The organism is Terribacillus sp. AE2B 122 (assembly GCF_902497585.1).
GTDB classification, from domain to species: domain Bacteria; phylum Bacillota; class Bacilli; order Bacillales; family Amphibacillaceae; genus Terribacillus; species Terribacillus saccharophilus_A.
This window is the reverse complement of sequence record NZ_LR700943.1, coordinates 379,276-436,946: the sequence shown is the minus strand read 5'-3', so window position 1 is coordinate 436,946 and position 57,671 is coordinate 379,276. Positions and strand designations below refer to the sequence as shown.

The following is a 57,671-nucleotide window of genomic DNA, read 5'->3' as shown; positions in this document are numbered from 1 at the left end:
CTTTCAAACCTATAGGCGGAAGTTGCTGCGTTAGCGCAGCATCCTCCGCTGGAAATCAGCGATTCGTTCATATTCTGTCTGGAAGCTTCTTGATAGCTGAATATAGATACTCATGAGTTCCTGATACACTTCAACACATTCCGGGTCTGGAGTATGATGATGTGTCCTGCCAATCATGTCATTCACGACATTAAAGGAATCGATATCTCCTAAGCTGTATAATCCGAGAACAGCTGCACCTAAGCAGGAGCTTTCATAACTTTCCGGAATATGAACTTCCTGGTCGAAAATATCCGCCATCATTTGTCTCCACAATTCAGACCGTGCAAATCCACCTGTTGCTTGGATCCTTTTCGGTTTACCGGTCAATTCTGTTAAAGCAAGCAGTACAGAGTACAGATTTAAAAGTACACCTTCCAGCACTGCCCGGATCATATGCTCCTTTTTATGATGCAGACCAAGTCCGAAGAATGAGCCGCGTGCATTGGCATCCCAAAGCGGTGCCCGCTCTCCAGCCAGATACGGATGGAACAGCAAGCCGTCTGATCCCGGTTTCACCGTAGAAGCGATTTTTGTCAGCACTTGGTATGGATCAATACCAAGTCTAGCCGCCGTTTCTGTCTCAGCAGCTCCGAGCTCATCCCGAACCCAGCGCAGCACGACGCCCCCGTTATTCACGGGACCGCCGATGACCCAATGATTCTCCGTCAAGGCATAACAGAAAATACGGCCCTTCGGATCAGTCGTTGGCTTGTCCGTTACAGCACGGATTGCACCGCTTGTTCCGATTGTGACAGCTACTACGCCTTCATCGACTGCGCCTACACCTAAATTCGATAGGACACCATCACTGGCACCGATGATAAACGGTGTTTGCCGCAGTACTCCAAGCAGTTCAGCCATTTGCTCTGTGAGACCAATGAATTGATACGTCGTCGAAACAGGCTCAGATAACTTATCTTCCGTAACCCCAGCTACCTGTAACGCTTCCTTATCCCAAGCAAGCTCTTCTAAATTGAACATCCCAGTTGCAGATGCGATAGAATAATCGACCTTATAACTGCCGAACAGCTTGAAAAAGACATACTCTTTAATCGAAATGAATTTAGCCGCTTGTTCAAATGTAGCTGGATGTTCTTCCTTAAGCCAGCGTAATTTTGACAGAGGAGCCATCGGATGGATCGGTGTGCCGGTGCGCAAGTAGATGCTATGGCTATCCGTCTCTTCTTTGATCTTTTCCGTCCATTTCGTCGCTCGGTTATCTGCCCATGTAATACATGCTGTCAACGGTTTATTGTCTGCATCCACTGCAATTACACTATGCATCGCCGAACTGAAGGAGATGCAGCGGATTGCTGCTTTGTCCACACCGCTAACTTGGATCGTATCCCGGATTGCTGTGACAACAGCTTGATAGATGACTTCCGGGTCTTGTTCTGCTGTTTCAGCTGTCGGCGAATGCAAAGGATATTCGATACCTTCCTTTGCAATTACCTCGCCTTTGGTCGTGAACAGGACTGCCTTCGTACTTGTGGTGCCCATGTCCACACCGATCATATAGGAAGCTGCCAACGTCTTCTCCTCCCTTTTCTTTAGCGTTTCACCACTGCATGTCCACCGAATTCATTTCGCAGTGCTGCGACTACTTTTCCAGAGAAAGTATCTTCGTCCAAAGAACGATAACGCATCATAAGTGACATTGCGATAACAGGTGTCGCTGCTTGTAACTCCAGTGCCGTCTCAACCGTCCATTTTCCTTCACCGGAAGAGTGCATCACACCGCGAATCGCATCAAGTTTCGGATCCTTGCTGAAAGCAGATTCTACTAGTTCCATCAACCAAGAACGGACAACAGAGCCGTTGTTCCACATTTTCGCAACTTGTTCATAGTCGAAGTCGTAATCACTTTTCTCCAATACTTCAAAGCCTTCAGCGATCGCCTGCATCATGCCATATTCGATTCCATTGTGGACCATTTTCAGGAAGTGGCCGCTGCCGCTTTTACCAGCATAGTGATAGCCATTTTCTACACTAATCGCTTGGAAGATCGGCTCAATTGTTTTAAATACTTCTGCATCGCCGCCGATCATTGTGCACACGCCGTTACGAGCACCGTCAGTTCCGCCGCTTGTGCCAACGTCGAAGAAATGAACACCTGTTTCAGCGAAGATTTTTGATCTTTCAACGGATTGCTTGTAGTTGGAGTTACCGCCATCCATCAAGATGTCTCCCTCAGAAAGGTATCCTTTCAATTCCTCCAGTACTTTATCGGTAATTTCACCAGCCGGTACCATTGACCAGACGATTTTAGGGCTTGGCAGTTGTTCTACCAATTCTTTTATAGAACTAGCAGCTGATCCTTTAGATTCAGCAAATTTAGTACGTGCTTCTTCACTTACATCAAAAGCTACAACATCGAAGTTGTTATCTAATAAGTTCAAACCAAGATTGAATCCCATTTTTCCAAGACCGATTAATCCAATATGCATGATAAGTTAGCTCCTTCAAAATAATTTTCTATTTATGATACCATAATACGAAAATAATTTTCATATAGCAACCGCTTTCAATGAATTTGTGCTATACTGCTTATACAATTAGGACGAAAGGCAGCTGATTTTCTTGGCACAACAAGGTTTAATGGGGATCCGCTCCCACTATCCACGGCTGAGTGAAAAAGAGAAAAAAATAGCAGATTTTATTTTGGAACACCCGGAAAAAATTGTTCACCAGACTATCAGCCAAGTAGCAGATCAGCTCGAAGTAGCGGATGCTACTGTATCTCGTTTTTGTAAACGAATCGGATATAAAGGCTTTCAAGCATTGAAAATTGCATTAGCACCAGAAATCATCGCTCCCAATAAGATGCTGCACGAAGACGTAAATGATACGGACGAAGCAAAAATGGTTGCAGAAAAGATTTTTCAATCCAATATTCGGACATTGGAAAATACATTGCAGGTTCTGGAAAAGACAGAGCTGGAGCAAGCTGTTACTTTGCTACTAGAGGCAAGAAGAGTGGAGTTTTATGGGTTTGGCGGATCAAATATGGTCGCAATGGATGCATACCATAAATTTGTTCGTTCTGGTGTGCCGGCTTTTGCGTTTCCTGATGCCCATTTACAGCTCATGTCTGCCTCCCAACTGACAGATCAAGACGTTGCTTTTATCTTTTCCCATTCAGGTGCCAGCAAGGATGCGTATCACCTGCTTCAAACCGTCAAGAAAACAGGAGCCAAGACGATCGCCATCACCGGTTTTCCAAAATCCCCTATCGGCCAGCAGGTGGACGTTGCCTTGCATACTAGCTCGGAGGAAACCGATTATCGTTCCGAAGCGCTTGCGTCGCGGATTGCACAGCTGAGTATTATTGATGCCCTTTATGTGACAGTCATTATGCGGCAGAAAGAAAAAGCCCAAACTTCCGTTGAAAAGGTACGGAATGCTATCGCTACAACAAAAATGTGACCCGCCAGAAGCTGACGGGTCACTTAGCATTTATATTTACTGTTGTAATTTCGAACTTATCAAAACGATGTCTTGCAAAGGAATATTCGAAGGCAATGCCGGTATTGAGATAAGCAACCTGCTCAATCACAAGTACAGGCTCATTTTCGGATAGTCCCAGTTCCTCCATGTCTTGCGCTGTTGCTTGCTCCGCTCTGATTCGTCGGCGCGATCCCGCTATTTTCAAGCCAAGTTCTTTTTCCATGTATGCATAAACCGAGTTATGCAAGATGGTCGGAGTAATACCTGGAATGAGCGGAGTCGGCATATACGTTTCCTCGATTACATGGGGATTATCATCGACACAGCGTACACGGATGTGATGATAGACCGGCGTATCTTCCGAAATGGCTAAATACGATGCCACTTCAGCTGTTGGGGCAATCATGTCAAACAATAGAAGTTTTGAGGTGACTTGCTTTTCCTTCATTAAGCTAGTGAAGCCGAGCGTTTCATTCGTTCCCACGTGAATATAGTCCGATTGAAAGGAAGACTGTACAATGAATGTTCCATGTCCGCGTTTTCTGAAAACGATTCCTTCCGATGCGAGTACATCAAGCGCACGCTTAATTGTCATCCTGCTGCAGGAAAATTCTTCAACAAGGCTATGCTCATCTGGTAACGGCTGATCCAGAGGGTAGAATCCTGATTCGATACGATGTCTGATTTCTTCTGATATCACTTGATACTTCATAGTGTTCCTCCTCTGCTGCCGATCTGTTTGTTGTTAGCTTATCAAAATACTGGAATTGCAGCAATCTGCCAATGAAAAGGACGGCCATATTGGCCGCCACTATTAAAAACCGTTTCGCTGTACGACTTGTTTCATCCATTCGCCGCTTTTCTTAATAGTACGTTCCCCGTCCTTTTCCAGGTTAACCGACACGAAACCGTAGCGGTTTTTATACGCATTCGTCCACGACCAATTATCCATGAATGTCCACAAATGATAACCCTTTACATTCGCTCCTTCATTTAAGGCCTTGTGCACCCAGCGTAAATGATCCTTAATGAAATCGATTCGATAATCATCCTGAATGATTCCTTCAGCATCGCGAAACTTCTCTTCCCCTTCGACACCCATACCATTTTCAGATATGAAACAAGGGATGTTTCCATAGTTATCACGCAAGTTGACAAGTATATCGTATATTCCTTTTTCGTAGATTTCCCAGCCTCGATGCACATTCATCTTCCGGCCAGGCATCTCATAGGAATCAAAGAATCTATCAGGCATGAACGGTGCATCTGGGTGGACAGTATGTTCCTTTGCCTTCACACGCCGCGGCTGATAGTAGTTCACTCCGAGCAAATCGACAGTATTCTCACGAATGACCTTCAAATCGTCTTCCGTATAAACTGGCATATAGCCCTCATTTCGAAGTATGTCTACCAGTTTATGCGGAAATTCACCTTTCACAGATGGATCTAGGAAGGAACGATTGAAGAAAGCATCTGCAATCCGGGAAGCTTCCACATCAGCTGGATTACTACTTCGTGGATACGATGGTGTCAGGTTTAAAATGATACCAATCTCACCATCTTGTCCTTGTTCCCGATATGCCTGAATCGCAAGGGAACTTGAGAGCTGCGTATGATATCCAACTTGTACAGCACGTCTGAAATCTACGACATTTGGATAATGAAAGTCATACAAATAACCGCCTTCTACTGGCACGATCGGCTCGTTATGTGTGAACCACTTTTTCACTTTATCGCCGAACAGACGGAAGCATGCTGCCGCATAATCTCGATAGGCATCGACGACCTCCCTGCTTTCCCAGCCGCCTTTTTCCTGCATCACCATCGGCATATCAAAATGGAATAGATTTACGAATGGCTCGATATCGTTATCAAGTAATTCATCAATTACGTCCTGATAAAATGCTGCCGCTTTTTCATTGATTGCTCCTGTTCCTTCTGGAATCAGTCTTGACCAGGAAATCGAGAATCGAAAGGAGTTGTGGCCGACTTGCTTCATTAGAGCAATGTCTTCTTTGTAACGATAGTAGAATCCAGATGTATCGGCAGGACCGATACCGTTATGAAAACGGTTCGGTTCCTGCTCATACCAATAATCCCATATGTTCTGCGTCTTACCGTCTACATCCGCAGCACCTTCCATCTGAGGCGCCGATGAGGAAGAACCCCACCAGAAATTATCAGGAAATTGATAGTTACCTTGCTGTTGTTTTAGTTCTGTTACTTCCATATCAAATCTTCTCCTTTGGTACTTTTATGTCAGCTGCTGCATTTTTCTGCTCCGCTTCACGCTCCTGTTTGATATTCATTCTGTCGATGAATTTAAGGAATGGGAACCAAATGACGAATACGATCAAGACGTTAACGAGCTGCAGCAGTGAACCGGCAATCGAGTTGGTTGCCAGGAATCCGCTTATGAAAATTGGAACGGTCCATGGAATTGTTACCCCAGTCGGCGGCGGCACAAGACCAATAGCCATTGCTACATAGCTGACGACTGTTACGACCATTGGCGCGATGATCCACGGCAGCAGAATCAGCGGGTTCATTACGATCGGCAGTCCGAAAATAACCGGCTCGTTAACGTTGAAGATACCTGGTCCGATCCCTAGCTTACCGACCTGTTTCATCTGCTTGCTCCGCATGAACAGAAGGATTGCCACCAGCACAGCCAGCGTCATACCCGTACCTCCAGCTCCAACAAGATAGACCTCGATAAACTGTTTATTGATGATATGCGGTAATTCTCCTGTAGTTGTATAAGCTTGCAGGTTTTCCAAAGACAATGTATTCCAGATTGGATCCATCACCGAGTTGATAATGATTTGTCCGTGAAGACCGAAGAACCAAAGGATTTGGATGAAGAATACGGCAATCAATGTAGCCGTAAGCCCTCCGCCAAGTCCGACAAGCGGTGCCTGCACTGTATTGAAGATGACATCATGTAAATTTGTGTTGAAGCCCTGTGTCACAATGATATTAAGTATTAAGAATACGGTTAGCGTAACAACCGCCGGGATGAGGGCAGCGAATGATTTCGATACAGCTGGCGGTACACCTGCCGGCATCTTGATGACAATTTTCTTCTGTGTAATAAAACGATAAATCTCACCCGAAAGGAATGCGACAATCATACCGAGGAACATACCCTTTGCTCCAAGACGATCGACAGCAAGCACATTACTTACTACTTCACCGCTTTCCGTCGAAACGACATATGGTGTCAGCAGTAGAAATGCGGTCAATGCTACAGCTCCGCCGAAAATAGCTTCCACACCATAGCTTTTCGCCAAGTAGTACCCTATACCAAACACAACAAAGACAGACGCGATATTCATTGTGGCATTCGGCGCTGGTCCAAGCGATTCCTGGATTCCAGCTACCAGTGATTCACTCATCACATTGTCCAGGAAGGGCAAGTTGGCCAATACGACCATGATCGAACCGAAAATCGTCAATGGGAACGCCAGCATAAAGGCGTCCCGCAGAACACCGAGATAGCGATTGTTATTCAGCTTACCAGCAATCGGAATCAAAAACTTACTAAACTTATCGAACATTGCCTGCTTCCTCCTTTAGCTCTTCAGCTCTTGGAAAATTGGTATCATTTCTTTGACCATTTCCTTCATCGTCAATGTAGACATAAAATGGTCCTCTGCATGAAGGAACAAAAGAGAAAGTTCCTGCCGCTGCTGACCTGCTGCTTCCTGCTGTACCAGCTGGAAATGGACCTTGTGCACAAGTGACAGATCATCCTCAGCGTCTGTCAGCATTTCATTGACTTTCTCTATGTCACCCTCCCGATAAAGCCGAAGCGCTTGCAGAACTTTACTTCTGGCATTACCGCTATGCAGGATCATCTGAAAACAAACCTGCTCCTCAGTCAGCTCTTCCAATTTCAGATCGCTCATGATGTAGCTCCAATCAGTCCAAGCGCCTGTTTATACGCTTTCTCTCCGTCAGCCATCCCATATGCCATCATGTCGATTACTTCGACCTGGATACCATATTTCTCCGCTTCAGCCGCAAGTTCTCCTTTCAGAAAGCTCATTTGCGGCCCGATTAATACAACATCAGCATCAGCCATTTCTTTCTTCGCTTGATCCTGTCCAACCGCCCAAATCTTTGCTTCTTCCCCAATAGAATCTGCAAACGCTTGCATTTTTGTGACTAAAAGACTCGTACTCATACCGGAACTGCATGCTAAAAGGATTCTGTTCATTGGATAACACTCCTTGGTTTTATTAAAAGCGCTTTCATTTGTATTATATAACTTATTTTTCATTTGTCTAGACATTTAATTATAAATGTTTATACTTTTAACGAATCATCTATTTGTTTGGCAATAGGAATAGGCTTCCAATGTCTAAATATGTTAAACTAGCTTTATCTTTTTAGGGACGGTATAGCTGCTTTTGAATCAGATGAAAGTAGTTTTCTTATAATCGCAGTCTATTAACACCACCCCCTTAACCGTCCAGCATATTATGACTAATAGGAGTATTGGTATATGGCTGTTATTGAAAGTGCGGAACAATTTGTTACACATTTACACACATGGCATAAAACAATAAAAACACGCGACCGAGCTCAATCAGCTAAGCTGCGCGAGGAAGCATATGCCGCTTTACATGCAAGTGAATTTACGGACGAGCTATGGGATCGTTTTTTGCTGCTTGATGCGCGGTTTGATTTTCTAAAGGGAGATATTGATCTTTGCGAGGAAAAGCTGCAAAGATTGAATCCGGATGAGCTGAATGATTACCAGTCTTTTTTCTATTACAGTTTTCTGGCAATCGTGAAGTACAGCAGAAAAGAGTACTTTACGGCTATCAATCTATTGGAAAAAGCAGAATTACATATGCATGCAATTGAGGATGAAGAAGAGCATGCCGGCTTGCATTATAATAAAGCGATGCAATTCTATTATTTGGACATCAATGCCTTGTCCAGTTTTCATTTGGAACAGGCTATATCCATTTACGCGAAAAATCCACAATACGAATTAAAGGTAGCCAATTGCAAATCCCTCCAAGGATTAAACCAAATCGATCTGCGGGAATTCGATAAGGCAGAGAACAATCTCCTCGAAGCCCTCTCCATTGCTGAAAAACTCGGACAGGAAGATATGGTTGTTGCTTGCGGATTCAATATCGGTCTCATGTACCACAAACAGCAGGCCGATGAGAAAGGTATCCCATACCTGATGCAGACCGTTACCTATTCGGAACATCCCTTGTATGTACAAGCACTGTTCACGCTGACTCGTTCCCTCTATATCCTTGGAAAATCTGAACAAGCGCAAGCCTATTACAAAACTGGCATGCGTGTATGTGAAGAAAAGGGCAATCTGGAGTATCGCTGGCAGTTCGCCATTCTTTGGGCGAAATATGTCGATCGTGACACAATGGATTATGTATACGATTCAGCTATCACTTATTTCAAAGAGAACGGACTGTTCTACCTGATGCGCCGCTATGCGCGCGATTATTCTCAATTATTGTGGGAAGCCCAGCAAATCGAACAATTCCATTATTATCATAAACTAGCATTGTCGAATGACTTCCAATGAAAAACGGCTCATCAGTAGATGAGCCGTTTTAAATGGACTAGAATAATAGCTTTAATAGATATCTAATGTAGATCACACTTCAGTATTGATTTTTTATCGTGTTAAAACCATGATCAATATATAAGCAAGGAATAAAATCTCCTAATTGGTTAAAAGTGATTGATCCAAATGAGCGCTTGTTCATAGTCATCAAAAAATTTCACGGAGTCTCTAGTATTAGATTGTTGTAAATAATCCATGATTTCACCTTCTTCAAGGAGAAATGCAATTGCCTTACTGTGATTCAGAATACTTTCATCAAAAAATTTATCTTTCCATGCTTTTTGAACAGAAAAATGATCTGGTGTGTAACCTTTTCTATCCACCAACAATTTGTATTTACGACCCTCAGAAATGAATTGCTGACAAGCTTGCTCAAAACCGTTGAACCATTCATTAACATCTTCAATTTTAATCTTACCAATTAGATGGGTAGTAATTAACTCTCCTGAAGTTGTTGTGCTGATATTTTGTTCAATCAACTTGTATCATCTCCTGGTTAACATTAGGTCTTGAAGTAAGTCTAATGATGCTTTCTTTAAAGCTGGTTTCATTATTGCTTCATCTTCATCACTACATACTCCTCTGCTTAAGATGCCCAATGGGATGGCTGTACCAGGTAGGAAGGCAACTGTGTTTGTTTATTTCCTTTTGCCGAATTAATTTGCATCTGCGTCAAGAACATACTAGTAGACAGATTGGCTCCTTCCAGATTCGCATCACGCAAATCTGCGCCGATAAAGTCGACAGCCCGTAAATCGGTATCTTTTAGGTCAGCTGCAATCAGATAGGCTCCTCTAAAATCTGCTGCCCTGAGGTCTTTCCCTTTTGCATTTTTTCCTATCCAATCTGCACCTCTATAGTCCAATACTCGGTTGCCAGGTATGGAGTTTGTTATAGAACTTCGGATGTGACTGCTCGTCTTGGAGAGCAGCTCATTCACAGGCATTCGGAGCTCCATTATATCCAAATCTAACAAGCTGCCAGCATCGAGATTTGTTAAACTTTCCAATTCCTTTAGCTGAAGTGTGAGTTCTTTATGCAGATCCTGCGGCACTTGGTAAGACAACGCCTCTGTAACATAGGCTAGCATCTCAAACAGCTGGACCATCACTGGGAAGACAGAGAACATTTTTTCGGCGACTTGCTTGCTTTCTCTCCAATCCTGTCCTTTGAATGTGGTTTGAGAGACTTGTTGACCGGCACCAAAGCAATCAAAAACAGTACATCCCTTATAGCCCTTCCCTCTCAGATCACTATGGATCTGACAACGAAAATCAGACTCCAGGTTAGGACATGGAACACCTGCTGGTTTGTCTATAGCAAAGTCGCTGGATGCCACAATATGAAGTGCTGTACAGCATAAGCCAAAGCAGTTTGCACAATCTGCTTGCAAACTCACTCTATACTCACCGGCAGTAAGGTTATCGATTTGAAAAGACATTAGCACTCTTCCTTTTCGTAAATTACTTTTCTTCTCTTCCCCTCGTCATCAAATCCAGTAGCAGCTGAAATCTCTGCAGCATATCCGTCAAATCAAGCTGCAATGCCTCATTGATCTGATTAATCCGATAATTTACCGTATTCGGATGAACAAAGAGTGCTGCTGCAGTAGGTTTGATCTTACAGTTATGAAGCAGATATATTTCAAGGGTTTTCAAGAGTTCCTTCTTATCGTTCGGATCAAGCTTTCGAATCTTTTTCAAATGTTCACTTTCATAGCCTAGCTCGTCATTTTTGTCAGCTATGGCCTGCAGATACCGGTATACATGCAAATCTTTGTAATAAAGAGAGACTGGACGATGGGTCAGCCTGCTGGCATGAATCACCTCTTTTGCTTGATTAGCGCTTTTCAGCAAGTCGAGAGGATTTTGATAGATACCGCCGACGCCGCACAGGACAGTTGTATCTTTATCCTTCACATAATCACGGATCCGCTGGATGACTTCTCTAGCTAATGCTTCGATTGGTGCATCAGCTCGCTTTCCGCCGAGTACAATGAGCAGTATGTCGTCTTGTGTGAGCACATGGTGCAGTTTATCCTCAAGCTGTAAGGATGTCTGGGCAACCTGCTGGAGATCGTAAAGGAGCTTATCGTCCTTAGTTATCAGTTCAACAGCCGCAACAGCAAAATGTTCGGGTAGCTTCACGCCGAATTCCTTTGCTCCCCACTCCAAATCAGTAGCGGATTTATATAACTTATTAAAAATATTCTGATAAAGTTGATCCTCTTTTTCCTCTTGCTTCAGCTTCGACTTCTGAATGTCATAAATAAGTCTGCCAATGTGAAAGGAAATATCATATAGAAAACTAAATCCTTCAACAGGCAAAGGTTCCTCCATCTGCTGAATCCAAATGTAGCCCATGATGCGGCCTTCATGCTTTGCACTTACTACAATCCTAGTATTCAAGCCTATATCCGGCATTGCTTCTACTACAAAAGGACGCTCATATGTTTTCAGCTTGTTAACGACGCCTGCATCTATGAAAGTTTCATAAATCGGCAGTGTCCACTTCTTCGTGAAAATCGTCTGCTGGTTCGCTTCATCAAAATGTTGGATATAATGCGAATTATACGCAAGCAACGTATAGTCGGCACTCTCAACAATCACTGGCCGCTCCAGCTCGAAGCTAAGCAAATCGATAACAGCATCCAAGTCATTTATGGATAATACCCGATCGAATAACTCCATAGCTCATACCCCTAAGCATTTTCTTTTATCATACTCCAGCAGAAGAGCTTTGCCTAGATACTTCCTTTTTTTCTATAAAAACCAATAATATTGATAAACTTTAACTAAGAAATAGTTCTCTTTAATTATTTATATTAAAAAAGCTACATAATTCTATTTACCTACCGATAAATACATGTAGCCGTAATTCAGCAAAGAGAGGGACTATATAAATAATGAAAGAAAACAAAAAAAGTGGTAATTTCTTTAGCAGAAAGATATTACGTAAGATCATCTATCCTATTATTGTAATGTTTATCATAATGGGTTTGGTTACTGCCTTTTTCAGTTACCAGTTCAGCAAGAATACAATGCTTGAGAGCCAGACAGAGCAGATGAATGATCAGACTGTTGTTCAGCTAGACAGCATCTATAATCTGTTTTTGGATAATATCGAAACTACGATAGCAAGCATCAGTAAATCCGATTCGCTGCAGAATAACGATACGGAACAGCTTGTTCGGACAATGGAGCATAATACAAAAGATAATCCCAATGTAGAGACTATTTTCTATCAACCAATTGATGGCGATATGATTGTATATCCTCAATCTGACTTACCTGACGACTTTGATCCAACTACTCGTCCTTGGTATCAGCTTGGGTTGGAATTAGAAGAAAACGTGGGATTTACAGACCCGTATGAATCTAAAATTTCTGGCGAACTCGTAGTAGACGCGGTTAAGCCTATCTTTGACAACAATAATCAGTTAAAAGGATTAGTTGTTGTTGAATTTAAACTCACACGTTTAGTAGAACTTACAAAACAAGTCAAAGTAGGAAACACTGGCTTTGCAGCTGTATTTGATTCTGCTGGTCGCTTCGTATCCCACCCTGATCCAGAAAATCTGGGAACAGACGCTACGAAAGAAGACTTCTGGAAAAAGATCATGTCTTCTGGTCGATCAGGTATCGTAAATTATAATTTCGAGGGAGAAGATCGAGTACTAGCTTTCACCACGAACGATCGTACAGGCTGGACAATTGTCGCCATCGTTCCCACACACGAATTCAGCGATATAGCAAAAGGCATTATTCTGCCTCTGGCGATTACTGTATTGATTGTGTTAGCTATTGCACTGCTTGTGACCTTCTTCGTCGTAAACTCAGTTATCAAACCGATTAGAACGCTTCGGAACAAAATGAAGCAGGTAGAAGATGGTGACTTGACTGTGAGGATGAACAATAAATCTGTCGATGAAATCGGTGATCTATCTGGCAGCTTTGATAATATGATCGGTAACATTCATGGCATGATGCAGAACAACACTGCAATTTCTGCTAATGTTCAGTCCGCATCGCAGGCACTGGCGGCGAATGCAGAAGAAAATGCAGCCACTTCCGCAGAAGTAGCGGCGACTATGGAAGAAATTTCTGCTGGTACAACGAGTCTGGCTGAAATCATGGAACGCAATACTGTTGCGACAGAAGCGTTATCTGAGAATATCAAACTGGTGAATGCGCACAACCAGCAAGTATATGAAGAAGCGCTGGAAATGACGGAATCGGCTAAAGTCGGTGGTTCACAGATGCAGCAATTGATTGAGCAATCAAAAGATGCTATCGAAGCAACGAGCAAGATAGAACAAGCTGTACAGAACCTGCAGCAAAAATCCGCTAATATCAGCGGTATCGTTAATACGATTACAGATATTGCCGGACAAACGAACCTGCTGGCTCTGAATGCTGCAATTGAAGCAGCACGTGCTGGGGAGAGCGGCAAAGGTTTTGCTGTTGTGGCAGATGAAGTTCGTAAGTTAGCAGAACAGACAGAACATGCACTTCGCGATATCGGTTCTATCGTACAGGAAATTCAATCTGAAACGGCTGAAACAGCGGCCTTCGCTACAAAGACTGGCGACGTTGTCCGCGGACAAGAAACAGCCGTAAATAACACAAAAGAAATCTTTATCCAAATCCAGCAGGCAATTGCACATAACATGGAATTGACTGCAAGGACGAAGGAAGAAATGAAACTCATGATGGAAAGAGAAGCTACTCTAGCGACCAATACGGGCGAAATTGCCGCAATAAGTCAGCAGACAGCAGCAGGTACAGAAGAAATTACGGCGTCTGTAGCCGACCAAACCCATAGCATGGATCAATTGAAAGAGTTAGCTGAAAAGCTTGAGCAGGATGCCAATACATTACAAGAGCAACTGCAGCAATTTAAATTAGATTAACAAAAACCCGCTTTCCAAATGGAAAGCGGGTTTTCACTATACAAAGGCTGGTAGCGGATCAGAAAATATGGCACTATTCTGCTTCATTTCCACATCTGTCAGTAAGCACGCATCCAAACTCCTTGTTATTTCTTCTTTATCTAAACCAATACCAATAAAAACCAGCTCCGTCATTCTATCTCCATACTCTGGGTGCCATCTAGCGGCTAGTTCCTCGTCCTCGGCTCGTATAGCTTCCTGTTCTTCCGGCGAATACGTGCTGATCCACGGTCCCGCAGCCTCGATTGCCAGCGATTGGCCAGCCTGCGATAATAAGCCGCTTGTATCCGGGCGAGATGCGAGCCAGAAAAAGCCTTTAGCCCGCACTACTTCACTTGGCCATTTCTCCAGCCACTTCATCCAACGCTCTGGATGTAACGGCCGTTGCCTTCGATAGACAAAAGAAGAGATTCCATACTCCTCAGTTTCCGGTATATGCTCACTGTTCAGCTCTTTGATCCAGCCGGCAGATTGGCTGGCTTTTTCAAAGGAGAATTTCTTCGTATCCAAGATACACCCTGGATCTGCTGTCCCATACTCCGTTTGATGGATGTCCGCTTCTGGGTTCAGTGTATGCATCAAGCTGTACAACCGCTGCAGTTCTTCCTGATCCAGCTGATCTGCTTTATTAAGCAAAATTACATCTGCAAATTCGATTTGGTCGAGCAGTAGATCAGAAATTTCCCGTTCGTCTTCTTCAACGGCCTGCTGCTGTCGATCCAATAATGACTCTCCTGATTGATAATCATGCCAAAAGCTCCCCGCATCTACAACCGTAACCATCGTATCCAGCCGGCATTTGGCAGACAAGTCAATTCCGAGTACATCTTCTTGATACGTAAAGCTCTGTGCTACTGGAATGGGCTCAGATATACCTGTGGATTCAACAATAATATAGTCGATATCCAAATCTGCCAGCTTGTCGATTTCGATGATTAAATCTTCTCGAAGCGTACAGCAGATACACCCATTTTCTAGCTGGATTAGCTTCTCATCGGTGCGCTTCAATCCGCCCTGCTCGACCAAATGAGCATCTATATTAATTTCACTCATATCATTCACGAGTACGCCTATTTTCAGGTGCCGCGTATTAGCAAGCAAATGATTGAGAAGAGTAGTCTTGCCTGCTCCAAGGTAACCGCTCAAGACGGTTACCGGTATTCTTTGATCCACCGCTTACCAGCTCGCTTTCCGCACACCAGGCACTTGCCCTTTATGAGCATACTCACGGAATATAATCCGGCTCATTCCGAATTGCCGCATATAGCCGCGCGGACGTCCGGTAATTTCACAGCGGTTTTTCAATCGTGTCGGAGAAGAATCACGAGGTAATTTCTGTAGTGCTTCGTAATCTCCTTTTTCTTTCAATTCCCTGCGCAGTTCTGCGTATTTCATCACCATTTCCTGTCTTTTCTTTTCTTTAGCGATTTTCGATTTCTTTGCCATTATTTTTCCCTCCTATTTATTGTGCTGTTTGGATATTCCAGCGAAAAGGATCTGCCAGCTGTGACCAATCTCCTGCCATCTCTGATTCCGTCAGCAGGCAGCTGTCCAGTTCCTCTGTTATTGCTTTCTGATCTAATTCTGTTCCGATGAACACAAGCTGCGTTTTTCTGTCTCCATATTCGGGATGCCACTCTTGATTGATGGTTGGATTTTCCCTTCGGATGAACTCCTGCCGTTCTTCTTCCAAGGAAGCAACCCAATAAGATACTGGTTCGATATTCGCTGCTGGTCCAGCTTGTGAAAGGAGTAGAGCGAATTGATTACGCGTCGCACACCAAGTGATCCCTTTGGATCGAATGATGTTTTCTGGCATCGTTTCTACGAATTGCATGAAGCGTTCTGAATGAAAAGGATGCTGCCGGACATATGTGAATGATCCGATGCCATATTCTTCGGTTTCAGGCGTGTGCTGTTCAGGCCCATTCTCCAGTTCTTTCAGCCAGCCCGCAGACGAGCTCACTTTCTCAAAGTCAAACAACTGGGTAGACAATATTTCCTTAGGATTCACTTTTCCATGTGTTGCTTCAATGATTTTTGCCTCCGGCTGCAACAAACGCAGCACATGCTTCAATTCACGCAAGGCCTTTTCTTCCACAAGATCACATTTATTCAGGATCAGCACATTACAAAATTCAATCTGATCAAGCAATAGGTCGGCAATTTCTCGTTCATCATTCTCAGCAACCTCCTGCTGTCTATCCAACAAACTCTCCCCGGAGCCGAAATCATGCCAGAACCGGTTTGCATCCACTACTGTCACCATCGTGTCCAAAGTAGTAAAGTCTGACAGATTAATATTCAACTGCTCATCGATATACGTAAATGTCTGCGCGACAGGTACGGGTTCGCTAATGCCGCTTGATTCAATGAGAATATAGTCAAAGCTTCCGTTCTTCGCCAGCTTCTCTACTTCGACCAGTAAATCATCCCGCAGTGTGCAGCAAATACAGCCATTGGACATTTCAACCAACTGTTCATCTACTCGTGATAAAGTACCTTCGTTTTCTACCAATCCTGCATCAATATTGATTTCGCTCATGTCATTGACAATGACCGCGACCTTCAAGCCTTCACGATTGTGCAGAATATGATTGAGCAGCGTTGTTTTCCCGGCTCCCAGGTACCCACTTAAAACTGTTACAGGTATTTTCTTGTTCATTTCATTCCTCCTAATTGTAATTGTTACGATTTAAAAATCACGAAATTTTTTTCGGACTTTACGCGCCCTTTGTAAGAAAATCGTCTATATCACCAAGACAATAAGCAAAACCAGTCCGCAGTTCTTCTTCATCCAGCTCTCTGCCTATAAAAACCAGTTCATTCTGCTTTTCTTCTCCTTGCTTCCACTCTCTGTCAGCAGTACTTGCAAACAGCATATGCACGCCTTGGAACAGCACTCGCCTGCTCTGCCCTTTCACATGGAGAATACCTTTATAGCGGAATAAGCTTTCTCCTTTTACTTGAACCAAATAAGAGAACCAAACATCTAAACGCTTCGGGTCGATCTGCCGCTCATCCTTCAGCACGATTGCTTGAATGTCATCATGATGGTGGTGATGGTGATGGTGATCCAGCATGTCAGGACGAACACTCATTTTCTGATCAAGCGAAAAACTGAATACATCAAGCAATTTAAATAATGGAACAGAACTGTTTTGTGTGAAGAAAACTTCCGCTTCTGGATTCATTCCCTGCATGCGTGTTGATAGTAGTTTCAACTCTTCTTCTGAAACAAGATCTTGTTTATTTATGATAATTTTATCTGCAAAAGCAATCTGCTCCCGAGCAACTGCATGAGCATTCAATTGTCTGTCGGTATGTAAAGCGTCCACGACTGTACACACACTATCCAGTTCAAACCAGTACCGCATAACATCGTCCATCAAGAAAGTCTGAATGACAGGCGCAGGATTTGCCAAGCCTGTCGTCTCAATGATCACGCGCTGAAGCTCGGTTCCATCTTTATGCGCACGAACGAGCATGTCTTTGAGTATTCTAATCAAATCACCGCGTACATTGCAGCAAATGCAGCCATTATTTATTTCAACTATTTCTTCCTTCGTTTCCTCGACAAACTTTCCATCGATTCCTGTTTCACCAAATTCATTGATGATAACGGCCGTGTTACTACTTCGTACGTCACGAAGAATGCGGTTCAATAACGTCGTCTTCCCCGCTCCTAAAAACCCCGTCAAAATAGTGACTGGAATCTTATTTGTTCTATTAGACATGATTCACCTCTCAAACCTAATTCGTAATTGTTACGATTTAAATAATACATGATGAGGCACAGCTTGTAAAGTCTGTATCCTAAAAATTGTCTGGGAGATAACTTTACAAAGTGTTTGTTAGATTGATGAAGAGTCTGTAAAATTGGTTTCAATATATCCTGCATGGGGTATAATCTGTGTGAAACACCGAAAAGGAGAGATGTAACATGCGTAACAAACTAGAAGAGACACCAAAGGTAATTCATTGCAAAGACGACGCTGAGTTCAGAGACTGGCTGACAAGATTAAGTGACCCAGAGAACGAAGAAGAGTTAGACGGCTAACCCCTTCTCCTCTATCTTCCTTCTTTTTTATTTCCTCATATATAAAAAGCGTGCCTATGATGGCACGCTTTTCTTCGTTTTTGGACGAGTTTTGCTTGGTGGAGCTGTCTAGCTGCGAAAGCCAGGAACTGCGGCTTTAGCGATGAATCCCTAAGTGGGGAAGACACCCACTCCGGGCTTTTTCCGCTTTTCGAGCTGTCTAGCTACAAAGACCAGAAACGGAGATGTAAGCAATGAATCCCTGCGTGAGGAGTTCACCCACTCCGGGCTCCCTTACTTACATCTCCGTTTCTAACCGGTCTTTTACGCTTTTCTTAGCTGTCTAGCTACGGAAATCAGAAACTGCGGCCTAAGCAATGAATCCCTGCGTGGGGAATACACCCACTCCGGGCTCCCTTACTTATTCCTACGTTTCTAAACGATTTCCTTCGCTTTTCTTGTTTTAATACATCTCACTTACAGTCTTCGCCAGCATATGAAGCTGCAAATAATCCGGGCCGCCGGCTTTGGAGTCGGTTCCTGACATTTTGAAGCCGCCGAATGGGTGGTAGCCTACGATGGCGCCGGTGCAGTTGCGGTTGAAGTACAGGTTGCCGACGTGGAATCGTGCTTTAGCATATTCGATGTGGGCTCTGTTTTTCGTAATGACTGCGCCAGTCAGGCCGTACTCGGTGTTATTGGCAACGTCGACTGCTTCCTCGAAGCTGGATACTTTAGAGAAGCCAAGGACTGGTCCGAAGATTTCTTCCTGCATGATGCGGGATGTCGGTGACAACTCAGAGAAGATGGTCGGCTGGATGAAGAAGCCTTTACTGTCATCACTGGAACCGCCGCTTACGAGCTTACCTTCCTGTTTGCCGACTTCGATATATTCGGTAATCTTATCAAACGAATCTTGATCAATGACTGGTCCCATGTACACATCTGCACTTTCTGGTGCTGCAGTAATACGGGATTCTGTAATTTCAATAACGCGCTGAAGCACAGCGTCGTATACCTTTTCATGAACAACAGCACGAGAGCCAGCCGAGCATTTTTGTCCGGCAAAGCCGAATGCGGAAACTGCGATTGCATCTGCTGCAAGTTCGATATCAGCATCTTCATCAACAACGATTGTATCCTTCCCGCCCATTTCTGCAATAACGCGTTTCAGATGCTGCTGTCCTGGCTGGACCTTGGCTGCTTTTTCGAAAATACGTGTGCCGACATCACGTGAGCCAGTGAACGTAATGATGCTTGTTTTCGGATGCTCAACTAGATAATCGCCTACTTCGGCGCCGCTTCCTGGTACGAAGTTAATAACGCCTTTTGGAACACCAGCTTCCTCTAGCACTTCAACGAACTGAGCAGCGATGACAGGTGTTGCACTTGCCGGCTTGAGAACAACCGTGTTACCTGTCACTAGCGGCGCAACAGTTGTACCAGCCATGATAGCAAACAAGAAGTTCCATGGTGAAATAACGACAGTTACGCCCGTTGCTGTGTAGATGTAGCGGTTTGCTTCACCTTCACGTGACATGACAGCTTTACCAGGGGCAAGCTCTATCATCTGACGTGCATAATATTCCATGAAATCAATTGCTTCTGCTGTATCCGCGTCTGCTTCCTTCCATGGCTTACCTGCTTCCTTAACGAGAAGCGCTGAGAAATAATGCTTTTTGCGACGAACTATCGCTGCTGCACGCATCAATATATGTGCACGTTCCTCAGGCTTCGTATAACGCCATGTTTCAAAAGCTGTTGCCGCTGCCTCGATGGCACGTTCCGCATGCTCCTGAGAAGCTTTGGAAACCTCGCCGACTACTTCTTCTTTGTTCGCTGGATTGATAGAGACGATTTTCTCATCGGTCGTCACTTTTTCACCGTCAATCACAAGCGGGTATGATTCTCCCATCACCTTCTGTACCTGCTCCAGCGCTTTATGAAAAGCCTGCTGTTCTTTTTCCTCTGTAAAATCGGTGAACGGTTCATGTTTATAAGGTGTCGTCATGATCAATCGCTCCTTTTCCTTTATTTTTGGGTCATACCTTTGAATGCGAATGCAATATTCGCCGGTCGCTCTGCCAGCCTGCGCATGAAATAGCCATACCAATCATCGCCATAAGGTAAGTAGATCCTAACCTTATAACCTTGCTTGACCAGCTCCTGCTGCAGCTGCTGCCGCATGCCGTATAGCATTTGAAACTCAAATTTGTCTTTCCCTATCCCTTTTTCTAGAGCATAATGTTTAACAAAGGACACCATCCGATCATCATGTGTCGCAATCGCTGAATAGCTGCCGCTGTCCAGCTGCTTTGCAATCAGCTTACGATAATTCGCATCTACATCCCGTTTTTCTGGGAAAGCGACAGATTTCGGTTCTTTGTATGCCCCTTTGACTAAACGAATGAACGGCTGCAAATGTTGCAGTCTGTCAAGATCATCACTACTGCGGTAAAGATACGCCTGTATGACGGTACTAACATTCTGATAGTCTGCTTTCAGCTCTTGGAACAAATCCAGTGTCTTTTGACAGCGTTCTGAATCCTCCATATCGATTGTCACCATCACATCCAGACGATCAGCAGCTGTCAGGATGCGTCGAAGATTCAAACGGACAAGTTCTTCACTGATATCAAGTCCCAATGACGTCAATTTTAAGGATACTTGTGCATCCAGATTTGCAGACTTAATCAGCTCAAGAGCTTCAACTGCTTCACCAGCTCGTGTTACAGCTGTTTGCGGATCAGCAACGTATTCACCAAGATGATCGACCGTCACACTCATCCCTGTTTGATTCAATTGCTGGATAAACGGAACTGCTTGATCGAAGGACACACCTCCGACGATTTTTCCTTTGACCATTCGAATGCCATATAAATTAGCCAGTTTATTCAACGGCTGATTTTTTGATAAATACAAGAAAAAATTGCGAGATAAAGCTTCCAACTGTGACACCTCCCAATCCACTTGCACATGTGCTATACCTTTATTGTAGAAATTCATTGAAGGGCTTTCAATATGCAGAAAAGACAAACAATTTTAGAGTTTTTGTGTAAAATACACAAAAATAGTCATGTGAGGAAAGTTACATTTTAGGATGGGCTGGTTTACTATAGGGTACTTTTGGAAAAAGGTACTTAATTGCCGATCCCATCCGATAACTACTATATAATTACTGGAGGGCTTCTTGTGAAAAAGCGTAAATGGATTTGGATCGGAGGAGCAATCCTCATTATCGGAATTGCCATAGGAGGATATCTAATGGAAAAACAGACGCTTCGCAGACTTGCCGAAAACGATGATTTGCTGATTGGCTCCTCCATTCGCTATGATGCCTTGCTGGAGGATGATACATATCAAAGACTTGCCACCACCGAATTCTCCAGCTGGACTATCGAGAACGAGATGAAGATGGATGCAATGCAGCCAGAGCAAGGAGCCTTCAATTTTGTAAAAGTAGATGAGATGGTGCAAATGGCAGAGGAGCATGACATCAAGCTCCGGGGACATGTGCTTGTTTGGGGAGAAGCACTCCCAGAATGGGTATCCCAACAGGTTGTAGATCGCGCTTCAGCAGAGCAAGTACTCAAAACCCATATTCAGGAGCTTGTTACGCACTACAAGGGCAGCATGGACACATTTGATGTTGTCAACGAAGCGTGGAATGATGATGGCACTTTACGGGATACGATTTGGCTCCGCACGATTGGACCTGATTATATCCCCCTCGCCTTCCAGTGGGCACGCGAGGCCAATCCAGATGCCAAGCTCTATTACAATGACTATGGTAATGAAATGTCCAACGCCAAGTCAGAAGCAATGCTGGAAGCCTTGACCTCTTGGAAAAAAGGTGGCATTCCAATTGATGGTATTGGCATGCAAACGCATGTAGATGCAGCTGATCCTCGCTTTTCGAAGGAACGCATACAGGAATGGTTTACCCGCATAGAAGATGCAGGCTTCGATATCGCTGTCACAGAAATGGATGTGAAGCTGCAGAATCTGAATAATGGGGATGCAAAAAATGTCCAAGCTGAACGATTCGGTGACGTGATGGAGGTTTGTCTGGATACTCCTGCCTGTGGAGAGTTCACCGTATGGGGCATATCCGATAATCACAGCTGGGTTACCGAGCAGGAATCCCCTAATGGCAAACCGTTACTTTTCGATGAAAACGGACAGCCGAAGAAGGCCTATAACACACTGAAACGAAAACTATTATTCTAAGCAAGGAAGTGATACATCTTGCAAACTTCAGAAATCATTTGGCTAATCGCTTCCACAGTCGTTTTGCTCGTTCTTTATGCTTTAGCACGAAAGCATTTAGCTGCTAAATATTTGCTGCTGGCAGCCTTTCTAGCTATTAACCTCGTTTACTTGATTTGGCGGACAGCATTCACCCTGCCGACGATAGGCATACTCAGTCTGATACTCGGTATTCTTCTGCTCGTGACCGAATGGGCTGGTTATTTACAATCCGTTGTCTTTACCATTCTCTCCTGGAAACCGTTCCAACGGAAAACAATTCCGCTTTCGGAATTCCAAGAGCTGCCGACTGTAGATGTGTATATTGCCACCTACAATGAACCTGCTGACCTCTTAAAGCGAACAATCGCTGCGAGTCAGATGATGACTTATCCTAAGGAAAAGCTCAAAATTTACGTCTGTGATGACGGCAGACGAGCAGAAATCCGCCAGCTGGCGGAATCAATGGACGCGTATTATATTGATCGTCCCGATAACAAACATCAGAAAGCCGGAAACTTGAACCACGCTATGACAAAAACAGACGGCGAAATCATCGTCACGATGGATGCAGACATGGTGCCGCGCGCCAATTTCCTTGAGCGAACGCTTGGCTACTTTACCGACGAAAAAGTATCATTCATCCAGGCACCTCAAGTGTTTTACAATGCAGATGCGTTTCAGTACAATCTTTTCTTCGAGGATAATATTACGAATGAACAAGACTTCTTCATGCGCCGCTTGGAAGAAGGTAAGGATCGCTTCAATGCAACGATGTATGTCGGAAGTAATGCCTTGTTCCGCCGCAGTGCATTAGAGGAAATCGGCGGATTCGCAACAGGCGTCATTACCGAAGATATGGCAACAGGTATGCTTCTCCAGACAAATGGGCAAAAAACGGTCTTTGTTAATGAAACTTTAGCTGTTGGCTTGTCCCCAGAGACGTATGCCGATCTCTTGAAACAGCGTGACCGCTGGTGTCGCGGAAATATCCAAGTTATCCGGAAATGGAATCCGCTCACAATCAAAGGTCTTAGCTTCATGCAGCGTTTATTGTACATGGACGGTATTCATTACTGGTTCTTCGGTATCTATAAGATGGTGTATTTGCTGGCACCTTTGTTGTTCCTGCTATTCTCCATTTATAGTCTGCAAACTGATTTCTCGACTCTATTATTGTTCTGGCTGCCGGCGTTCCTATCATCACAGCTTGCGTTTCGCCGAATGGCAGATAATAAACGTACGACGATCTGGAGTCACATTTATGAAGTGGCACTTGCCCCATACATGGCTGTATCGGTACTTACGGAACTATTCTTCCGAAAATCGATTAAATTCAATGTCACCCGCAAAGGTATATTGAATAATCGCCGTCATTTCCTCTGGCGGACAAGCACACCATATGTCATTCTGCTCGCAATGAGCATCATCAGCATGATCATGATCGGAATCGACCTTTATACACCAATACAGCTTTACGATAGTGTCGATATGCTTTATATCAATATTTTCTGGGTGCTGTATAATGCTGTTGCACTCGTCATGGCTTTGATCATTTCGGTGGAACGACCACGATTTCGTGAAGCGGAACGCTTTGACGTGACACTTGACGCAGAACTACAAGACAGCGTGACTGACAGGACACACCCAGTGCGAATCATCGACTTAAGCGAATACGGCGCTCGTTTGGAACTGCTTGATACGAAAGCTGCTGACCTGCTGTCTGTTGGAAGTACACTGATACTATCGGCAGGTTCACTCCAAGGCTTGAAGCTCCACAAGCACTGGGTGTCCCAGCAAGGAAAGAGCTACTATGCCGGCGTATCCTTCGAGGATGTAACCAAAGAGCATTACCGTGCCCTTGTTAAAATTCTGTTCGTCGATGCACCTGACATCTATTCCAGCCGGGAGTATGTAAATTCAACATTATGGAATGCAACTTCCCGCTTCTTCCGCCAAACACGAGCTGAACCGAAACAATCCGAGCGGCAGAGCATCAGGGAAACTATCTCGGTACCAGGCACCCTTTATTTAGCGGATAAAGGTAAAGTGGAAACTACTCTGATCGATTACAGTCTGAGCGGCTGCCAAGTCGAATTGAGAAAACCAATTAAACCAGGTCAAGTTCTGCGTCTGCACGCTAATCATAACAGCTTCCGTGAAAGTGATGTCCGTGTCCAATGGGTGCAAAAGCGCGGACGCAAATATTTGGCAGGGTTGAGGTTCCTGACAGAGACAGCTGATTCAGATACTGCATGATATTTTTAAAAGATAGTTTTACTTGAATACAATAAGCGGATTAAAATACCCCCTCCAATAAGGAGGGGGTATTAACATTGTTTAATTATATGGTTGAGTTAGCGGGCTTTAATATAGAAATCCTTCATTTCGTGTTGCTCTTGTCGATAACTTCTTATGTAGCCACATTTACAAGAACCAGTAATTGTGTCAATCTTATGCCGCCCCCGCATTTTACATACGAGTTTGTAGAAAAACTTGATACTTACACCCGCTTTCTAGTATATGGTAATATTATACGCTTTTTGTCCTGCTTTTCAAGTAAAATACCCCAACTTTAGTAATAGATTCTTCTGAAAGCCCTTTATTTAAGTGAATACGCGCTATATTACGTGTCTTGCCGACTATAAAATATATTCGAAAAGAACATAACTTTTATGTATCTATTTCAATAATTATTTTTGTGTTCAACGCTTACATTTAGTAATAACGTCATGTTTTCCCTTTCATTTACCTTAAAGAAAAAAGCAGAAGGATATACATATCCCTCTGCTTCTCTTATCATCCCTTTATATACGCATACAACTCCTGCGTTTCCGTCTCTGCTCCAAACGCACGTGTTGCATCCCATACCTTATCCACTTCTGCTCCATTGATCTCTGCATCCATGTCATGGAAAATCCGATGCACATAACGGAGGCTGTTCAGATCTGCACTGTCTGTTGCAATTCGCATGAATGCTTCTGCGTTCCACATGTCGTTCACCGCTTCCGATGGAGCGAAGCCTTCTGTTCGAAGCCTTTCGACATCCTCCTGCAGCTGCTGCCATTCCTCTGATTGAGCCAGGTAACCGATATCTACATTATCGATATGCCCCCAGCCGGTCAGATCATTCAAATACGCATGCTGGTCACTAATAATTTGTTTGACTAGTTCTTCGTTCTGATAAGCTATTTGTTCATCATAGGTCTCGTATGTGAACGTAGAAAGGAAGTCCTTCGTATCCCCAGATAGTTCTTCCAGCTGAGAAGCTCCTTCTCCTTTTTCTACTGGTTTCAGTTCTTTGTCTTTCGCTTCAGTTGGCATTTGTGATTGAACCGGCGGTACTCTTTCTTCGCTGTTTGCTGTATCGTTTTCTTCCTGAGATAGGAAGAAGTAGATGCCAGTACCGACTATCGCAAGTACACAAATACATATTAAAGTAATGAAAAATGCCTTCACTGCCTTCCACTCCTCTGCTAGAATGAATTTCCAGTTTAAGATTGCTAGAATCCATTATAGCAATAATTCCCAGCGAATTCTGTCGAAAGACAAAAAAATAGGACGCTACTGCGTCCTATTCTCATTCTTCGTCATCCATCACTTGATAGGCTTCATTAAATAGAATCAGCTGACTATCCACCAGCTCTTCCTGATCGCCACGCGTCACATAATGATAGACGCCGTTTTCATCCTGTTCTCTTGCTTTGCTATTATCTCGCAGCATGACATCGAGTATTCCGCGGATTCGTCGCTTGATAGGTCCGTCAAATATCGGGAAAAGGATTTCTACCCGTTTCTCCATATTCCTCGTCATCATGTCCGCTGAAGAAAGCTGTATCTTTTCCTCGCCGTTATGATGGAAATAATAGATTCGTGTATGCTCCAAGTATCTGCCGACAATACTCCGTACACGTATATTTTCACTGACGCCCTTTATACCAGGACGTAGGCAGCAGATACCACGGATAATTAAGTCTATCTGAACCCCGGCGATTGATGCTTCATATAGTTTCTGAATAATAGGCTTATCAGTAATGGAGTTCATTTTCATAATAATCCGCCCGTTACCATGACGCTTATGTAAGCGAATCTCCTCATCAATCATTGAGATGATATCAGAACGGATATCAAATGGAGCTACCGACAGATGATGGAAAGTCGGCTTCTCCGTATAGCCGCTCAGATAATTAAAGAAGTTTGTCGCATCAATCCCGAACTTCCGCTTGGAGGTGAACAGCCCCATATCTGTATACAGCTTGGCCGTCTGATCATTATAGTTCCCTGTTCCAAGATGAACAAAGCGCTCGATCCGGGTATGCTTCTTTCGCACGACAAGCGTGATTTTACTATGTGTCTTCAAATGGGTCATGCCATAAATAACATGACAGCCGGACTTTTCTAGTTCCTTTGCCCACTGCACATTATTCTCTTCGTCAAAGCGCGCTTTTAGCTCGAACAGAACGGTAACTTGCTTTCCTTTTTCCGCTGCCCGCTTTAATGCATCGATGATAGGGGAATCGCCGCTCACCCGGTAGAGCGTCTGCTTGATCGCCAGCACATCGGGATCATCTGCTGCTTTCGAAACGAAATCAACAATAGGCTCGAATGATTCATATGGATGGTGCAGGAAGATATCTCGATCATTGATGGCATCGAATAAATTCTCATCTGTGCCGATTTCTGCAGGCGGCTGCGGGATAAGTGTCTCATATACAAGGTGCTCCCGTTTTGCTGCAATCAGCTTGTAGAACTGCATCATTCTCGTCATGTCGATCGGACCATCGATTTCATAGACATCCTTCCGATGAATATCCAATGTCTCTGTCAGGAAGGTGATCATTTTGTAGTCATACTCTTGTTTAGGGATTTCCAGACGAATAGCTGCTCCCCACTTACGTTTCTTAAGTTCTTTCTCAATTTCCTTCAATAAATCACGTGCACCTTCTTCATGGATGGTCATGTCAGCATTACGTGTGATCCGGAAGACAGTGACAGACTTGATCTGATAGCCACGGAATAGTTTATAACTATAGTGACTGATGATATCTTCCAGCAAAACGAAATGGAGTTCATCTTCCTTTGTGTCCTCTAGCTGGATAAAACGGTCCAGGACAGCCGGCACTTGTACGATCGCTGTCTTTTGCTGAGCGGATTCATCTAATTCATGCTCGTCCAACAAGGATACAGCCAGATTAAGACTTTTGTTCAAAAGCATCGGAAACGGACGATAAGCATCGACTGCCATCGGCGTAAGCACCGGGAATATCTCTTCTTCAAAATAAGTTTCCAACCGAAGCAGCTGGGCACTGGAAAGCTGCTCCATATTCAATAGTTCTACTTTCTCTTCCTTCAATTCCGGAATGATGACATCCTGGAACAAACTGTTCTGCATTTCTACTAGACGGTGTGCTTTTGCTCCGATTTTCTGGAGCTGCTGTTTCGGTGTCATACCAGCCTTGTTCTCCGGACGGTTAAAACCGGCTTTCACCTGATCCTTTAAACCAGCCACTCGCACCATGAAAAACTCATCCAGATTGGAACTGAAAATCGACAGGAACTTTAGCCTTTCCAACAAAGGGTTGCGATCATCAAGCGCTTCCTCTAGCACTCGTTCATTAAAAGCAAGCCAGCTCAACTCTCGGTTATTGTAATTTTTCGGGTTGCTCAATTCCACCCGCAGCTGTTCCTCTGTTCTCAATTTCCATGCACCACTTTTCGACAGTATTCTTCACTTCTAGTATATCAGTCAGCAAAAAGAGAGATTATGAAGTTATTGTAAATTTTAACTGATATGGGAATGGGTATCTTCCCGGAAAAGGAGCTCTACATTCCTTCGCAGCTGCTTTTCCAAATGTTTTTTCTGTTTTTCTACTTGATACCATTCTGCACGCCAATCTTTATTGCATATTACGGTGAGCAGCAGATCGTCTCCGTCCTCCTGTAATTCAATGTCAGCTACAATATTCCGCTTTGTCGCATGTAAACTGTTTGCCAGTTTGATAATCGCCCCAAGCAACCGATAATGCGCCAGCTCCTCTTCCTTGAACCAGGATTGGAATACTTCTGCGTTGCGATTATAAAATGATTTATTCTTGAAGGATGCAAGCAGCGCCAGGATAATACGATCTTTATGCAGCAAACCATCAATCGTCCGGTTTGCCAACAGGTAGAATGTGTGCTGATTTCCAGATTCGGTATCGATATAAGCTCCAACATTATAAACATATGCTGCGTATTTCAATAGGAACGTATCATGGTCATTCAATTCCACTAGACCTTTTTTCTCCACTAGCTTTGCTAGCAATACAGCTGTGTTCTGGCGCTGCAGTGCATGCGTTCGATCAATCTCGAAATCCTTTGCTAGCTCCTCGAAGCTGCGTTCCTGTACTTCGGTGAATAATGTCATCTCATTACGGCGATGCAGCACTTCATACAACAATCCGTCCCGCAATCCTTTCCGGCTGAGGACAAAATCTGTTGTTCCTACAATATCAAGCAAACAGCGGAATACTTGTATCGCCGGCAGGATGATGTCTGCTCTATCCTTCGAAAGACCGTCTACCTTCTGCAGCTCGGAAAAGCTAAGTGGAGCAAGCTCTGATTCCAGGTCTTCAATATCTTGCTTCTTCATCTTATATTGATGCAGTCCAGCTAATGGATAGCCGACTTTTTCTTGATGTATCTGGACGACATTCCGTGCGCTGCCGCCAATAGCGATGATCGGCAGCTGTTTGTCCGGCAGCCAATCCAATGTCTTTAGCTGTTCACATACAAACGTATGGATATGCTCCAGTTCTTCCTCAGTCGGCTTCTCTCCTGCAACAAATTGCCGCTTCAGCGATAGAGCTCCAAATGGGAAACTGTGATAGAATCGCAGCTTACGATTCTCAAAATACGTCACCTCGGTGCTGCCGCCTCCGATATCAACAGTGATTCCATCCTGAAACGGCGTGCTGTTGGCCACTGCTAAATAACCAAGATAGGCTTCTTCATAGTCTGATAGAACCCTGATAGTGAAGTCAGTTTCTTCGTCTACCAGCTCTAGTATTTCCTGCTGGTTCTTCGCATGACGGATGGTTGCCGTTGCCACACATGTCGTTGATTCCAGCTCATAAAAACGCGTTACTTCTTGGAAACTGTGAAGTGTTTTAACCAATGTCTGGATTCCCTTTTCATCCAGGACACCTTCTGCAGTCAAATAATTGCGCAGACGCGCGACGACCTTCACATTCTCTTTTTCTTTAATTCTGCCGCTCTTGTCACGTAAATACACGACAAGGCGCATCGTATTTGACCCTATATCAATAATGGCATAATATTTTGTCTTCATAACAAATCCCCCCATGTCGAAAGCCTTTCTCTCCATATTACCCAAACTGAAGCTCTCGTAACATTGTCCCTAAAAGAAAAGCCGCACATTTGTGCGACTGTCCTACATTATTATGCTTCTTCGTTATTTCCGTCTTGCTCTTCACCATCAACAGGGTCATTGGATGGATCCGGCTGCTCTTCTGGTGGAGAATCTGACTCCTGTTTGTCTCCTGGTTCTTCTATTACAGGCGGCTTAGATTCTTCAACTGGTTTATCCGCTGGTTGTTCTTTTGAAGGAACAGATTCCTCAGCTGTTGGCTCCTCCGTTTTCTCTCCAGAAGAACCTTTGCCGCTCGAACTGCTTCCGCTGGATGAACTTCCACTGGATGAGCCCCTGTTAGAAGATCCTCCGCTATAACTGCTGGAGCTGCTGTTTCCACTGTAACTAGGTGAACTGCTTGCTGGTGCTGTATAGCTAGAGCTTGGTGCTTGATAAGTAGAATCAGAGCTAAAACCCGCCTCTGTGTCATCTTCTGCAACAACAGGTTCTTCAGTTGTCAGCACTTCTTCCTCCGTTTCAGGCTCTAATTCAACTTCTTCTTCATCCTCCACTGTGATCATTTCCTTTTGGAGGGCAAACTCACCATCTATATGCTCGATCTTCACTTCTTTTGGTTCTTCCGTTAGTTTCGCTTTAGCAGCATAAGACTGCTCTTTCTGTTCATTCGCTTTAAGAGAACTGCTCGTCACTGATTTGTTCTGCACATAGAAGAATGCTGAGACGGCAATGCCAAGGAAAAGGATGAATGTCCCGATCAGCAGCGTTTCCTTTTTCACTTCTTGGCGGCCTCCTCTTCATACAGTTCAATTGGTAATCCATCAGGATCCTGGAAGAAAGTAAATGCTTTTTCTGTGAAAGGATCAATCCGAACAGGTTCCGTCTTCACACCCATTGCTAGAAGTCGAGCTACTTCCTTTTCAACATCATCTACTGTAAAAGCAAGATGCCGAAGTCCAGATGCTTCCGGGTAACTAGGACGTGCCGGCGGATTTGGGAAGGAAAACAATTCAATTACATATGTATCCCCAAGGGCGAGATCCAACTTATAGGAATCCCGCTCCTCTCGGTATACTTCTCGTATAATTTGTAAACCTAATATCTCTGTATAAAATCGCTTGGATTCTGTATAATCCGAACAAATAATTGCAATATGATGCACAGCCTGCAGCACTATGCCGCCTCCTTCCCACATTTCCATTTCTTCCATTCTACTACAAATACTTCCTGTATTCAGCACCATTCTGCAAAATCGATTGCTTCTTTACAATATGTCGGAAAAATCGAGACCAGCCGCCAATTCCTTCGCCTGCTTGCGGTTTTTCACACCAAGCTTTTCATAGATTCTGTGGAAATATACTTTTACCGTACCTAGAGATAGTTCCAGATCATCCGCGATCTCATTATTCCGTTTGCCAAGCTGAAGATGATAGACAAGCTGCAGCTCTCGGGTTGTCAGCTTGTTCTGCAGTTTCTGCTCTGTTGTTCCCTCTGACCAGTACGCTAGGATCTGTTCAACGTACTTCTGATGTTTCTTCGGTACTTCTGATGTTTCCATCAGTTCATTCAAGATATCGCGTACTGCCTCACCGTTCTTCCAAAAGGTGCGCAAATATTTATGATCAGCGCTGAGGCGCAACGCATCTTTCATAGAGAGCAATGCTTGATCACGATCATTTGGATACAGAAGCACCGCTTGGATAACGTACAATTCGATTTCAGCACTTATACGATGGCCGAATTTCACAAGCGGCAGCAGCTTCTTAATATAATTCTGCGCCATTTCTACTTCACCCAGTGCAGCATAAGCCCAAACGAGGGTTATATATTCGAATAAACTTTTCTGCTGCATTGGCGGCTCCTGAAGAACGAACAAAGAAAGCCAATTTTGAATTCTCTTTGTATCTCCTTGATGAATCGCAATACGAGTTCTTGCTGCTTCGGCTTTCTTGAACCAATCTGCTGAAGTATTGCTCCTTGTCAACATATCCTTCAGCGCATGAAGTGTCGCTTTGGCTGTTTGAGCATCGCCCTGCTGCTCCATTTCATGCCGTGCCTTTAGAATGTATGCCGGTACAAGCAGACCAGGCAGACCAAACAAATCAGCAATAGTTAATGCTTGTTCCAGATGGTTTTTCACTTTGCTGGCCATGCCCCATTCATAGGCAAGCTCTGCCATGGTCAAATGATAATAACCGCTGAACATAGATTCACTTGTAACAGTATGAGCCAGAGCATCGTATACACGCTGAACCGCACGTAAATCACCGCCTCCGCCCATAGGAGATTGAAGGATAGTGGCATCATGACGGTTATAGTCAACTGAATGAGAAAAGTATCTGCTGGAATTTTCACTGTATATTAATGCCTTGCTTGCATGATCCAGCGTACTCTTAGCATCATCTTCTAACAGGGAAATAAAACTTTTCAATGTATACAAATCGGCAAAATGCCTTTTTTCTTCTTCTTCAGAAAACTTCAGCTCCCGGCGCAGCAGCTGCTCTTCCATCATATAGGCATGGCGCTGAGCAAGCTCCGGCTGAAAGCGAAGGCATTGCACCCAGCCATAAATGATACCTAGTTCCAACTGGTAAATAAACTTCCGCGGCAGTTTATCGATCCATTCCTGCAGCTGGTCAACACGTCCTTCATGCAGAAGTCGAGGAGCTTCCTTAACTAGAAGCTGTTTCACTCTACCTAAATCTCCGGCCTTCCAAGCATATTGGATAGCCATCAGCAGCATCTGCTCGTTTTCGTACCAAATGCTTGCACGGATATATAAGTCGTTGATATCTGTGCTATGCATATCGAGCATTTCTTTCAAGTATGTACGGAAGTGCTTATTATAAGTGAACCAGCCGGGCTCCTCTTGGTTCTCGATGAGCAATCCTTGGGTTTTTAGCCGTCTCATGATTACTCGGCCCCGTCTTGTGCCTACGATATAGTCACATAAGCGGACATGCATCGTATTCAATATAGAAGTGCTAAGCAAATAGTTCCGCTCATTCTCAGGAAGGCTTTGGACAATCTCCTGAATCAGCTGCTTTGCAACTACAATATTTGAAAATTGAAGTTCGGAATAGTCCTCCTGGAATTGCTCATACATGTGGATAAGCTGAAGACCAGCAGCCCACCCTTGCGTCTGCTGTACAATATTTTGAACAACAGTCTCCGTCGGTTCCTTATGCAGATGTTTTCGGATGTACGACTCCATCTCTTCTTCTGTGAAGATAAGATCCCGCTTTGTGATTTGTAATACTTGGCGCTGTCGCAGCAGTCGTTTCATTGAAAGACCTGGAAATACTTGTCCCGATACAATAATGTGGAAAGTGTTTGGCATCTCTTCCAATAATGATGTCAATTCATGGAGTTCATTGGAATTCGTCATCAAATGAAAATCATCGATAATCAATGCACCAGCCACAGAATGCTTACGCAAATAAGCACACCATGTCGCAATAAAATGGGTCGGCGAATAGGAGGCAGACTGGATAATATCCAATAGATTTTTCCGTTCCCCCTCTGGCAGACCCGGCATATGTAAAATCGCCTTCTTCCAGAAAGCGACACGCTGGATGTCCTCTTCTTCGAGGCTCATCCACCCTACTTCCAAATCAGTCTGCGCTGCCCATTCCTGGAGCATTGTCGTTTTGCCATAGCCAGATGGAGCTGTCAATGTCGTCAGCTTACACGTTTCGATCTTTGTCCAGACACTGTCCGGCTTGATCCGTTCTATTCTCATTTGACCGACCTTCAAAGTAGACCCAGCCATTTCATTCCGACTAGCTTCGTGTTCCCGCATCGCAATCAACCTTTTTCATCTTAGTTGTTTTTAGTATAGCAAAATTTGTAGGATTTTGGTGGTACAATCTAGCACTATTGTATCTATAATGACAAATCATAGTAGTTCAATGGATACACACCCACAATAAACCAAAAAGACACCCGCTGACGTGCAGCAAGGTGTCTTTCCATCATAGTTCCTGTCCGTTTGTCTCAATTACACGCTGATACCAACCAAAACTCTTCTTCTTCGTTCTTTCCAATGTGCCATTGCCTTCGTTATCACGGTCTACATACACAAAGCCATAGCGCTTCTTCAATTCCGCTGTAGAGGCGCTGACTAGGTCAATCGGTCCCCATGTTGTATAGCCGATCAAATCAACACCGTCAGCTACCGCTTCTCTCATTTGTTCAATATGAGCACGCAAGTAGTCGATACGATAATCATCCTGAATACTGCCGTCTTCTTCTACTTTATCTACAGCACCCAAACCGTTTTCAACGATGAACAAAGGCTTCTGGTAGCGATCATAAAGAATATTCAGCGTTGTACGCAATCCCTTCGGATCAATCTGCCAGCCCCATTCAGAAGACTCGAGATAAGGGTTTCTCACTCCCGTCATCAAGTTTCCTGCTGCTGCTTCTTTCAGCTTCTCTTCATCTGTTGTCGCAATGAAGCTCATATAATAGCTGAAGCCAATATAGTCAACAGTATGCTCACGCATGACTTCCTCATCGCCAGCAGCAATCTCAAACTCTATGTCATTTTCTTTGAAATAGCGTTTCATATAAGTAGGATAGTAGCCGCGTACTTGCACATCAGAGAATTGCAATGTTTTGCGATCCTGTTCCAAAGCTGCAAACACGTCATCCGGATTCGGAGTGAGCGGATACGTCGTCATAGACGCGATCATGCAGCCGATTTGTGCTTCCGGATTGATTTCATGAGATGCTTTTACTGCCAATGCGCTAGCAACGAATTGATGGTGAGCAGCCTGATACATAATGTTCAATTTGTTCTCGCCCTCTTCAAACACCAGACCGCCGCCAGTAAATGGTGCATGCAATACAACATTGATTTCGTTGAACGTCATCCAGTATTTCACTTTGCCGTTATAGCGCTCAAGCACAGTTCTGGCGAATTTCTCATAGAAGCCAATCACTTCACGATTACGCCAGCCACCGTATTTTTTCACTAGATTCAAAGGCATCTCATAGTGAGAAATAGTAACGACAGGCTCCATGCCTTGCTTTCGCATTTCCTCGAACAAATCGTCATAGAATTTCAAGCCTGCTTCATTCGGCTCTGCATCATCACCATTCGGGAAAATTCGTGTCCACGCGATGCTCGTACGGAAGCATTTAAAGCCAAGCTCATTGAACAATGCCAAATCTTCCTTGTAGCGATGATAGAAATCAATTCCATCATGATACAGATTCAATTTAGCCGGATCCTCAGATGTTGGATACATGATGCCGTCTGGCGAAACATCTGCCGTCGACAAGCCTTTGCCATCTTCTTGATACGCCCCTTCGAGCTGGTTAGCTGCAACAGCGCCGCCCCATAGGAATCCTTGTGGAAATTCTTTTTTCACTTCTGCCATGATTTAGTTCCTCCCTGTCTTTTCATGTTCCGTTAAATAATGATAAAGAGCTCCATATAAATTCGCATCACTTTGATAATGACAGCTAACGATTGTTGGGTCAGCTGCATGGAGTGGATTCGCTTGCTTTAACTCTTTTACAGTTTGCTGAATCCGTTCTGTCACGATTGGCTGCGCACTGATGCCGCCGCCAATAGCAAACACTTCTGGATCAAAGATATATTGGAGATTCAAAATTTGTATAGCAATGCTCAGGCAAAATTCATCAAAAAACTGATTCGCAGCAGCATCGCCAGCATTGATAAACTCGAATGCCTTCTTCCCATCTGTGACATCCGCAACTTCTTTTTCCTTGTTGATATGTTTTATCATGTTGACAGCGGAGCCCGTACCTCCGAAAAAGGTAGCTTTCTTTGTTTCTGCGTCAACTGCATCCATCACATAACTCAGTTCTCCGGCCAACAGATTTCGGCCATGGTGAACTTTCCCATCCATGAGGATACCGCCACCCACTCCGCTGCCAAGCACTAAGACGATAGCATCACGCTTGTCCTTAAGGCTGCCAAGCCAAAGCTCTGCGAGAGCTGCACAGCGGCCGTCGTTTTCAATCGCAACCGCCACCTCATAGCGCTCCTTGAGCTTTGCTTTCATATTCACACCATGCTGGAACGGGAAAGACCCGCCATTATAAATAACACCAGTGTCGGTGTCGACAGCTCCTGGCGTGCTGACTGCGATGCCACGTACATCCTCGCTGTACATGGCATCGATGCTAGCAAACAATACTTTATCGAAAGCTTCGATATTTACTCTGGAAGACGGTCGGCTGTCCTTCTTGATAATTTTGCCGCCTCTATCCATCAAAGCGGTCTTGACCAAGGTTCCGCCGATGTCGACTACAAGATACATGCTTGGCACCTCCTCCAGTTGTCCTATTACAAAACCCCTGCATGTTTATGATATAATGATAACGATTACATTTCTGGTATTAATTTCGTTTTTTTGGTAGTTACTTTCTATTTTCTGCAATGGAGGTTCTGTATGCCGAACGAATGGTCCACTGTCACACGATTGCTTCATCAGACTTTTTCTATACCTGTTACATATCAATCAGAAGCCGCACTCTCCCATGCTCCATATCTTATGGAGGAGGCTGCAGGGGTTTCTTTATACATACCATTTGAAGAGAATGGAGGTATGCTGCAGCTTGGTCCAGCTCCAGAAGCAAACCTATCAAAGGATAGATTAATCGATATCGGCTCACTCGCTTATTACATGCTGTACCAGCGGGAACTCGATGCGGCTGCACTGCAAAAAAACTCCTTTGCGCTGCCGATGATTCAGTCAGCTGAAAACAGACAGAATATCAGTTTCCACCATCACCCTTATTTGGAGGAAAAGCTTTTCGACTGTATTCGCGCAGGCAAGCCAGATCTCGTTAAAGAACAGCTGCAAAGTTTTCCGGACGAGCTAAGTGGGACATTGGCGAAACAGAATGCTTTGCGAAATCGGAAGAACCTGGCTATAACAGCAATCACATTAGCAACACGGGCCGCGATAGATGGAGGGCTGGCACCTGAGCTTGCCTTTACGATGAGCGATGTGTATATCCAGCAGATTGAAGAGAAGACAAATCTAGCTGCACTTATACGGCTTCAAACCGAAGCTTTATGCGCATTTGCTGAAAAAGTAAGCGAAATAAAAGCGGGAACTTATTCGCGTAAAATCGCCCATTGTGTCCATTATATTTACCAGCACCTTTACGAAGTTCTTACGCTGAAGCAGCTGGCCGATATGCTAAAAATGAATCCGACATACTTATCTGCTCGGTTCAAACAGGAAGTCGGCATGCCGATACGGGCCTATATCCAGCATTTGCGCATCGAGGAAGCTAAGCTCTTGCTGCGACTGACAGATCAATCACTGTTGCATATTTGTGCTTTGCTCCACTTCCACGACCAAAGCTATTTCACGAAAGTTTTCAAAAAACATACCGGACTCACACCCCGCCTATTCCGAGAGCAGGCATAGAAAAAGCCGACAGCAGAAGCTGTCGGCTTTAAATTAATTTGCTGGCTGATTCGATTTTTTCGCACGGATGACAGAAGGTCGTCCGATAGAATAATAATCGATATTCGCTGTTTCTACATAGCTGAGTGGGTAGCAGTTACGGCCATCGATAACGATTGGCTGTTTCATCTGCTGTTCAAAAACAGTTAGTGGAAGGTCCTTGAACTCATCCCACTCTGTCACGATGATCGCAACATCCGCATCCTGCAATGCTTCCTTTGTACTCGCTGCATAATGAACACTCTCTGGAAGCAAACGCTTCGCATTGTCCATGGCGATTGGATCAAATGCAGAGATATTCGCACCAAGATCAGTCAATTTCTGTGCAAGAACAATACTTGCTGATTCACGCATATCATCGGTATTCGGCTTGAACGCAAGACCAAGCATCGCAACTTTCTTGCCTTCCAATCCGCCGCGCAGAACCATTTGTGCGATATCAACAGGAATTTGCTGCTGCTTGTTGTTTACATTAATAACGGATTCCAACAAGTCAAATGTGTGATTCACGCCGCCAGCGATCTGTACAAGTGCTTTCGTATCTTTCGGGAAGCAAGAACCGCCATACCCGATACCGGCATTCAGGAATTTATCACCGATACGTTTGTCCATACCCATTCCTTTGGCTACATCCTCAATGTTGGCACCAAGCTTACCGCAAATCGTACCAATTTCATTGATGAAGCTGATTTTCGCTGCCAAGAAAGCGTTGGACGCATATTTAATCATTTCGGCACTCTCTATATCCGTGCGGAATACCGGTACGCCGAATGGCTTATTGATTTCTTCTATTAAAGTTGCTGCAGCTTCGGATTCTGATCCAATTACGATACGATCTCCATTATATGTATCGTATACAGCAGAACCTTCACGAAGGAATTCTGGATTGGATACAACCTCAATTTGCACGTCACGATCAAGCGCCTCTGTAATCCAATACTTCACGAGCTTGTTCGTACCAACAGGGACAGTACTCTTCGTTACGACAACCGCTCCATTATCAGATACATGAGCGGCAATATCTCTTGCCACCTGCTGAACAAAGTCAAGGTTAGCAGAACCATCTGCTCTCTCTGGAGTACCGACAGCAATATAGATCGCATCTGCATCCTGGAAGGCGATGCTGTGGTCAGTCGTGAAATGAAGATTGCCTCTTTCGATATTTTTGGTCATTAATTCTGCTAGACCTGGCTCATAAATTGGGGACAAACCCTGATTCATCTTGGCAACTTTCGTTTCATCGATATCCACGCATGTTACATCATGTCCGACGTCTGATAGTGCCACTCCTGTCACTAAGCCTACATATCCTGTTCCAACAATTGCAATTTTCTTCATTTTTACGATCCTTTCCTGTTTCAAGGTGTGACGATTACTTCTACTAAGCTATATCGACAGCCATTTTTTTCTAAAAGATAATGTTAATAGTTTACTATAAATTATCCAAATTGCGGTTAATATTTACGATATTTTTTCATGAATTTTACAATTTTCATCTAAATGTAAAGGGTGCATGAAGATGCACCCTCACTGGTTCTTACTTTTTTCTGCATTCCTGAATGAACGTACTATCCCGCAGCTTACGTTTCACTTCTTTTCCCCAATTCTTAACGGCATCCTCTGTGGTACTTTCAATTGCGGCTATTTCCTTCACTGCATAACCATGGATTATGTACCAGTACACCCATTTCCATTGCTTATCAGTCAGTGTATGTTTGACACGCTTCCAGAATTCTTGTTTTTCTATTAAGTCAATTTCTTGCTGGATTACTTCCTTTGTGTGGGCTTCATTGATGATGAGGTCTGTCTTTTCTTGTTCGCGGATGATTTTTCTGAGGTAGTCAATGAGTCGGTGACGGATCATGTGACTGGCGTAGGAATCGAAAGTGCCTTTTGATTCATCATATCCATTATAGGCAAAAAATAATGCCATCACGCCTTCTTGAAGAAACTCGTCATGGGTATCCCGGATACCTAATCGGTGGATATGGTAATGAATCATATTCTTGTACTGCTCGAGAATTGTATGAAAATCAATATTGCGGATGTCCGACATCGGTATCTTCTCCCTTAGATTTTTATGGGCAGAACAGCTTATCAACCTCTATCCTCCTTTACAAAAATTAGGACTTTTTGTTCACCCCTCGCTATTCTGTCTTATAATCGTATGTTTTGCAAGAAAAGGGTTAATTTACCAAATTCGACATCTTGAAGCAGAAAACGTCCATTTTAACAGATTTTACAGTTGCTTAACTGCAAGATCTGTCGTAATAGCTAGAATCAAAAAGAAAAACACGCATTTCCTATGAAGAAATGCGTGTTTCAGCTAGTGTATTAATAATTTGTAAAATAAAAAGATGGACTACCCTCCCATTGCTCTGAATAGGCTGTACAAGTCAGCTAAAAGGAGGCCAAGCATGGGTAATATACTCAATTATATATTATTAGGAGTAAGTCTCTCTGCACCAGTCGGTCCAGTCAACGCCGCTCAAATGGAAAAAGGAATCCGCGGCGGGTTCCTACAAAGTTTATCCGTCGGGGTCGGAGCCATGCTGGCGGATATCCTGTATATGCTGCTTGTGTATCTTGGATTTTATCATGTGATCATGATTCCGGTAGTTCAGTCTTTTCTTTACTTCTTCGGCAGCTTCGTTTTTCTTTATCTAGGCATAGAGAGTGTACTGAAGACACGAACATTGACTCGTGCCAGTATGACGACAGTTGCTCCGCTGCAGGGACTCCGTTACGGATTCTTCCTTGCACTCGTCAATCCGATCTCTATCATGTTCTGGGTAGGTGTTTACGGCTCCGTTCTCGCTAAAATCGTCGAGCAAGGCGAGGCAGACCATTTACTACTTTATACAATAAGCATCTTTGTTGGTGTGTTTCTTTGGGATAATGTGATTGCATTATTATCCAGCAGTCTGCGCCGATTCCTTAATGATCGACTGCTGCGGCTAATTACCCTTGTTTCTGGAATGTCACTGCTTGGCTTCGGTATCTATTTTGGATATTTAGGCATTTTGAGTGTGCTCTGATTTTTTGCGTTTGACCCAAATGCCGATAATCAGAATAAGTACAGCAAAGCCGGCACTTACATATAAGCCTGGACGTACTTCCGCCTCGGCTGCTGTTCCGCTGATACCTGCGAGCAGCAGGATACCACCAATGATTGTAACCAGCTTATTGCCCATTTTGAATTTCTCGTTTTTCCAAGCCGAAGCTAAAATGAACAGCCAATTGTACAGCAGCAGCAATCCTGCCGCCGTGGTGATGTACTCATAAATTTTCCCGGGCAATAATAAAGCTGTGATAATACTTGCAAGCAGACCTACTGCAGCCAGTAGCATACTAGCTAAAGGCAGGTCCTTGTACTTCAGCTTTTTAGCGAAAAGCTGCGGTGCATCTTTGTCTTTTGCTAGTGTGACGAGCAAGTTGGTTACCGCAAACAGTGCTGCACATAAAGTAGAGAAGCCTGCGATGATAACAGCTGCGTTGAACACATGCGGAAAGAAATCAAGCGGTGTTTTCGATAGTGCTGTAACAAATGGACTTTCATTCATTTTGAAATCGTGCGTTTTGACCATACTGATTGCTAACAGCAGTGAAACGACATAAAGTATCGCCAAACCAATCAGCATGACTGTCCCCGCCTTAGCAGCCTCTTCCTTCTTCTTCAACTGCATGGACATCAATCCGATAACTTCAATACCCCCAAAAGCGTAGAAAGCATAAATAAGTGAAGCCCATAATCCTTTGTATCCATCATGCAGGAAGGATTCCTCAAAAGGCTTATACGTCGATTCCGTAGAGATGACATTAAATAAGACAAGTGCTGCCAAAACAATAAACATTGTAATTGCAGCCGTCTTAACGACCGCAAATATATTCTCCATCTTATTGAACCCTTTTGCGCCTGCCAACACGACGATAATCGCCAATACTGCATAGATAGCAGAGAACACCCATAAAGGAACCTTCTCGAACCAGAACTGACTTAGGAGAGAAATTGCGGTCAGCTGACTGCCCATGATCAGGATATTCGAGCACCAATAGCTCCAACCGCAGCTGAAAGCAGCCCATCCACCGAATGCTTTGCCCGCATAATAACAAAACGACCCTTCCTGTGGATCATTTGCAGTCATCTTAGCCAGTGATAGAAATACAATCAGCGTACCAATCGCAGCCAAAACGAAAGAAATGACGATGGAAGATCCAGTCAAATGGATACCAATTACCGAACCAAGAAAATACCCCGTCCCAATCGTACAGCCGATCCCGACAAGCGACAGCTGCCACCACTTCATATTACCTGTATTCGATGTTTTGCCCTGCCCGTTATTACCTGGATGCTTTTTCAATGCCGTTCCCTCCTCGTCTCGTTAGTATGAGGAGTAACGATGGAATTATGTAAGACAAGCATGGTATGATGTTCTTATTGATTACGAAAAAGGAGCACTATAATGGATTCTAAACCATCTAAAGGTAAAAAGGCATTCTTCTACACTATGCTAATATTACTCGCTGTAATGATGATCTTAACGATTTATTTCGTGATTGACGGATATAGTCAATTGCTTTGATTTTAAAGAGCTTGTTCCCTTAAAGGAACAGCTTTTTTTATTTGCATTTCTTCCTTTAAATAACAATAATCACATGACTTCCTCAGACTTTTGTAAAGCTTTTGTAAATCCTTTCATAATTGCCTTTACATACCTTTAACAATTAGACATAATAGTCGTGTTTGTGACAGATTATTAACCTTAGGGGTGAAAAACTTGGATATAAATTTACAGGAAATAATCTTCTCTTTTATTGGAGGATTAGGTATCTTCCTTTTCGGTATCAAGTCGATGGGAGACGGACTCCAAAGATCGGCTGGAGATAAATTACGCGATATTCTGGATAAATTCACGACTAACCCGCTTATGGGGGTACTTGCCGGTATTCTCGTTACGGTCCTGATCCAAAGCAGTTCAGGTACAACCGTAATAACGGTCAGCTTGGTTAGTGCTGGTTTTATGACGCTGCGTCAGGCGATTGGCGTTATCATGGGTGCCAATATCGGTACAACTATTACTGCATTCATCATCGGTTTGGATGTTGGTGCGTATTCACTGCCAATCCTAGCCGCCGGAGCACTAATGCTATTCTTCTTTAAAAACAAAAAAATCAATAACATTGGTCAAATCTTCTTCGGTTTTGGTGCATTGTTCTATGGACTTGAACTGATGAGCGGAGCTATGAAGCCGCTTCGCAGCCTGGAATCTTTCCATGACCTAACTGTGCAGCTAAGCGACAACCCAATTTTGGCAGTCGTGGCTGGTACGCTATTCACGGTCGTTGTTCAAAGCTCTAGTGCAACAATCGGTATTCTGCAAGGTCTTTATACGGAAGGGCTTGTTGATTTGCAGGCAGCCTTGCCAATTTTGTTCGGAGATAATCTCGGAACGACGATTACGGCTGTGCTTGCTTCTATCGGTGCATCTATTGCAGCAAGAAGAGCAGCCGCAACACATGTATTATTTAACTTGATTGGTAGTGTGATCTTCTTGATCCTGCTTATCCCGTATACTGCACTTGTAAACTGGATGCAGTCAGCATGGGATCTGAACCCAAGTATGACCATTGCATTTGCACATGGAACGTTTAATATCACGAACACGTTGATTCAGATTCCATTTGTTGCTGTTCTCGCTTGGATTGTTACGAAATTGATTCCAGGTGACGATAAGGTGGTTGCTTACAATACAAAAGGACTGGACCCAGTCATGATCCAGCAATCACCTTCTGTGGCATTAGGCAATGCAAAGCAAGAAGTGGTACGTATGGGAGAAGTGGCTGTTCAAGGTTTGGAAGAAACAAATCAATTCTTGCAGACGAAACAAGTAAAGCACGCTAATAGTGCTTACCAAATAGAAGAAGCCATTAACAACTTCGATCGCAAAATCATGGACTATCTTGTCCAAATTTCTGCTGAGTCGCTTTCTGCTCAGGAATCAGAAGAGCACGGTGCATTGATCGATGCAGTAAGCGATATCGAACGAATTGGTGACCATTTCGAGAACATCATTGAGCTCGTTGAGTATCAGCAATCGAACAAAGTCAAAATCTCCAGCTCTGCAATGGAAGATCTGACTGAAATGTTCCTTCTCACTACCGACACAGTGAAGGATGCTATGCTTTCCTTGCAAAATAATGATAAAAATCAAGCTAAAATAGTTGTCGAACAAGAAAAGAAAATCGACATGCTCGAACGCAAGCTGCGTAAACAGCATATACAGCGTCTGACAGAAGGCTCCTGCAGCGGCCAATCTGGTATTGTCTTCATCGACATCATCAGCAACCTCGAACGTATCGGGGACCATGCAGTGAATATCGCAGAAGCTGTGCTTGGAGAATCGAAGCATATGCATACAGTGAACTAAAAAAAGAGCTCCTGTCCACATCGGACAGGAGCTCTTTTATTCTCTTCAAACTTCCAGAAGGGTTGCATCCTTTACAGAAAGATTTTCCCTTGGTGACTCACGAACCAACACTCTTTTAATATGTCCGTTCTCATCAAATATCGTTACTTTTCTTCTAGTGCCATCCTCAAAAAAGTCTACTTCCTGCTGTAACGAGGATCCGTCCGGATAATACACCAAGCGCTTTGCTTGTTTATTATTTTGAAATTGGACTGCTCGATGCGGTTTATCTTTTTTGTAAAATATCTTTCGGAAATAAGTTCCGTCTGGATTGTATTCTAGTTTGGTGTACAAACTGCCATCCAAATAAAAGTCTGTTTTATTTTCTAAATTACCATCTTCATCATACTTATAGGAAGACGCCATTCTTCCTGCTCGTTTGTATCCTTTTGCATACAGTACTTCCTGGAGCTTCCCATTTGCTGCAAAAACTCTTGCTGTATGAAGGAAAGCTTGCTGGAACTCATGTCTTGCTACTAATGCATTGTAATTGTAAAGCAAGATGGAGAAATCGTCTTTTCTGAATAAGATTTTTACTCTTTGCAGCTTATTGATGACGATTGAAACTTCGTTGGCTTTTTCTATATACTGGCTTCCTTCTCGCAGCAAACGATATCCTTGTGGATTCCAAACAACTGTTGCTGCAAATTTCCCTGTTTCATCCGGAGTATATATATAACTTTGCCCTTCTTTAACAATTACTTTTGCAATAATCCTGTTTCTGATATAAAACATGAAACCACGTTTTGCACCGTTAGGATAATAAATCTTACATATTCTCAATCCATTTTTATCATGGAATAACGCATCCACTGGCTTATGATCTGGTATTTCTGTCAACAGCAGTCTTCTGTCAGTCTCAAATCCTGAGGTAATATCCAGAACATTTTGCTGAAGCTTAAAGAGGTGAAGATTATCCTTCGCAATTAACCTTTGTTTCTCTATGTCATATGGAATACCGCTTACAATACCATCTAATTCAGCTAAAAAGTCCTTATAATATCCTTCATTATAATGATAATATCCTCGGCCATACACATGGTCATGCGTGGAATAATAGTCCATATGCTTGAGTTCGATAATATGAATCTCAGGATATTTTTTTTCAATGTATTCGTATAACGAGCTTAAAAATAAATTAGTCTGCACTGCTCTTTTAGCACTGTATTTCCGATGTCCTTCATCTGGAAATGTATAAGAAAGAGGGACAAGCTGTTCCCCATCAGATACCTTAAACTGAGCAAAGGCTTTATGCAGGATGACACGATCTAATGGATAATACTCCTGAAGACCCTCAATGAAGGCATCAATGTAACCGTATAGATCGTCAGCACTACCTGGTTCATTCAGAAAATCGACTCCGAAGCTTTCCAGGACCTTCTGTATCTCCGGTCGGCGTTCCACGTAGGACTCCCCGATTTTAAGAGTTGGCATCCGTTCATCGATTAAATCAAAAATGAAGTAATCTGCTCCCCCAATAATGAACTGTTTAGAGAAGCTATCATCCACTTGTTTCAGTACGAAATCGCTGACGCTTTCATTATTGGTTAACTGCAGCTTTATGTCTCTGATAATAGCAGCCTCATCAGCAAGAGCTGCGGGCGCAGTGGAAATGACTTTTAAAGGCTTTTGAAAAATATATTTACTTACTTTGTATGTTTTCTTGTCCTGATAATTGAAGGACTCTCTCGTTACGCAAGAACCTTTTATTTCTATATTCAGCATCAGCCAGTCCCCTCTCCTTATCAAGAATATTACGTATATAATTGTATGTTTCTTCGGTATTGTTTCCGTCGGTTCTCTCAACCATCAAACTGAACTTCGATTGGTAGGCAGCTTTTTGCTCCTGCTCATAATTGCTCTTAATAAAAGCATTCAATTGATTGAAATCGTAAATGATGTCGCCGAATGCATTTTCCTTCTGCAGGATGTTCCGGGCTCCATATTCCTTTTCTGCTTTTGCTTTATCCTCCCAATAGAAGATGACATTACTTCCTCCAGCAAATGCATAAAATGTAACAGAAGAATAATCAGAGATAAGCACTTTACTTTTAAGAAGGATATCTTTTATATCTCCAGCATATAGCTTGGATTTTATCTCTTCATACACATCCGGAAATTGATCGCGAAGTATCACTTTCGCCTTCGGGTGCAATACGACATTGATCTTTTTCCCTTGATAAAAAGGGTCATTGTTGATCATTCGGATGAATTGTATGTACCTGCCCACATACGAACCCTCTGTTTTACCGCCTGTCAGATCCCATGGTCTCCAAGTAAGCATAAAGGTTATTTCTTCTTTTCGAACCGACTCTTTGGATGCAACGTACAAATCCAGATTAGGAAGACCAGTAGGTATAATATCTTCCTGCTTATAATTTGCATACTTCAAAAAATTCCGACTTTCTCTCCTGGAGCTCGTCACGATATAATCCGGTGCAATCGGCACTCTTTTATTGAAGTAGCCTCTTTCAAATACATTCGTGGCAAGAGCTACACCATGCTGAAGGAATATTTTATTTTTATTATCCAGTATCTTCTTCTTGATTAATCGATCATTATCGTACAGTCGCCGCTGAATATGGGTAGCTAAGTCAGATGAAATCAATGCATTTGCTTTAAAGATGTTATAAAAGCTTCTCAGCGTATTTTTCTTAATGATATACCTGCCGCCAAACTGTTCAATTAATTCAGGGTATAAGTCCGATTGGGCGTCAATAATGAATCTTGCCATATTATCGTTTTCCTGCCTGGCATATTTAAAGATTTCATAAGCTGACTCGCTGGCTCCTTCACAAAACTTCTCAAAAAGGATAATTCGATTATTTTTCCGAGCAAATAATTTCACAATTACGTAAGCAATTGCCTCTTTCAAAACAATTGATTTATGCAGCTTATTCGAGTACACAATTACTAACTGCCCTGTTACAGATTTCCTGATAAATGCAGACAAGCTTTTGCTTATACGGTAATTGAACGTATTATAAAGATAATGCTTACGGCTGTACTTATCAAAACCATTCTTCTTGAACGGGTAGTAATAATTAGCCGTGTTGTTATGTATTCGAAGAAACATCGGTAGATTGATTGAGCTTGTTTCAACATATATTCTTTCCAAATCCTTAGTTGGTATGATGCAAAAGAATGTATGATATAAAAGCTTCAGCTTACTCGTATTGAACGTATTCTTCTCACGTATCCCCTTAGAAAACAAATACTTGATCGGGTACCTGTATTTCTTGTCGTAACCAAGTGCGATGTCATAATCCTGTATATTCGTATACCTAAACCGCAATACCCCGATGAATAAAATCATATTAAAAAGCGGGACGCTCCAGACACGCTGTGAAGGCGCTAATTCTGCTTTCTCAATTATTTGCTCTTCTGTAAGTCGTTTATGTTTCCGAGTCACAATAAAAGATAATCTCATCCGCTTATCCAAATAAAAAATAACTTGCTTCCCTTTGTGATAGACAATCTCTTTAATCGTAACGTCATGAGACGCGTCGTTCTCTTCCGAAATAATTTGGCCTGCTGCATCATATACATAATACTTCTTGTTGGAGCTTCTCTTTCTCGTAACCAATTGAGCTGAACCGTTGAAGTCCAGTAAACCATCCTTGAATACGAGAGAGCCATTCGATACTTCGCTGTAAACAGACAATCTATCGTCTCCTCTCATTACATTTACAAATAATTTACAAACAAAAAAGATAATTTACATTCGCTTAAAATTATAGGTTTATCCTTCTAAACACGAAAGATGACGAAAGTAATGATAATTTTTAGTCGAAATAGATAAAATCAGCAACTTTTCTCCCGTCTTTTTCCTTACTAGTTCCAATTAAATCATTCTTTGCCCTTCCATCTAGGACAAGAGATGTGCTGCCTCCTCCATCCAGCACATATGCAATCCGAATGTATTTGATTTTATTTTTGATAATATGATAAAAGTCCGTATACGTTATTCCGCTATTCTGTTCTGTCCTGCCATCGAATGTATAGATGTATGTATTGTTATAATAATCCTGCATAATGATTTGCCGAGGATTATCGATCCTAATGTTGGGAATAGAATAAGAGCGATAGTAGTTTTTCCACTCTCCTTCTACAACCAAAGGAAAGAAACCTTGCCACGTATTCACGATATTCTTCGCTTCCATTTCTTTATCCGCAAATCGTGACTGAAACGAATACAGCCGACCTGCATGATCACTGCCTAGCAGCCAGCTATTACCCAAATCACTATTCTCTCTTTGAAGCTCTCCATCTTTCATTTGGATACCATAAGCCTCACCCTTGTCGGGATTGAATACACTAGCATTAATCGCCACACTGGGGCCATGCCGCTCCGAAAAGGATAGTACTTCTTCTAACCCCTTGCCGAAGCCATCATTTGCGTACGCTTTTTTAACCGGTGACGTCTTACCAAGCTCATTTTGATAATAGATTTTCGTTACATAGTATAGTGAATCATTGTAGTCGTAGGAATTAAAAACCACCTTTGTTTTATCATAGGTGGAAGGGGAAAGATTTATGGGAAGGATGATGATTGTTAGCAATAGTGTTAAGCAAATCAAACCTATTTTTAATGGCTGCTTCATGCTGTGTGCTCCTTTTTAGTTGCCTCAGGTTAGTAGTAAAAACATAAGCAGTATCTAGGTTATCATTAATGTTTTAAGGTATAAATAGAGCGATAAGGCTAGATGATGAGAGGCAGGAGTAGTTAAAAACAGTTCTGATAGCACAGATAAGAGCACGGCTTTCTGATTAATGTATAACAAATATATGGATAATTATAAGGACAAAAGAAATAGCCTCCCAATATTTAGGAAGGCTATTTCTGGCTGTTACTATGAAATCATATCATGGACCTTATCTCGTTCCTCTTGAGAAACTTCATAATAATATACCTTATCAATCGTTGTACCTGTTCCTTGCATCTGATAGTTCTCAGAATTCTGGCGTACGTTTCGGTAATTCTTGAATAAGTCTGTCATCGTAGAGAAGTCCATATTCGTTTCGACATTATTTCCTAGTGCTCCGAGGATATCATCAATCTTGCTTACAGAGTTGATGCTGGCACCTTTATCGATTACAGCTTGGATTACCTGACGCTGACGGGCGTTTCGTCCAAAGTCACCATCAGGATCCAAGTGACGCATACGAACATAGCCCATCGCTTTCGGTCCATCCAGTTGGATTTCTCCTTGCGCGTAATGATAGCCCTTTTCGTAATACCCTTCATCGATCCAATCAAGCTGGTTATTCACAGTGATACCGCCAACGGCATCGACAAAGTCAGACAAGCCTTCCATGTTCATTTCAGCGAAATAGTCGATATCTGTATCAAGGAAGTTCTCTACCGTATCAATCGCCATATCAACCCCGCCAAAAGCGTATGCGTGGTTAATCTTGTCCGTTGTTCCATGACCGACGATTTCAGTACGTGAGTCACGTGGAATACTTATTAGTTTCATAGAATCATTCGATGGATCAAGAGACATAACCATTAATGCATCGGAACGGCCAGCATCGTCTTCGCGCTGATCCACACCAAGAAGCAAAACATTCAATTTCTCTTGATCTTTCACTTTTGTTATTGATTGTTTCTTATCAATTGAGTCGGAGTCTTTTTGCATCGTGTTGACTGTCGTCTTCGCTTTATTGGCAGCATAGATACCCGTTGCAGCTACTGCAATTATTAAAACCGCTATAATACTTAAGGTTACCTTCAGCCAAGTTCTTTTCTTCTTACGTTTTTCTTTCCTGCCCAAAACCATTTCCCCCTTATTCTGCTACCATTGGAAATTAAATTATATCATGAAAAACCTCTTCTTTTTCCGGATTATTGTAAAAAGAAGAGGTCTATATTACTGATTTAAGAAGGTTTGAGCTTCCTGAGCATTCTGTTCCAAGCCGCCCACATTGAATTCCAACACTGCTCCCACATCGTAGCGAGCATCATGATAGGTGTCGTCCACAGGAATACGCATCGTTTCCATATCCTCTGTTTTTCCTCTTAGGACATCTGTTCCCATCGATAACAACAAACCATTACGGACATTCGTAGTGACATACCCATTAGCAATACCAATCATCTTTGGCAGCTTAGCAACTGTCGTCACACTAGCAACTTCTTCCTTCAGCTTGCCAAGGACTTCCTGCTGGCGCTGCACTCGGCCATAATCACCATTCGCATCATGACGGAAACGGCTATAGGCCAGCAGTTCTTCACCATGCAGTTTCTGAGTACCTTCCGTTAATTGGACACCCAATGCTTTCTCGTCAGTTGTCATTTCCGGTGTTACTGTCACTTCAATTCCGTTCGGTGCTACGGCATCAACAAGCTTTTCAAAGCCCTTGAAATCAATTTCTGCGTAGTAATTAATATCAATATCGAAGTTTTCGGTAACTGTCTTACGTACTAATTCCGGTCCGCCAATTGAATAGGCCGCATTAATTTTGTTATACCCGTAGCCCGGAATGTTCACATACGTATCACGCATAATCGATATCAGCTTGGGCTGCTTCGAGTCCGAACTGTAATTGGCAATCATGATTGTATCAGCTCGTGCAGTGTCTCCCCCGCGGGAGTCACTGCCGAGTACAAGAACATTCACGTTATCAACATTCTCATCCGAACCATTGAATTCCACTTCATCACTTAAGTTGTTATCTGCGTTCGCAGCTCGCGAGGCAGAAATATATTCAAATGCAGCATAACCACCGATCGCCAGGAAAGCAATTAGGAATACCATCATAAACAGTCTGAATTTGCGCACTTTCTTTTTCTTACGCGTCTGACGTTGTAAAGTCAAAGTTAAACCGCCTTTCTGAAAATACCTACTAAAGATAATAGCATGAAAAGTATTAGTGGAATATAGTTTTTATAAGTTTTGCAAAAAATATCCACTTTAAAAAAACAGAATAAAATTACTTTTGTCTATTTTTGTCACTTTTGTCATATATAAAAGGTATTTATAGTAATATATACTTATGTTTCTTGTAACATATAACAATTAAAAGGAGCGATTGGAGTGGAGGAATTATTGCCTATAGAACCAGTTGTCCGGCAACATATTTTCATTGGCCGGAACAAAGAACTTGTTACATACCACAACTGGTTAGCGGAAGATCAGGCTGTCTCCACATTGTTCGTCGTATCGGGCATGGGTGGAATCGGAAAAAGTGCCCTCTTAGCAAAAATGAACCATGATACAAAAGAAAAAGGAATACATACCATTTTCCTAGACGGAAGTGTTTGTCCGCAGACTCCTTACGGTTTTATGGAGTATCTTCATATGCTGATACACCCTTATCAGCATGGTGCATCGATTGATATCCTTATTCATAATCCGCTTCAAAGGAAAATTATTTTATACTTGGATCATTTCGATGAAATAACAGTCTTACACAGTTGGTTTATCAACGCTTTTCTTCCTCACATGGCGTCTAAAGGAATTGGTATTGTCCTTGCAACGAGAAATCCAGTAGCTTCTCCGCATATGAGGACAGTTTCTTTACCGCTAACACATTTCATATACGTGGAAACACTAAACTATATTAACGCCGTTTCTAATTTACCGGCAAAACAGGCTCATCAATTAGCTTTTAAATCAGATGGATTTCCATTAGGACTTGCACTAGCTGTCGATATGTTAACAAAGAGCAGGAAAGCTGATTTGCGTATCGTAAGTCAAACTATCAGTGCAAAGTTTCTGAGAGAAGTGACCGCTGTTTCCTTGCATCCGTTATTAGAGGCGTTAATCGTGATGGAATATGCCAATCAGGAATTGCTGGCAGCTGTATTGCAACGCCCCATATGCTTAGATGAGTATCGTTCTTTGCAGAAGCTGTCCTTTATAGATTTGCATCCTTATGGGTTGAAGCTGCATGACATCGCAAAGAACTATTTAAAACAAGACTTCCAGATGCGAGAACCCAGCCGTTTAGCCAGCCTTCATCGTACTTGTATGCAAGTGCTTTATCAGCAATTAACTGATACCTCTTTAACGGATAGAGCCGTTATTACGTCTGCGTTACTCAAAATGAATAGAGATATATGGCCTAAAAATAATGCATATTTAAGTTTCGCCTCTCCTATTACCCAAGTGGAGACAGACCATATCGTAGAGAGTGACATACCGATTTTACATGAATTAATAGAAGATTGGTGTTCATATAGTCTAGATCCTGAACATAACCAGAATTATCATAAGTTCCTGGATGCACTAATTCAACTGGACCCTGATACCATTCTTTTATTACGTAATCAGCAACATCTACCAATAGGGATGTTCATCACTGTGCATTTTACAACAAAGACTGCACCACTTTTATTGCATCATTTCCGTGCTGATCTGGAAGCCTGCTTCACACCAGAAGGCTGCAGACAAGCAGCTTTGCAAGCAGATTCGTATGTTCCGATTCTTATAACAGCAACCGATCACCACCTCTCTTATACAAGACAGGAATTAACAGGCATGCTTATTATGGAACAGCTTGCGAAGCTGGAACCTGGCAAACGCGCAATTCTCGTTGCGACGAATGAGTCCTTAAATCAATTCCTGCGTACTATTGGCTTCCGCAGCCGTCCAGCAGGAGATACACGCTGTGACACTTCCTGGGCTAAGGCAGAAGTATTGGAATTGGACCTCAGAAAAGGGGCATTTGAAGACTGGATTTTCGATTTGGTGCCGTTTAAACAAAAGCAGATTCCTACTTTAACAATAGAAGAAACACGAAAAATACTGCATTCTATTAAATCAACAATTGAGCTGGAAGAATACACAGACTACTTTACTGATTGTGCCACTGGTCAAGCTGTCCAAATGAAAATTATGTCTTTATTAAAACAAACAAACCACCTCACTTCCGACCAGCGAGATGTTCTCTGGAACGGTTTTATCCGCTTTCCAGAGAACGCAGTACATGCTGCCGAAATGTGCAATATGAGCAGAGCTACGTTCTACCGGCATCAGAAAAAGGCTATTCAGCAGCTCACGCATATTTTATGTTCATAAAAATGCACCCCAAAAGTTAAGTGTTACTCTAACTTTTGGGGTGCATTTCATTCTCTGTGTGCCTTTTGCTTAAAATATCCGTTTCATTCCTCGTCGGCTGATTTTCACCGGTTCATCCCGAACGACCACCGCGCCTTCAACCATCTTCCAATTGTTTTGCATCAACATATACACTATCTCATTCCCGAACTGTTTGGCCACTTCCTGATACGCCTTCATCAAGCCAAACCCTCTTCCGGACTTATGATTATTCGAACCAATAAAATGTACCAGGTTAGCTCCGATTAGCTGCTGTGTGAATTTCCGTACTTTGCCCCCAAGATCACCATTCACACTTACAGATGCAATTTGAACTAAACAGCCATTCTTCACAAGATCATATAGAAAATCAGGATGCTGGGCAATATAAGGATTCTTCTCTGGATTGGCAATTACCGGATGGAAACCTGCAGCTTGCATCTCGCGAACTAACTGCTTTACATAACTAGGCAGCGGATTCTCTGGCAATTCCAGATAAATATAGCTCGTATTCACATTCACCGGCAACAGATCCAGGAAATCGCGTTCACCCAATAACTCACTCGATACAAATGCTTCCTGTCCCGGCAGCACCTGGAGTGGGATATTCTCTTCCCTAAGCGCGTCATTAAATTCATCAATCGCAGCGAATATTTTCTGTCTATGATTCAACGCATTATCCACTCTATCATGCGGAGTCGCTACAATTGTATCAATGCCCTCGAAAACAGCCTCCTCCGCCATTTTCAAGCTCTCCTCCAATGTACCAGGTCCACCATCCAAACCAGGCAGGATATGGCAATGTATGTCTATCACCCGAAATCCCCCATTTCAGTATTTCTAACTACTAAAATGGTAACATGAGACAAGAAAAATATTATCTCATGTTTGTCTCATATTAACACCACACCACGTTTTTTATCTTGATCTCGTTTCCCCTATTCTGATTATAGGTTTACTAAAAAGTTGAATAAGGAAATGCCTAAAAGATTTTTTGAGTGTACGTCATGAACCTCGGCGGAGTCAAATAATAAGATTTGTAATGTATAATAAATTTTCCAAATATTTATTGCTTCTCTTACTAGATTGAGTATTATATCTTTCTAGTAAACTTTTTTTTCATTATTTTATCTTCTCAAACAAATTTTACGAACCAACTTATTCATATATGGAGTAAAAATGTCCCCCTTTTTAACTTTATCAATTATTTTTAAGTAGAAGATCATTGATAGCATCACTCCTTTCAATAGAAAAAGCACCCCTGCTTGGGATGCTTAATACTACATATCTTCACTAAATCTATATGTTTCGATACCTTATTATACGATAGTATATTTACCTTAATTCCTTTTTACACCGAGAATCACATGTACATCCAAGTCTACGTAGTTGGTATTAATTTGTCCGGTTATATAAAATTGAATTTTAGATTAATTTTTTAGCATTCTCTTTGACTTTTTCCTCTAGTGTATTGTCATTGCATCTCTTATAAACGTTGTTATATCGGCGGCAACTAGAATAGATAGTAATACTCGATCAAATTTATTCCCTAAATCATCGCCCCTTGATATCTTTTGATGTGATTCCGCTTATAAAAAACATTAAAATAACAACAGAAAAACTAAACCAAACTTGTTCAAAGAAAGTATGAATAGCAAAAACTGATAAGGACCAGAAAGCTATCCGATTATTTTTGAACGTTGTCCTTAACAGAGCAATAAAGAATAATACATAGATACTAAAGCCTACATAACCGTAAGTATACAAAATCTGTAGATACGTATTATGTGGATGCCCTAATCTAGGCACTTGTGGTGGCAAGTAAGGACTGATTGTTGAAGCAAAATCTTGTGATCCAAAACCCGCTACAAAACTGCTAGTTACCGCCATTATAGTAGCTTTCCAAAAATAAACTCTCTCTGAGTTAGAATTGAAATCTGAATTGAATAAAGTCATAAATCTTTCAGTAATTGCTCCGAAATCACCTAATACAACGAAGATAAATAGTACTATTACAGCTATCCAAGCCAACAGCAAATACTTAACTTTAATTTGGAATTGAATTCTTAATTGAAGTAGAAGCACAATTGCGACTGATATCCAAGCTGCTCTTGTCTCGGTCAGAACTAATACACCGAAGAATAAACCTGTAAAAGCTAATTTTGTGATCATTTTAGTAGACTGATTTTTAAATAAGTCGAAAAGTAAATAAGTACCTACTAGGCCTATAAAACATCCTAATACTGTTGGAGAATAAAATGTCCCGAAGGGTCTGTAATCACCCTCAATAGTTGCATAGTTAAAGGTTGGATATACATATCCCAATGATTGAAGGAAATTAAAACCTACAAGTTTCTGGTAAATAGAAATTATTCCGACCACTATAAAAGCGCCATATAGATAATTCTTTGGTACAATTTTGTACTTTTTGGTTTTGGCTAACCTAAAAACAAGTACAGCTGATAGGACTTTCACTACTTCTTTAAAAACAAACATAAGCTCGCTTTGATTGATTACAGAACTAATTATTACCCAAACGAGAAATATGGATAAAAAAATCTCTATCTTACTCGGTTTAGCGGCTAAAAGACTTAATCTTACTGTTGCCAAAATGATTAAAGCAAACAAAATTATTGTCGAATCTATTGCAATCCCAAGCTCATAAGGAATAAAAGAAAACGGCATAAAAATCACAGTGATTCCAACAAGAATTTTAGGATAGATCCACAATAATGCAAGTACACCCATTCCTATTACAGCTAATGGAACTTGTATAGGGTAAAAAGGAACTACTACTGCTACAGCTAGGGAAAAGAGTATAACAAAAAAGATAAATATTCCGTTGTTTTTTAATGTCAAAAGAAGCACGCTCCACATTTTTTTATACATCTATTTTACTAAAATACGGACCGTTTTGGAACATGCATTTTCCATTAACTGTTTTTCCTGAGATTTATATCATAGTACAGATTTTATTATCTATTTTCATCAGTGGCTTTCCAGAGGCAAAATCATCAAAATTTCTTAGGAGAAGGTTTATAAAATAAATGTTTAAAAACCCAACTGGCCTGGATTCAAATTAGTTTCATTTAGCTATCTTAGTTTTAGTATATGGATGGTTCAGTGTCTGTAGTGCCTCTCTGAGATGCATTTTGAATGGCTAGTGTTGAGAGAATTCATTCGAACGACCCTCCTTTCCTTACTGCCATAGAACCGAAGTAATTATAAGTGTACAGTTAAAAAATAACACAGTTGAATTTAGAGGAAGCAAAGGAGCAAATAAAAAATAGACCATCATATACAAATAATCCTTTGTATTATGATAGTCTAACTAGCGTATACATTCTAAATATATACTTTGTATTAGTAGATATACATTATAGTCTGCAAAGATACAAAAGTTAATACCATGTAAAAACGAAAAGAAATTTAAAAGAAAATCAGAAAACAATATATGTCATATTTACATGTATTATACCTCAATACCCGTTTCTTTCCCATAAATCTGGATATCTTCCCACTCTGTTGCTAGTCTTACTACATCTTCTTCAATTAATTGACTACCAGTCTGGACTTCAATTATTTCTATTTCGGAAACAGCTTTTATTGAGTGCTTTGTAGCAAGCGGTATTTCAATAACGTCTCCAGATCTAACATGTTTAAAAATACCATCTAGAATTAAGATACCTTCACCTTTTACTATAGTCCATACTTCACTTCTATTATAGTGAACCTGGTAACTTAAATTTTTTCCAGCACCAATGCCAATTCTTTTAGTTAACACCTCATTTCCTTCTGGAAATTTAGTATGATCTAAAACTTTATAATGCCCCCATCTACGTTCTTCATACATTGGTCTGCCATCTATACCGCTTACGTAATCCTTTACCTTAGGACTATTGTCTTTGTCAGTAACCAAAATCCCATCTGGACTCGCGGCAACAATTACATCGTCTATTCCTAACAAAGTAATTGGTATATCTAATTCGTTAATAATATTGGAGTTTTTTACACCATCAGAAATAATACCTTTACCAGTAATATTACTGGCCATCTCTTCGGTTAGCGTATTCCATGTTCCTAAGTCCTTCCAATCACCGTCATAAGGAAGAACAGTTATTTTTTTCGTCTTTTCAACCATTTCATAATCAAAGCTATTCTTAGGTAACTCATCATAACGGGCTTTTAACTCTATATAATCAATTGGCAATCCTTTTTCAATGAGGGAATCAATAATAAATCTGAGCTTAAAAGCAAAAACGCCACAATTCCATAAAGCATTCTCTTTTATTAACTCCGATGCAATTTCTATTGAAGGCTTCTCTTTAAAATAATCTACATTTAAATATTCACCTAAATTTAAATCACCCTCAGGAACAATATAACCGTATTTAGTTGAAGGAAATGTTGGTTTAACACCAAGTAATGCTAGTTCTGAATTAGAACTAATTAGAACTTCTTCAAGTTTTGTTACTTGAGTAAAGAACTTATCCTCTACATAAGAATCAACTGGTAACATGCAAACTGTTTCATCTAAGCTTACATTCTTTATAGAGTAAAGAAATACTGAAGCTAGAGCTATAGCAGGGTAGGTATCTCTTCGCTCAGGTTCAACAACAATATTGATTCTCTCATTTATTTGACTATTAAGAATATCAACTTGAGCGTTACTCGTAGCTATTGTAGTATGATCAGTTAGATTATTCGCCGCTATCTGGGTCCAAACTCTTTGTACCATGGATTGTTTCACACCGTTTTTATCTTCTAATACTTTTAGAAACTGCTTCGATCTAGCATCATTTGATAATGGCCACAATCTCTTCCCAGAACCACCTGACAATAATACCAATTCCATTATTTACCTACCCTTTCGCGCCACCAGTTAAGTGTGGATAATAAGCCTTCTTCAATATTTGTTTGATGAAGATTCTCATACTGAATCATGCCGTTTAACTTTTTATTCTCGCCTTTGAATGACTTTATATCTAATGGC

45 protein-coding genes (1 of these 45 running past the window's edge) are annotated in these 57,671 nt (G+C 42.3%); 9 read left to right on the top strand and 36 right to left on the bottom strand.

Annotated features, from left to right (window positions below; all coding sequences use genetic code 11):
- Positions 1-30 precede the first annotated feature (30 nt).
- Together gntK and gnd are read right to left on the bottom strand one after the other, a co-directional pair.
- Positions 31-1,557 (bottom strand): gluconokinase, encoded by a 1,527-nt coding sequence (gntK, locus tag AE2B122_RS07365; protein ID WP_175073754.1) that lies wholly within the window; start codon positions 1,555-1,557, stop codon positions 31-33.
- A 35-nt stretch (positions 1,558-1,592) separates the two neighbouring features.
- On the bottom strand, positions 1,593-2,489 hold the full coding sequence (gene gnd, locus AE2B122_RS07360) for a phosphogluconate dehydrogenase (NAD(+)-dependent, decarboxylating) (protein ID WP_175073567.1): 897 nt from the start codon (positions 2,487-2,489) through the stop codon (positions 1,593-1,595).
- Between the two features lie 133 nt (positions 2,490-2,622).
- On the opposite strand from gnd, the gene AE2B122_RS07355 reads away from it, so the two are divergent.
- Entirely contained in the window at positions 2,623-3,468 is an 846-nt protein-coding gene (locus tag AE2B122_RS07355; RefSeq protein ID WP_371809505.1) for a MurR/RpiR family transcriptional regulator, read from the top strand.
- A gap of 19 nt (positions 3,469-3,487) precedes the next feature.
- On the opposite strand, the gene AE2B122_RS07350 is transcribed toward AE2B122_RS07355, so the two are convergent.
- The 5 genes from AE2B122_RS07350 to AE2B122_RS07330 all read right to left on the bottom strand — a co-directional run bounded on the left by AE2B122_RS07350 (position 3,488) and on the right by AE2B122_RS07330 (position 7,711).
- Positions 3,488-4,201, bottom strand: a complete 714-nt coding sequence (locus tag AE2B122_RS07350; RefSeq protein WP_095218633.1) for a GntR family transcriptional regulator — start codon at positions 4,199-4,201, stop codon at positions 3,488-3,490.
- 102 nt (positions 4,202-4,303) lie between these two features.
- Positions 4,304-5,719, bottom strand: a complete 1,416-nt coding sequence (locus AE2B122_RS07345) for a glycoside hydrolase family 1 protein (RefSeq protein ID WP_175073565.1) — start codon at positions 5,717-5,719, stop codon at positions 4,304-4,306.
- Position 5,720: 1 nt separating this feature from the next.
- Entirely contained in the window at positions 5,721-7,049 is a 1,329-nt protein-coding gene (gene celB, locus AE2B122_RS07340) for a PTS cellobiose transporter subunit IIC (RefSeq protein WP_095218635.1), read from the bottom strand.
- A gap of 15 nt (positions 7,050-7,064) precedes the next feature.
- Positions 7,065-7,400 (bottom strand): PTS lactose/cellobiose transporter subunit IIA, encoded by a 336-nt coding sequence (locus tag AE2B122_RS07335; RefSeq protein ID WP_175073564.1) that lies wholly within the window; start codon positions 7,398-7,400, stop codon positions 7,065-7,067.
- Positions 7,397-7,711 carry a PTS sugar transporter subunit IIB gene (locus tag AE2B122_RS07330; RefSeq protein WP_175073562.1) on the bottom strand — a complete coding sequence of 105 codons (315 nt, stop codon included), beginning with the start codon at positions 7,709-7,711 and terminating at the stop codon, positions 7,397-7,399. Before AE2B122_RS07330 ends, AE2B122_RS07335 begins: the two co-directional genes overlap by 4 nt.
- Before the next feature lie 288 nt (positions 7,712-7,999).
- Between AE2B122_RS07330 and AE2B122_RS07325 the strand changes: the two genes are divergently transcribed.
- A complete protein-coding gene (locus AE2B122_RS07325) occupies positions 8,000-9,061 on the top strand; it encodes a hypothetical protein (RefSeq protein ID WP_175073560.1) in 1,062 nt (353 codons plus the stop codon).
- Between the two features lie 149 nt (positions 9,062-9,210).
- On the opposite strand, the gene AE2B122_RS07320 is transcribed toward AE2B122_RS07325, so the two are convergent.
- From AE2B122_RS07320 to AE2B122_RS07310, 3 genes are all read right to left on the bottom strand, one after another.
- Positions 9,211-9,582 carry an STAS/SEC14 domain-containing protein gene (locus AE2B122_RS07320; RefSeq protein WP_095268395.1) on the bottom strand — a complete coding sequence of 124 codons (372 nt, stop codon included), beginning with the start codon at positions 9,580-9,582 and terminating at the stop codon, positions 9,211-9,213.
- Positions 9,583-9,689: 107 nt separating this feature from the next.
- Positions 9,690-10,544: a pentapeptide repeat-containing protein gene (locus AE2B122_RS07315; protein WP_175073558.1), complete on the bottom strand. Its 855-nt coding sequence runs from the start codon at positions 10,542-10,544 to the stop codon at positions 9,690-9,692.
- 22 nt (positions 10,545-10,566) lie between these two features.
- On the bottom strand, positions 10,567-11,793 hold the full coding sequence (locus AE2B122_RS07310) for a CdaR family transcriptional regulator (RefSeq protein ID WP_175073557.1): 1,227 nt from the start codon (positions 11,791-11,793) through the stop codon (positions 10,567-10,569).
- A gap of 215 nt (positions 11,794-12,008) precedes the next feature.
- On the opposite strand from AE2B122_RS07310, the gene AE2B122_RS07305 reads away from it, so the two are divergent.
- The gene (locus AE2B122_RS07305; protein WP_175073555.1) at positions 12,009-14,015 is read left to right on the top strand and encodes a methyl-accepting chemotaxis protein; all 2,007 of its coding nucleotides are present in this window, start codon (positions 12,009-12,011) and stop codon (positions 14,013-14,015) included.
- Positions 14,016-14,051: 36 nt separating this feature from the next.
- On the opposite strand, the gene AE2B122_RS07300 is transcribed toward AE2B122_RS07305, so the two are convergent.
- The 6 genes from AE2B122_RS07300 to AE2B122_RS07275 form a co-directional block, all read right to left on the bottom strand.
- Positions 14,052-15,227, bottom strand: coding sequence for a GTP-binding protein (locus AE2B122_RS07300; protein ID WP_175073553.1), 1,176 nt, complete (start codon positions 15,225-15,227; stop codon positions 14,052-14,054).
- A 3-nt stretch (positions 15,228-15,230) separates the two neighbouring features.
- Complete coding sequence (gene rpsN, locus AE2B122_RS07295; protein WP_175073551.1) at positions 15,231-15,500, bottom strand: 30S ribosomal protein S14; 270 nt, start codon at positions 15,498-15,500, stop codon at positions 15,231-15,233.
- A 16-nt stretch (positions 15,501-15,516) separates the two neighbouring features.
- Positions 15,517-16,719 carry a GTP-binding protein gene (locus tag AE2B122_RS07290; RefSeq protein ID WP_175073549.1) on the bottom strand — a complete coding sequence of 401 codons (1,203 nt, stop codon included), beginning with the start codon at positions 16,717-16,719 and terminating at the stop codon, positions 15,517-15,519.
- A gap of 58 nt (positions 16,720-16,777) precedes the next feature.
- Positions 16,778-17,791, bottom strand: coding sequence for a GTP-binding protein (locus AE2B122_RS07285; protein ID WP_175073548.1), 1,014 nt, complete (start codon positions 17,789-17,791; stop codon positions 16,778-16,780).
- A 765-nt stretch (positions 17,792-18,556) separates the two neighbouring features.
- Positions 18,557-20,104, bottom strand: coding sequence for an L-glutamate gamma-semialdehyde dehydrogenase (pruA, locus tag AE2B122_RS07280; protein WP_175073546.1), 1,548 nt, complete (start codon positions 20,102-20,104; stop codon positions 18,557-18,559).
- A 20-nt stretch (positions 20,105-20,124) separates the two neighbouring features.
- Complete coding sequence (locus AE2B122_RS07275; RefSeq protein WP_175073545.1) at positions 20,125-21,042, bottom strand: proline dehydrogenase family protein; 918 nt, start codon at positions 21,040-21,042, stop codon at positions 20,125-20,127.
- Positions 21,043-21,285: 243 nt separating this feature from the next.
- Between AE2B122_RS07275 and AE2B122_RS07270 the strand changes: the two genes are divergently transcribed.
- Together AE2B122_RS07270 and AE2B122_RS07265 are read left to right on the top strand one after the other, a co-directional pair.
- Entirely contained in the window at positions 21,286-22,323 is a 1,038-nt protein-coding gene (locus AE2B122_RS07270) for an endo-1,4-beta-xylanase (protein ID WP_175073543.1), read from the top strand.
- 18 nt (positions 22,324-22,341) lie between these two features.
- Positions 22,342-24,600 (top strand): glycosyltransferase family 2 protein, encoded by a 2,259-nt coding sequence (locus AE2B122_RS07265; RefSeq protein WP_175073541.1) that lies wholly within the window; start codon positions 22,342-22,344, stop codon positions 24,598-24,600.
- A 540-nt stretch (positions 24,601-25,140) separates the two neighbouring features.
- Here the strand turns inward: AE2B122_RS07265 and AE2B122_RS07260 are convergent.
- From AE2B122_RS07260 to AE2B122_RS07225, 8 genes are all read right to left on the bottom strand, one after another.
- On the bottom strand, positions 25,141-25,800 hold the full coding sequence (locus AE2B122_RS07260) for a hypothetical protein (RefSeq protein WP_175073540.1): 660 nt from the start codon (positions 25,798-25,800) through the stop codon (positions 25,141-25,143).
- Positions 25,801-25,921: 121 nt separating this feature from the next.
- Positions 25,922-28,039, bottom strand: coding sequence for an RNA degradosome polyphosphate kinase (locus AE2B122_RS07255; RefSeq protein ID WP_254593445.1), 2,118 nt, complete (start codon positions 28,037-28,039; stop codon positions 25,922-25,924).
- Between the two features lie 84 nt (positions 28,040-28,123).
- Positions 28,124-29,671, bottom strand: coding sequence for an exopolyphosphatase (gene ppx / locus AE2B122_RS07250; protein ID WP_175073538.1), 1,548 nt, complete (start codon positions 29,669-29,671; stop codon positions 28,124-28,126).
- Between the two features lie 110 nt (positions 29,672-29,781).
- A complete protein-coding gene (locus tag AE2B122_RS07245; RefSeq protein ID WP_175073536.1) occupies positions 29,782-30,489 on the bottom strand; it encodes a hypothetical protein in 708 nt (235 codons plus the stop codon).
- Positions 30,486-30,920, bottom strand: a complete 435-nt coding sequence (locus AE2B122_RS07240; protein ID WP_254593444.1) for a VOC family protein — start codon at positions 30,918-30,920, stop codon at positions 30,486-30,488. The genes AE2B122_RS07245 and AE2B122_RS07240 overlap by 4 nt, the downstream gene beginning before the upstream one ends.
- 54 nt (positions 30,921-30,974) lie before the next feature.
- The gene (locus AE2B122_RS07235) at positions 30,975-33,512 is read right to left on the bottom strand and encodes a LuxR C-terminal-related transcriptional regulator (RefSeq protein ID WP_175073534.1); all 2,538 of its coding nucleotides are present in this window, start codon (positions 33,510-33,512) and stop codon (positions 30,975-30,977) included.
- 172 nt (positions 33,513-33,684) lie between these two features.
- Entirely contained in the window at positions 33,685-35,097 is a 1,413-nt protein-coding gene (locus AE2B122_RS07230) for a 6-phospho-beta-glucosidase (RefSeq protein WP_175073532.1), read from the bottom strand.
- 3 nt (positions 35,098-35,100) lie between these two features.
- On the bottom strand, positions 35,101-36,006 hold the full coding sequence (locus AE2B122_RS07225) for an ROK family protein (RefSeq protein ID WP_175073529.1): 906 nt from the start codon (positions 36,004-36,006) through the stop codon (positions 35,101-35,103).
- A gap of 132 nt (positions 36,007-36,138) precedes the next feature.
- On the opposite strand from AE2B122_RS07225, the gene AE2B122_RS07220 reads away from it, so the two are divergent.
- Positions 36,139-37,128: a helix-turn-helix domain-containing protein gene (locus AE2B122_RS07220; protein WP_175073527.1), complete on the top strand. Its 990-nt coding sequence runs from the start codon at positions 36,139-36,141 to the stop codon at positions 37,126-37,128.
- A gap of 33 nt (positions 37,129-37,161) precedes the next feature.
- Here the strand turns inward: AE2B122_RS07220 and AE2B122_RS07215 are convergent, their stop codons facing one another.
- Together AE2B122_RS07215 and AE2B122_RS07210 are read right to left on the bottom strand one after the other, a co-directional pair.
- Positions 37,162-38,505, bottom strand: a complete 1,344-nt coding sequence (locus tag AE2B122_RS07215; RefSeq protein WP_175073526.1) for a UDP-glucose/GDP-mannose dehydrogenase family protein — start codon at positions 38,503-38,505, stop codon at positions 37,162-37,164.
- A 199-nt stretch (positions 38,506-38,704) separates the two neighbouring features.
- Positions 38,705-39,223, bottom strand: a complete 519-nt coding sequence (locus AE2B122_RS07210) for a sigma-70 family RNA polymerase sigma factor (protein ID WP_095268374.1) — start codon at positions 39,221-39,223, stop codon at positions 38,705-38,707.
- A gap of 361 nt (positions 39,224-39,584) precedes the next feature.
- Here AE2B122_RS07210 and AE2B122_RS07205 point away from each other — a divergent pair, with 361 nt between their 5' ends.
- On the top strand, positions 39,585-40,205 hold the full coding sequence (locus AE2B122_RS07205) for a LysE family translocator (protein WP_175073524.1): 621 nt from the start codon (positions 39,585-39,587) through the stop codon (positions 40,203-40,205).
- Here the strand turns inward: AE2B122_RS07205 and AE2B122_RS07200 are convergent.
- Complete coding sequence (locus AE2B122_RS07200) at positions 40,182-41,474, bottom strand: amino acid permease (RefSeq protein WP_095218666.1); 1,293 nt, start codon at positions 41,472-41,474, stop codon at positions 40,182-40,184. The genes AE2B122_RS07205 and AE2B122_RS07200 overlap by 24 nt on opposite strands.
- 471 nt (positions 41,475-41,945) lie before the next feature.
- On the opposite strand from AE2B122_RS07200, the gene AE2B122_RS07195 reads away from it, so the two are divergent.
- Positions 41,946-43,595 carry a Na/Pi cotransporter family protein gene (locus AE2B122_RS07195; protein ID WP_175073522.1) on the top strand — a complete coding sequence of 550 codons (1,650 nt, stop codon included), beginning with the start codon at positions 41,946-41,948 and terminating at the stop codon, positions 43,593-43,595.
- A 45-nt stretch (positions 43,596-43,640) separates the two neighbouring features.
- Here AE2B122_RS07195 and AE2B122_RS07190 read toward each other — a convergent pair whose 3' ends face one another.
- The 5 genes from AE2B122_RS07190 to AE2B122_RS07170 all read right to left on the bottom strand — a co-directional run bounded on the left by AE2B122_RS07190 (position 43,641) and on the right by AE2B122_RS07170 (position 50,455).
- Complete coding sequence (locus AE2B122_RS07190) at positions 43,641-45,359, bottom strand: DUF6270 domain-containing protein (protein WP_175073520.1); 1,719 nt, start codon at positions 45,357-45,359, stop codon at positions 43,641-43,643.
- On the bottom strand, positions 45,277-47,298 hold the full coding sequence (locus AE2B122_RS07185; RefSeq protein ID WP_175073518.1) for a CDP-glycerol glycerophosphotransferase family protein: 2,022 nt from the start codon (positions 47,296-47,298) through the stop codon (positions 45,277-45,279). Before AE2B122_RS07185 ends, AE2B122_RS07190 begins: the two co-directional genes overlap by 83 nt.
- Positions 47,299-47,419: 121 nt before the next feature.
- Positions 47,420-48,238 (bottom strand): phosphodiester glycosidase family protein, encoded by an 819-nt coding sequence (locus AE2B122_RS07180; RefSeq protein WP_175073516.1) that lies wholly within the window; start codon positions 48,236-48,238, stop codon positions 47,420-47,422.
- Between the two features lie 249 nt (positions 48,239-48,487).
- Positions 48,488-49,411 carry an LCP family protein gene (locus AE2B122_RS07175; protein WP_371809504.1) on the bottom strand — a complete coding sequence of 308 codons (924 nt, stop codon included), beginning with the start codon at positions 49,409-49,411 and terminating at the stop codon, positions 48,488-48,490.
- Positions 49,412-49,507: 96 nt separating this feature from the next.
- A complete protein-coding gene (locus tag AE2B122_RS07170; RefSeq protein WP_254593443.1) occupies positions 49,508-50,455 on the bottom strand; it encodes an LCP family protein in 948 nt (315 codons plus the stop codon).
- A 219-nt stretch (positions 50,456-50,674) separates the two neighbouring features.
- On the opposite strand from AE2B122_RS07170, the gene AE2B122_RS07165 reads away from it, so the two are divergent.
- A complete protein-coding gene (locus tag AE2B122_RS07165; RefSeq protein WP_175073513.1) occupies positions 50,675-52,660 on the top strand; it encodes a hypothetical protein in 1,986 nt (661 codons plus the stop codon).
- Positions 52,661-52,729: 69 nt separating this feature from the next.
- On the opposite strand, the gene AE2B122_RS07160 is transcribed toward AE2B122_RS07165, so the two are convergent.
- The 4 genes from AE2B122_RS07160 to AE2B122_RS07145 all read right to left on the bottom strand — a co-directional run.
- Positions 52,730-53,494, bottom strand: coding sequence for a tyrosine-protein phosphatase (locus AE2B122_RS07160; protein WP_175073511.1), 765 nt, complete (start codon positions 53,492-53,494; stop codon positions 52,730-52,732).
- A 738-nt stretch (positions 53,495-54,232) separates the two neighbouring features.
- Positions 54,233-55,537, bottom strand: coding sequence for an O-antigen ligase (locus AE2B122_RS07155; RefSeq protein ID WP_175073509.1), 1,305 nt, complete (start codon positions 55,535-55,537; stop codon positions 54,233-54,235).
- Between the two features lie 613 nt (positions 55,538-56,150).
- Positions 56,151-57,533: a sugar phosphate nucleotidyltransferase gene (locus AE2B122_RS07150; protein ID WP_175073508.1), complete on the bottom strand. Its 1,383-nt coding sequence runs from the start codon at positions 57,531-57,533 to the stop codon at positions 56,151-56,153.
- Positions 57,533-57,671, bottom strand: partial view of a GDP-mannose 4,6-dehydratase gene (locus AE2B122_RS07145; protein WP_175073507.1) — the 3' end only. Its footprint extends 809 nt past the window's final position; the window shows 139 of its 948 coding nt (coding positions 810-948); its start codon lies beyond the right edge, outside the window — the gene reads right to left on this strand; it ends in the stop codon at positions 57,533-57,535. The genes AE2B122_RS07150 and AE2B122_RS07145 overlap by 1 nt, the downstream gene beginning before the upstream one ends.

Bases quoted from the DNA above. Each gene is read 5' to 3' on its own strand.
- AE2B122_RS07205 (WP_175073524.1), top strand. From the start codon at position 39,585: ATGGGTAATATACTCAATTATATATTATTAGGAGTAAGTCTCTCTGCA.
- AE2B122_RS07225 (WP_175073529.1), bottom strand. From the start codon at position 36,006: ATGTATCTTGTAGTCGACATCGGCGGAACCTTGGTCAAGACCGCTTTG.
- AE2B122_RS07240 (WP_254593444.1), bottom strand. From the start codon at position 30,920: ATGGAAGAAATGGAAATGTGGGAAGGAGGCGGCATAGTGCTGCAGGCT.
- AE2B122_RS07310 (WP_175073557.1), bottom strand. From the start codon at position 11,793: ATGGAGTTATTCGATCGGGTATTATCCATAAATGACTTGGATGCTGTT.
- celB (WP_095218635.1), bottom strand. From the start codon at position 7,049: ATGTTCGATAAGTTTAGTAAGTTTTTGATTCCGATTGCTGGTAAGCTG.
- AE2B122_RS07335 (WP_175073564.1), bottom strand. From the start codon at position 7,400: ATGAGCGATCTGAAATTGGAAGAGCTGACTGAGGAGCAGGTTTGTTTT.
- AE2B122_RS07230 (WP_175073532.1), bottom strand. From the start codon at position 35,097: ATGGCAGAAGTGAAAAAAGAATTTCCACAAGGATTCCTATGGGGCGGC.
- AE2B122_RS07350 (WP_095218633.1), bottom strand. From the start codon at position 4,201: ATGAAGTATCAAGTGATATCAGAAGAAATCAGACATCGTATCGAATCA.
- AE2B122_RS07210 (WP_095268374.1), bottom strand. From the start codon at position 39,223: ATGTCGGACATCCGCAATATTGATTTTCATACAATTCTCGAGCAGTAC.
- AE2B122_RS07180 (WP_175073516.1), bottom strand. From the start codon at position 48,238: ATGAAGCAGCCATTAAAAATAGGTTTGATTTGCTTAACACTATTGCTA.
- AE2B122_RS07315 (WP_175073558.1), bottom strand. From the start codon at position 10,544: ATGTCTTTTCAAATCGATAACCTTACTGCCGGTGAGTATAGAGTGAGT.
- AE2B122_RS07285 (WP_175073548.1), bottom strand. From the start codon at position 17,791: ATGTCTAATAGAACAAATAAGATTCCAGTCACTATTTTGACGGGGTTT.
- AE2B122_RS07215 (WP_175073526.1), bottom strand. From the start codon at position 38,505: ATGAAGAAAATTGCAATTGTTGGAACAGGATATGTAGGCTTAGTGACA.
- ppx (WP_175073538.1), bottom strand. From the start codon at position 29,671: ATGAAGACAAAATATTATGCCATTATTGATATAGGGTCAAATACGATG.
- pruA (WP_175073546.1), bottom strand. From the start codon at position 20,104: ATGACGACACCTTATAAACATGAACCGTTCACCGATTTTACAGAGGAA.
- AE2B122_RS07325 (WP_175073560.1), top strand. From the start codon at position 8,000: ATGGCTGTTATTGAAAGTGCGGAACAATTTGTTACACATTTACACACA.
- AE2B122_RS07220 (WP_175073527.1), top strand. From the start codon at position 36,139: ATGCCGAACGAATGGTCCACTGTCACACGATTGCTTCATCAGACTTTT.
- AE2B122_RS07305 (WP_175073555.1), top strand. From the start codon at position 12,009: ATGAAAGAAAACAAAAAAAGTGGTAATTTCTTTAGCAGAAAGATATTA.
- AE2B122_RS07330 (WP_175073562.1), bottom strand. From the start codon at position 7,711: ATGAACAGAATCCTTTTAGCATGCAGTTCCGGTATGAGTACGAGTCTT.
- gnd (WP_175073567.1), bottom strand. From the start codon at position 2,489: ATGCATATTGGATTAATCGGTCTTGGAAAAATGGGATTCAATCTTGGT.
- AE2B122_RS07345 (WP_175073565.1), bottom strand. From the start codon at position 5,719: ATGGAAGTAACAGAACTAAAACAACAGCAAGGTAACTATCAATTTCCT.
- gntK (WP_175073754.1), bottom strand. From the start codon at position 1,557: ATGATCGGTGTGGACATGGGCACCACAAGTACGAAGGCAGTCCTGTTC.
- AE2B122_RS07235 (WP_175073534.1), bottom strand. From the start codon at position 33,512: ATGCGGGAACACGAAGCTAGTCGGAATGAAATGGCTGGGTCTACTTTG.
- rpsN (WP_175073551.1), bottom strand. From the start codon at position 15,500: ATGGCAAAGAAATCGAAAATCGCTAAAGAAAAGAAAAGACAGGAAATG.
- AE2B122_RS07190 (WP_175073520.1), bottom strand. From the start codon at position 45,359: ATGCTGAATATAGAAATAAAAGGTTCTTGCGTAACGAGAGAGTCCTTC.
- AE2B122_RS07150 (WP_175073508.1), bottom strand. From the start codon at position 57,533: ATGGAATTGGTATTATTGTCAGGTGGTTCTGGGAAGAGATTGTGGCCA.
- AE2B122_RS07290 (WP_175073549.1), bottom strand. From the start codon at position 16,719: ATGAACAAGAAAATACCTGTAACAGTTTTAAGTGGGTACCTGGGAGCC.
- AE2B122_RS07200 (WP_095218666.1), bottom strand. From the start codon at position 41,474: ATGAAGTGGTGGCAGCTGTCGCTTGTCGGGATCGGCTGTACGATTGGG.